Source organism: Pseudomonas sp. 300 (genome assembly GCF_055803035.1).
Map to the genome: position 1 here is coordinate 493,341 of NZ_JAVLRV010000003.1, position 56,721 is coordinate 550,061.

Below are 56,721 nucleotides of genomic sequence, written 5' to 3' on the forward strand. Positions count from 1 at the left end.
GGTTTTGTTGTTTGCGTGGGAAATGTTATTCCCAGTCACCGGACCCTTACCGGTAACTTGACATACTCTCGACATGCCTCAGCCCTCTAAAACCACATGCCCAACCCGGCATGGGTTGGCCGCTTAATCTCTCAGTCATTTGGCGCCAAGCGCCGCGTTTCTTTAGAGGTCTTACCGGCTACACCTACAGTGAAGGAACCGGGCCCCTAGAAAAGAGCGCTGCTTTATACCAGAAAGACTGGGGTGCAACAACATTCCGTGCGCACAGACTTGATAAAAACCCCATTTTTCAGGCTGCGAGCGCCTTGGATAAAGGCTATCGTCGATAAAGACCGCTCGTCGCAGAACATCGGCCAACCGGCCAATCCGGAGGTTTCCTCAAGCAGCACGCTTCGAAAACAATCGCACATACTCCCCTTAAAATGAAAAAGGGGATAGTCATTTGCAAAAGAGCCCACTAGGGTAAGCCTTTTCCAGACTGCACTTGCAGATGGGCCTTCGATCTGTAAAGGAATCCGACCATGCGCCTCGCTGCCCTACCGCTGTTGCTCGCCCCGCTTCTACTGAGCCCGCTGGCCCATGCTGCCGCCCTGAGCGTCTGCACCGAGGCCAGCCCGGAAGGGTTCGACGTGGTGCAATACAACTCGCTGACCACCACCAACGCCTCGGCCGACGTGTTGATGAACCGTCTGGTGGACTTCGACACCGCCAGCGGCAAAGTGGTCGCCGGCCTCGCGGACAGCTGGGAAGTCACGCCTGACGGGCTGACTTACGTGTTCAAGCTGCACCCGCAAGTGAAATTCCACCGCACCGAATATTTCAGCCCGACGCGCGACCTGACCGCCGAAGACGTGAAATTCAGCTTTGACCGCATGCTCGACCCGGCAAATCCTTGGCACAAAGTGGCACAAAGCGGCTTCCCGCACGCGCAATCGATGCAATTGCCGGCATTGATCAAGAAGATCGACGCGCTGGACCCGCTGACCGTGCGTTTCACCCTCGATCATCCGGACTCGACGTTCCTGCCGACCCTGAGCATGGGCTTCGCTTCGATCTACTCCGCCGAATACGCCGACAAACTGCTGAAGGCCGGCACGCCGGAGAAGCTCAACAGCCAGCCAATCGGCAGCGGGCCCTTCGTGTTCACACGTTTCCAGAAAGACGCTTCGATTCGCTACAAGGCCAACCCGGATTACTTCCGTGGCAAGCCTGCAGTGGACCCGCTGATCTTCGCCATCACCCCGGACGCCAACGTGCGGCTGCAGAAACTGCGCCGCAACGAGTGCCAGATTGCCCTGTCGCCGAAGCCGCTGGACGTACAAGCCGCGCTGAAAGAGCCGACGCTGAAGATCGAAAAGACCGACGCGTTCATGACCGCGTTCGTCGCCATCAACAGCCAGCATCCACCGCTGGACAAGCCTGAAGTACGGCAAGCGATCAACCTCGCATTCGACAAGGCCAGCTACGTCAAAGCCGTGTTCGAAGACACCGCCGAGCCTGCCAACGGCCCGTACCCGCCGAACACCTGGAGTTTCGCCAAAGGCTTGCCGGGCTACACGTACGACGTGGAAAAGGCCAAGGCACTGATGGCTAAAGCCGGGCTAAAGGACGGTTTCCAGACCACCATCTGGACCCGTCCGTCCGGCAGCCTGCTCAACCCGAATCCAAGTCTCGGCGCACAGATGCTGCAATCGGATCTCGCAGAGATCGGCATTCAGGCCGAAATTCGCGTGATCGAATGGGGCGAAGTGATCCGTCGCGCCAAGGCCGGTGAACACGATCTGCTGTTCATGGGTTGGGCCGGCGACAACGGTGACCCGGACAACTTCCTCACACCGCAGTTTTCCTGTGCGGCGGTCAAGTCCGGCACCAACTTCGCTCGCTACTGCAATCAGGATCTGGACAAGCTGATCAGTGCCGGCAAGACCACTTCCGAGCAAGGGGTTCGCACCAAGCTTTATGAACAGGCTCAGGCGCAGATCCAGCAGCAGGCGCTGTGGTTGCCGCTGGCGCATCCGACGGCTTTTGCGCTGATGCGCAAGGAAGTCGAGGGTTATTCGGTGAGCCCGTTTGGCCGTCAGGATTACTCCAAGGTCAACCTCAAGTAGTCGCTACAACACTAAACCTGTGGGAGCGGGCTTGCCCGCGATGAGGCAGGCAGATCCAACATAGGTGCCGACTGTGCCGACGCCATCGCGGGCAAGCCCGCTCCCACCGGGTTTTCGGTTAACTGAAAGCCCTTCCTACATCCACCCATATTCAGCCATCGACAGCGGATCTCCGTCGCCGATGATGAAATGGTCAAGCACCCGCACATCGATCAGGTCCAGCGCCTCTTGCAGGCGCTTGGTCAGTTTTCGGTCGGCCTGACTGGGATTTGTGTTGCCCGATGGGTGGTTGTGACACAGGATCAGAGCCGCAGCATTGTGGGCCAATGCACGCTTGACCACTTGTCTCGGATAGACGCTGGTGCTGTCGATGGATCCACGGAAAAGCACTTCGAACGTCAGCACTTGATGCCTGGAGTCCAGAAACAAGCAGCCAAAAACTTCGTGCGGCTCGTGACGCAGCATCGATTTCAGGTAATCACGAACCACCTGCGGGTTTTCCAGCGCCGACTTCTGCCGCACACGTTCGGCCAAGTGCCGTCGGCCCATTTCCTGTGCCGCTTGCAGCTGAGCGAATTTCGCCGGCCCAAGCCCCAATTGCTTGCTGAACGCTATCTGATCGGCTTCAAGCAGCGAGCGCAGACTTCCAAATTGAGTCAACAGATGTCGCGCCAGGTCTACCGCGCTTTTGCCGGCCACGCCGGTCCGTAAAAAAATTGCCAGCAGCTCAGCGTCCGAAAGGCTCGCCGAGCCCAACTCCAGCAACCTCTCCCGCGGCCGCTCCGCCGCCGGCCAATCGCGAATACTCATAGCACCTCCCTGTCTGTGGGCGCCGCTGTTCCATAGCGGTCGCTGTGATATCGTAGCCCATCTTTTTTGCGGGCGATTTCACTCCTGGGGAGGGGGTATCGCCACGCAGTCATCAACGAAATGAAAGGCAGACCTATGCAGCGGCTGTATCGGAAACGCATCGTTCTGGGCGTCGGCGGCGGCATTGCTGCCTACAAGAGCGCCGACCTGGTTCGCCGCCTGATCGACCAAGGCGCCGAAGTGCGCGTGGTCATGACCCGTGGCGGCGCCGAGTTCATTACTCCGCTGACCATGCAGGCCTTGTCCGGCCACCCGGTTCATCTGGACCTGCTGGACCCGGCGGCTGAAGCCGCGATGGGCCATATCGAGCTCGCCAAGTGGGCCGACATGGTGCTGATCGCCCCCGCCACTGCAGACCTGATCGCCCGTCTGGCCCAAGGCATTGCCGACGACCTGCTGACCACGCTGGTGCTGGCCACCGACGCCGTGGTTGCCGTTGCCCCGGCAATGAATCAGGCCATGTGGCGCGATCCGGCGACCCAGGCCAACCTGCAAACCCTCGAAAGCCGCGGCATCAAAGCCTTTGGCCCGGCGTCCGGTAGCCAGGCCTGCGGGGACGTCGGCCTCGGCCGCATGCTCGAAGCCGTCGAATTGGCCCAGTGCGCGGCGGACTGCTTCCAGCGTCAGGCGCTGACCGGCAAACACGTGCTGATCACCGCCGGCCCGACCCAGGAAAATATCGACCCGGTGCGCTACATCACCAACCACAGCTCCGGAAAAATGGGCTTTGCCCTGGCCGAAGCCGCGGTGGAGGCCGGCGCCCGCGTGACCCTGATCACCGGCCCGGTGCACCTGCCAACCCCGGATCGCGTCACGCGCATCGACGTCGTCAGCGCCCGCGATATGCTGGCCGCCTGCGAAGCCGCGATCCCTTGCGACCTGTTTATCGCCTCGGCAGCGGTCGCGGACTACCGCCCCGAGGTCGTCGCCCCACAGAAACTCAAGAAAGACCCTACGAACGGCGACGGCTTGTTGCTACAAATGGTGCGCAATCCAGACATCCTGGCCACCATCGCCACACGCCCCGATCGTCCGTTCAGTGTCGGTTTTGCCGCCGAAACCGAACACCTGCTCGACTACGCTGCGCGCAAGTTGAAAGACAAAAACCTCGATTTGATCGTCGCCAACGACGTCGCCAACCCGAGCATTGGCTTCAACAGCGAAGAAAACGCCTGCAGCGTGATCGACCGCGAGCTACACGCCACACTTTTCGCCCAGACCAGCAAGAGCAAGATTGCTCGCCAGCTGATCACTTTTATCGCCGAACGTCTGAACCAGGTTTAATCTACATGCACGCTTTGCAAGCCAAGATCCTCGACCCTCGCATCGGTACCGAATTCCCGCTGCCGCAGTACGCCACCCCAGGCTCCGCCGGCCTCGACCTGCGCGCCATGCTGGAAAAAGACACCGTGATCAAGCCGGGTGAAACCGTGCTGATTCCGACCGGTCTGTCCGTTTACATTGGCGATCCAGGTCTGGCCGCGCTGATTCTGCCGCGCTCCGGCCTGGGCCATAAGCACGGCATCGTGCTGGGCAACCTGGTTGGTTTGATCGACTCTGATTACCAGGGTCCACTGTTGGTTTCGTGCTGGAACCGTGGCCAGACCGATTTCAACATGGTGGTGGGTGAGCGTTTGGCCCAGCTGGTTCTGGTGCCGGTCGTTCAAGCGCACTTCGAAATGGTTGAAGAATTCGTTGAAACCGAACGCGGCGCCGGTGGTTTTGGCCATTCGGGCAGCCACTGATCGAAAAGCAGGCGACCTGGTGGCGAGGGAGCTTGTTTCCGGTTGAGTGCGCAGCACTCATAATGGAGCCGCTACGCCCGAGCGCGGACCGGCCCCCGGGAGCAAGCTCCCTCGGCACAAATTGCACGAATGTCATCTGCAAGGTTTAACACTGGAAATCAAGGCATTGGCCGCCCAGATGCTCAGTGAAACCGGTGTCATGGCCTTTTCGCACCACGAACTCTCTGCGGAAAACGCCGTCATACCCTTCAGTTTGAGCCGGCCGACGAGTTCTTCGCGGACAGGTCCAGCCACTTTCGAGATGGAGCATTCCCACAGATGAGCACCCCAGCCCAAGTCGCACCCAAGTTCCCCGACAGCATTTTCCGCGCCTACGACATTCGCGGCACCGTCCCGGAATTCCTGAACGCTGAAACCGCTTACTGGCTTGGTCGCGCTATCGGCGCCCAGAGCCTGGCCCAGAGCGAGCCGAACGTTTCCGTTGGCCGTGACGGCCGCCTGTCCGGCCCGGAACTGGTCGAGCAACTGATCAAAGGCCTGGCCGACGCCGGTTGCCATGTCAGTGACGTGGGCCTGGTGCCAACGCCGGCGCTTTACTACGCCGCCAACGTACTGGCCGGCAAATCGGGAGTGATGCTCACCGGTAGCCACAACCCGTCGAACTACAACGGTTTCAAGATCGTCATCGCTGGCGATACCTTGGCCAACGAACAAATCCAGGCCCTGCACGAGCGCCTCAAGACTAACAACCTGAGCAGCGGCAAGGGCAGCATCACCAAAGTCGAAATCCTCGACCGCTACCACACTGAAATCGTCGAGGACATCAAACTGGCTCGCCGCCTCAAAGTCGTGGTCGACTGCGGTAACGGCGCGGCTGGCGTGATCGCCCCACAACTGATCGAAGCACTGAACTGCGAAGTCATCCCGCTGTTCTGCGACGTCGACGGCAACTTTCCGAACCACCACCCGGACCCGGGCAAGCCTGAAAACCTTGTCGACCTGATCGCCAAGGTCAAGGAAACCAACGCCGACATCGGCCTGGCCTTCGACGGCGACGGCGACCGCGTAGGCGTTGTGACCAACACCGGCAGCATCGTTTACCCGGACCGCCTGTTGATGCTGTTCGCCCGTGACGTGGTGGCGCGCAACCCAGACGCGGAAATCATCTTCGACGTCAAATGCACCCGCCGCCTGACGCCGCTGATCAAGGAATACGGTGGTCGTCCGCTAATGTGGAAGACCGGTCACTCGTTGATCAAAAAGAAAATGAAACAAACCGGCGCGCTGTTGGCCGGCGAAATGAGCGGGCATATCTTCTTCAAGGAACGCTGGTTCGGTTTCGACGATGGCATTTACAGCGCCGCACGGCTGCTGGAAATCCTCAGCAAGGAAAAATCCACCGCGGAAGAGCTGTTTGCAACCTTCCCGAACGATATTTCTACGCCGGAAATCAATATCCATGTGACCGAAGAGAGCAAATTCAGCATCATTGATGCATTGCACGACGCGAAGTGGGGCGAAGGCGCCGACCTGACCACCATCGACGGCGTGCGAGTCGACTACGCCAAAGGCTGGGGCCTGGTGCGCGCGTCCAACACCACGCCGGTGCTGGTGCTGCGCTTCGAGGCCGATGACGAGGCTGAATTGCAGCGCATCAAGGACGTTTTCAAAGTCCAGTTGAAGCGTGTTGCACCTGATCTCCAATTACCGTTTTGATCTTCTGATTCACCCGGAGCCCTGAATGACCCTCGAACGCGAAGCCGCCGCCAACACCGCCAAGGTCCTGTCCGAAGCGCTGCCTTACATTCGCCGCTATGTCGGCAAGACGCTGGTGATCAAATACGGCGGCAACGCGATGGAAAGCGAGGAGCTGAAAACCGGCTTCGCCCGCGACATCGTGCTAATGAAAGCCGTCGGTATCAACCCGGTGGTGGTTCACGGCGGCGGCCCGCAAATCGGCGACCTGCTCAAGCGTCTGTCGATCGAGAGTCACTTCATTGATGGCATGCGCGTGACTGACGCGCAAACCATGGACGTGGTGGAAATGGTCCTCGGCGGCCAGGTCAACAAGGACATCGTCAACCTGATCAACCGTCATGGCGGCAGCGCCATCGGCCTGACCGGTAAAGACGCCGAGCTGATTCGTGCGAAGAAACTCACCGTGACCCGCCAGACGCCGGAGATGACCCAACCGGAAATCATCGACATCGGCCAGGTGGGCGAAGTGGTCGGGATCAACACCGATTTGCTGAACCTGCTGGTCAAGGGTGACTTCATTCCGGTGATCGCGCCGATTGGCGTGGGTGCCAACGGCGAGTCGTACAACATCAACGCTGACTTGGTGGCCGGTAAGGTCGCCGAAGCGCTGAAGGCTGAAAAGCTGATGCTGCTGACCAACATTGCTGGCCTGATGGACAAGTCGGGCACGGTCCTGACAGGTCTGACGACTCAGCAAGTGGACGATCTGATCGCCGACGGCACCATCTACGGCGGCATGTTGCCGAAGATCCGTTGTGCACTGGAAGCGGTTCAGGGCGGCGTGGGCAGCTCGTTGATCATCGATGGTCGGGTGCCGAATGCGATTCTGCTGGAGATCTTCACCGATACGGGTGTGGGTACGCTGATCAGCAATCGCAAGCGTCACTGATTTAAAAACGTTAAAAGATCGCAGCTTTTGGCAGCGCCTTCGGATGTAAGAATATTCCGTAGGCTCTGAAGAAATCTGCGATCTTTTTTATGGGCATAGGAAATGCCTGACCTGACTCAGCGAAACGTCTGACATCGCGCAAGAATCAATCTGCATAGGATCTTCCCTGTATCCAGAGGAGGACTCCCTAATGAAAAAAGATTACGTTCCTTACGGCAGCGATGTTTCCGCAGGCACTTACGAGTGTGTCGACTGCGGCCACCAATATTCGAATCAGGCCAAAACGTCGATGCCGCCGTGTCCTCAGTTTCGTAAAACCGTGCATTCGCTCTATGGCTGGAAAATTCTGACCGGCCAAGGCGACGCGGTGAAAGATCCCTACCCGGAGAAATCGGAAAAACCTGGAATCAAAAGCGCCGAGGTCATCAAACCCGCGAGCAAAAAATAACCTCGCGGGCGCCCCGATCCAGAAAAAAACCCCGATCAGCCTGACTGAGCGGGGTTTTTTTTCGCCTGCGATCCCTGAGGGCGCTGCGGTTATACGCCGAATTGGGCGCGGTAGGCTTCTACGGCTGGCAGGTGCTGCTTGAGCTGCGGATCGTCCGCCAGGAATTCGAGCACCTGATTCAGCGAAACAATGCTGATCACTGGAATACCGAAGTCACGCTCCACTTCCTGAATAGCTGACAGCTCGCCGTTGCCACGCTCCTGGCGATTCAGGGCGATCAGCACGCCCGCTGCCTTGGCGCCGTCCTGGGAAGCGATAATCTGCATCACTTCGCGAATCGCGGTGCCAGCGGTGATCACGTCATCGATGATCAGCACGTCGCCGGTCAATGGCGCGCCAACCAGGCTGCCGCCTTCACCGTGCGCCTTGGCCTCTTTTCGGTTGAAGCACCATGGCAAATCACGGTTGTGATGTTCAGCCAGGGCCACCGCAGTGGTCGCCGCCAACGGAATGCCTTTGTACGCCGGGCCAAACAATACATCGAACGAAATACCGCTTTCGACGATGGCTGCCGCGTAGAAACGACCCAGCTGCGCCAGGGCCGAACCGGAGTTGAAAAGCCCCGCATTGAAGAAGTAAGGACTGGTGCGCCCGGACTTCAGGGTGAACTCACCGAAGCGCAAAACGCCGCGATCGATGGCAAAACGAATGAAATCGCGCTGATACGCTTGCATGAAAAAAACCCCAAATACCACGGATTTAGCTAATTAGGTTGACGCCGTGTATCATACACGCACGCGATTTTTGGGGCCATTTATGCGGATCATCAGTGTGAACGTCAATGGTATTCAGGCTGCAGTGGAGCGAGGTTTGCTCAGTTGGCTGCAAGCACAGAATGCCGACGTCATCTGCCTGCAGGACACCCGCGCCTCCGCCTTTGAACTGGACGATCCAGCCTTCCAACTGGATGGCTACTTCCTTTATGCCTGCGAAGCAGAAGTTCCCGCCCAGGGTGGCGTGGCTTTGTATTCGCGGTTGCAACCGAAGGCAGTCATCAGCGGTCTCGGGTTCGAGACAGCCGACCGCTACGGGCGCTACCTGCAAGCCGATTTCGACAAGGTCAGCATCGCGACCTTACTGCTCCCTTCGGGGCAGAACGGCGATGAAGACTTGAACCAGAAGTTCAAGCTAATGGACGACTTCGCCCGTTATCTGGATAAACAGCGGCGCAAACGTCGCGAGTACATTTACTGTGGCTCGCTGTACGTGGCGCAACAGAAGCTGGATATCAAGAACTGGCGCGACAGCCAGCAATCCCCGGGCTTCCTGGCACCTGAGCGTGCCTGGATGGACGAGATTGTCGGCAACATGGGTTATGTCGATGCCCTGCGTGAAGTCAGCCGTGAAGGCGATCAGTACAGCTGGTGGCCGGATAACGAACAGGCTGAGATGCTCAACCTGGGCTGGCGCTTCGATTACCAGATACTGACCCCGGGCCTGCGCCGTTTTGTACGCAGTGCGCGCCTGCCACGTCAGCCACGGTTCTCGCAGCATGCTCCGCTGATCGTGGACTACGACTGGACACTGACCATTTAATTTGGTCTGGTCGGTAGAAAAAAATGCCCGTATCGCAAGATACGGGCATTTTTTATGGATATTCAGCAGTGATCAGAACTTCAAGCAGCGGCAAAAAACGGCAGCGTGAGGTACAACTTGATCACGACGACATTAATGATGTCGATGAAGAAAGCGCCCACCATCGGCACCACCAGAAATGCTATTTGCGAAGGCCCGTAACGCTGTGTCACAGCCTGCATGTTGGCAATGGCTGTTGGCGTTGCACCTAATCCAAAACCACAATGCCCCGCCGCCAGTACTGCCGCATCATAGTTACTGCCCATGACTCTGAACGTCACGAAAATCGCATACAGCGCCATGACCAACGCTTGAGCAGCCAGGATGATGAAGATCGGCAACGCCAGTGCAGCCAGATCCCACAGTTTGAGTGACATCAGAGCGATTGCCAGAAACAGCGACAGGCTGACATTACCCAGCACGGAGACCTCACGCTCAAACACCTGATACAGGCCCAATGCGGAAAGCCCATTGCGTAAAACCACGCCCATGAACAAGACGCAAACGAACGTCGGCAACTCAAACGCTGTTCCTTGAAGCTGGCCATTCAAGAGGGAGCCAGCCATCAGGCTGACGGCGATCAAGGCGAGTGTCTCGATAAACGAAAAAGGTGTGATCGAACGCTCTTTGTTTGGCTGCTCAAAACCCTTCGGCAACCGCGGCTTGTCTTGCTCGAGGCAGGGTGCCTGGACGCGCTTGATCAGCAAACGAGCGACCGGACCACCAATCAAACCACCCAGTACCAAGCCGAACGTCGCAGAGGCCATCGCAAGTTCAGAGGCGGAAGCCAGACCGTACTTCTCACTGAACGTGGCGCCCCATGCAGCGCCTGTCCCGTGACCACCTGCCAGTGTAATCGAGCCCGTCAACAAGCCCATCAACGGATCAAGCCCCAAGGCCGTCGCGAGTCCGATGCCCATGGCATTCTGGACCACCAGCAGGCCGATGACCGCCAGTAGAAACACCCCCACAACGCGACCGCCTTTCTTCAGGCTGGCGAAGTCCGCACTCAATCCAATTGTGGCAAAAAACGCCAGCATCAAGGGCGTCTGCAGTGAAGTATCAAAGCGCACTTCAATATCAAGGCCCCGTAACGCCAAGAGCAGCAAGGCGACCACAAGACCTCCGGCTACGGGCTCAGGGATATTGTAGGCACGTAAAAAACCAACACGTGTAACAAGCCCGCGCCCGAGCAACAGCACTAAAGAGGCGGCCACAAGTGTTCCGTAAAAGTCGAGCTGAATCATCGGCATTATTCTTTTATATATTCAGGGGCGAACTTTTTACCTGGACACGCCACTTGAACAGGTTGATCTCTCAACGCTGGCTAGTATTTGATTCAAGGACCGTCAATGGTCAGAATATATCGAAATATTTCTTGATAAATATTACTTGGCACAACTTTATCAACCACCAAGTCCCATTGCCAAGCTCATACACCGCGCTGAGACCGTGCAGTTGTGACTAGAAGTGTAGGAAAGAGATTTGTACAAGTGAGAATCTGGACAGTGGCTTAAGCTTTCGGCCATTTAGCTTTCAGATCGAGGGAAAGTTCTAACTTTAAAAAAGAAAAGTCCTACAAGAAAGGGTAATTAAATTACAATTTCGGCGCACTGCGCGTTGCACACAGCCCGATGACTATCGATATTTTTATGCACACTGAAATCTAAATATGGGAGCGGGCTTGCTCCCACAAGAGTTACGCGCTGCTCGCTACTTGATCAGCCGCCAAGTGAACGGATACCTGTAAGGGACTCCTTCATTGGCCTTAACACCAGCAATGATCGTTAACACCAAGGCGCCAATCGCCACTAGCCCAAACAGGAAGAACCCGATGATCACCACCATCAGCAGGAAGCAGATGGCGGAGGCAATGGCGACGGTGATCTGAAAGTTCAGCGCCTCCTTGCCCTGCGCATCGACAAACGGGTCCATCTCGCGCTTCATCTGCCAGAGAATCAGCGGGCCGATCAGCGTACCGAACGGAATCCAGATCCCCAGCAAGGCGGACAGGTGACAAAACATCGCCCACTGCCGAACTTCTTTGCTCGGGGTGGGAAGCAGCTCTTGCTCGTCACTCATAACGTCCTCCTTGCCTGGAATGGTTCCGGTCAGTCAGCCAGTGCAGCCTTTTGCAATTCGAAGATTTCGCTCATGCCTTTCTTCGCCAGTTCAAGCATAGCGGTCAACTCTTCAGGCTGGAACGGTGCGCCTTCGGCTGTGCCCTGCACTTCGATGAAGCCGCCAGTGCTGGTCATCACCACGTTCAGGTCAGTCTCGGCAGCCGAGTCTTCCAGGTAGTCGAGATCGAGCACAGGTTCACCCTGGTACATGCCGACCGAAACGGCCGCGATCATTTGCTTGAGCGGGTCGCCGCCTTTCAGGCCGCCGCGCTTCTTGATCACTTTCAAGGCATCGACCAGTGCAACCATGGCGCCGGTGATCGATGCGGTGCGGGTGCCGCCGTCAGCCTGGATCACGTCGCAGTCGACGTACAGGGTGACGTCGCCCAGCTTGGACATGTCCAGCGATGCGCGCAGGGAACGACCGATCAGACGCTGAATTTCCAGGGTCCGGCCGCCTTGCTTGCCGCGACTCGCTTCACGCTGGTTACGCTCGCCGGTGGCGCGCGGCAGCATGCCGTATTCGGCGGTCAACCAACCCTGGCCTTGGCCTTTGAGGAAACGCGGCACGCCGTTTTCGACGCTGACGGTGCAGATGACTTTGGTATCACCGAACTCGACCAGTACGGATCCCTCGGCGTGTTTGGTGTAGTTGCGGGTAATGCGGATCGAGCGGAGCTGATCGGCAGCGCGACCACTTGGACGTTTCATAGGGAATACCTGTACGGAGGACGGAAAACTGCCGAGCATTATAGAGCCGCGCGCCGAGCCTGGGCACTTCTAAAAAATTCGCCCGACGATTGAAGGCTCTGGCTTGAGCTTAGAACAGCGCTTAACCGACGGCCTGCTGCCCTTTGTCACACCGTGTGTTTGGGCGCATCCGCCCCACTGCGCTACAATCCTGCGCCTTTGCTGCCTGTCGGCTTTCATTCACAGATAGCGGGTCCGCGAAACCTTTGGTAACGCACGGACCTGCATTGCGAGGTACCTCCATGGTGCACAGCATGACCGCGTTCGCCCGCGTTGAAAAAGCCGGCGCCCAAGGCACCCTGAGCTGGGAATTGCGCTCGGTCAACAGCCGCTACCTGGAACCGCACTTGCGTCTGCCCGAGTCGTTTCGCGACCTCGAAGGCGCGGTCCGCGAAGCGCTGCGTCAGGGCATCTCCCGAGGCAAACTCGAATGCACCCTGCGCTTCACCGAAGAAAACGCTGACAAACCCCTGCAAGTGGATCGCGAGCGCGCCGCGCAATTGGTTGCAGCCGCCGAAACCATCGCCAGTCTGATCAAGAATCCAGCTGCGCTGAACCCACTGGAAGTGTTGGCCTGGCCCGGTGTTCTGGTCGGCGACGCCAGCGACCCGCAAGCCTTGAATGCCGAAGCGCTGGCACTGTTCAACGAAGGCCTGAAAGAACTCAAGGCCGGCCGCGAGCGCGAAGGCGCGGAGCTGGCACGGTTGATCAACGATCGCCTGACGTCCATTGAAGAAGACGTGGTGACCCTGCGAGAACTGGTCCCGCAGATGCTCGCCACCCAGCGCCAGAAAGTCCTCGACCGCTTCGCCGACATGAAAGCCGAGATGGACCCGCAGCGCCTGGAGCAGGAAATGGTCATGCTCGCCCAAAAGAGCGACGTCGCCGAAGAACTGGATCGCCTGAGCACTCACATCATCGAAGTTCGTCGGGTGCTCAAATCCGGCGGCGCTGCCGGCCGGCGCCTCGACTTCCTGATGCAGGAACTCAACCGCGAAGCCAACACACTGGGCTCCAAAGCCTTCGACCCGCGCAGCACCCAGGCGGCGGTCAACCTCAAAGTGTTGATCGAGCAGATGCGCGAACAAGTGCAGAATATTGAGTAAGGCAAACCCGACATGACCCACAGCACCGGCACCCTGTACATCATTTCCGCCCCTTCAGGCGCGGGCAAGAGCAGCCTGGTCAAGGCCCTGACCGACACTGATTCGGAGATCCGTGTCTCGGTCTCCCACACCACCCGTGCCATGCGCCCCGGTGAAGTGAACGGCGTGAACTATCACTTCGTCTCGCGTGAAGCGTTTGTGAAGATGGGCGAACATGGTGATTTCCTGGAGCGTGCCGAAGTGTTCGGCAATCTCTACGGCACGTCGCAAAGCCATCTGCAACAGACCCTGGATGCAGGCCACGACCTGATCCTGGAAATTGACTGGCAGGGCGCCGAGCAAGTGCGCAAGTTGATGCCGCAAGCCCGCTCGATCTTCATTCTGCCGCCGTCCCTGCAGGCCTTGCACCAGCGCCTGACCAATCGCGGCCAGGACAGCGACGAAATCATTGACGGGCGCATGCGTGAAGCCGTCAGCGAGATGAGCCACTACGTCGACTACGACTACCTGATCATCAACGACGATTTCGCCCATGCACTGCGCGATTTGCAGGCGATTTTCCGCGCCAATCAGCTGCACCAGAAGCGCCAGCAACAGCGTCACGGCAAACTTTTGGCTGAATTGCTCGGCTAAACAGCTCTTCCCAAAACCGCTGCAAGGGCTTTACATTGGCACTTGCAGCGCTTTGAAGGGCTTGGTCAAAAAATCAGCGCTTCCCTAATCGCTGGTGATTTTTTAAACTGTTGAGTCCGCTCGCCCAACCGGGCAGCGCGCATATTGCATTCGCTCCGAGGAATACCATGGCCCGCGTAACCGTTGAAGACTGCCTAGAACACGTGGAAAACCGCTTTGAGCTGGTCATGCTCTCTACCAAGCGTGCCCGTCAACTGGCCACCGGCGGCAAAGAGCCCCTGGTTCAGTGGGAAAACGACAAGCCTACCGTTGTAGCGCTGCGTGAAATCGCTGAAGGCCTGATGAGCTACGAGTTCATCGCCAATGCTGAAATCGTCGAAGACGAACCGCTGTTCGCAGCGTTCGAGGACGAGTCCAACGAGGCCGTCTAAGCCTATGCCTGGTCGACGTAGCACGGCGCGGGGTCACAGCGAACGGCAGGAGTCATCATGCCGAGCATAGACGCCCTCGCCGATCGCTTATCGGCCTACCTCGGCAAGGACCAGGTCAACCTGGTCCGCCGAGCGTACTTCTACGCCGAACAAGCCCACGACGGCCAACGCCGCCGCAGCGGTGAGGCGTACGTCACGCATCCTCTTGCCGTGGCGAACATTCTTGCCGACATGCACATGGACCATCAGAGTTTGATGGCTGCGATGCTGCATGACGTGATCGAAGACACCGGTATTGCCAAGGAAGCGCTGCAAGCGCAGTTCGGCGAAACCGTGGCCGAACTGGTCGACGGGGTCAGCAAACTGACCCAGATGAACTTCGAGACCAAAGCCGAAGCACAAGCCGAAAACTTCCAGAAAATGGCCATGGCCATGGCACGCGACATTCGCGTGATCCTGGTCAAACTCGCCGACCGCTTGCACAACATGCGCACGCTGGAAGTCCTGTCTGGTGAAAAACGCCGACGGATCGCCAAGGAAACCCTGGAAATCTATGCGCCCATCGCCAACCGGCTGGGCATGCACGCCATCCGCATAGAATTCGAAGACCTCGGCTTCAAGGCCATGCACCCGATGCGTTCCGCGCGGATCAACCAGGCGGTCAAGCGCGCCCGGGGCAACCGCAAGGAAATCGTCAACAAGATCGAAGAATCCCTCAGCCACTGCCTGGCCATCGATGGCATTCAGGGCGAGGTCAGCGGTCGTCAGAAACACCTCTACGGCATCTACAAGAAAATGCGCGGCAAGCGTCGGGCCTTCAACGAGATCATGGACGTCTACGCGTTCCGGATCATCGTCGACAAGGTCGATACGTGCTACCGCGTGCTGGGTGCTGTGCATAATTTGTACAAACCGTTGCCGGGGCGCTTCAAGGATTACATCGCGATTCCCAAGGCCAACGGCTATCAGTCGCTGCACACCACGCTGTTCGGCATGCACGGTGTTCCGATCGAGATCCAGATCCGCACCCGCGAAATGGAAGAGATGGCCAACAACGGCATCGCCGCCCATTGGCTGTACAAATCCAGCGGCGACGAGCAGCCCAAAGGCACTCACGCCCGCGCCCGCCAGTGGGTCAAAGGCGTGCTGGAAATGCAGCAACGCGCCGGCAACTCACTGGAATTCATCGAGAGCGTGAAGATCGACCTGTTCCCGGACGAGGTCTACGTGTTCACGCCCAAAGGCCGGATCATGGAGCTGCCCAAAGGCTCCACGGCGGTCGACTTTGCTTACGCGGTGCATACCGACGTCGGCAACAGCTGCATCGCCTGCCGGATCAATCGTCGTCTCGCACCGCTGTCCGAGCCGCTGCAAAGCGGCTCCACGGTCGAGATCGTCAGCGCTCCCGGCGCACGGCCGAATCCGGCGTGGCTCAACTTTGTGGTCACCGGCAAGGCGCGCACGCATATCCGCCATGCGCTGAAACTGCAACGCCGCTCCGAATCCATCAGCCTGGGTGAACGCCTGCTGAACAAAGTGCTGAATGGCTTCGACAGCTCGCTGGAAAAAGTCGCGGCCGAGCGCGTCAAGGCGATGCTCACCGAGTACCGCCTCGAACTGATCGAAGACCTGCTTGAAGACATCGGCCTGGGCAATCGCATGGCTTACGTGGTCGCCCGACGCCTGCTCGGCGAGGGCGAACAATTGCCAAGCCCTGAAGGCCCGCTGGCGATTCGCGGCACCGAAGGCCTGGTGCTCAGCTACGCCAAATGCTGCACGCCGATCCCGGGCGACCCGATTGTCGGTCACCTGTCGGCGGGCAAAGGCATGGTCGTGCACCTGGACAACTGCCGCAACATCAGCGAAATCCGCCATAACCCGGAAAAATGCATCCAGCTCTCGTGGGCCAAGGATGTCACCGGCGAATTCAACGTCGAGCTGCGCGTCGAGTTGGAACACCAGCGCGGCCTGATCGCCCTGCTGGCCAGCAGCGTCAATGCGGCCGACGGCAATATCGAGAAAATCAGCATGGACGAACGCGATGGTCGCATCAGCGTGGTCCAACTGGTGGTCAGCGTGCACGACCGCGTGCACCTGGCCCGCGTGATCAAGAAATTGCGCGCGCTGACCGGGGTGATTCGTATCACCCGCATGCGCGCCTAAGCCAACCTATTACAAGGAGTCATTCATGACCAAGACTGTTATCACCAGCGACAAGGCCCCGGCCGCCATCGGTACCTACTCCCAGGCGATCAAGGCTGGCAACACTGTTTACATGTCGGGTCAGATTCCTCTGGACCCAAAAACCATGGAACTGGTTGAAGGCTTCGAAGCCCAGACCGTCCAGGTGTTCGAGAACCTCAAAGCCGTAGCCGAAGCCGCTGGCGGTTCGTTCAAGGACATCGTCAAACTGAACATCTTTCTCACCGACCTGAGCCACTTCGCCAAGGTCAACGAGATCATGGGCAAGTACTTTGATCAGCCATACCCTGCTCGCGCCGCCATCGGCGTGGCTGCCCTGCCAAAGGGTTCGCAGGTTGAAATGGATGCCATTCTGGTCATCGAGTAATACGTCCGGCGCAGCCCCAAGGGCTGCGTCGATTCTGTCTTGAAAGGATTCCACCATGCGCCATGCGCTAGCTCTTTCGCTGGTCGCCCTGTTCTTGGGCGGATGTGCCAGCAACCCTGCCGACCGTGACATCAGCGGCACCTGGATCAATCAGGTGGCGATCGATGCTGCGTCCAAAGGTGGCCCTCTGCGCGAAGCGCTCCAGGCATACGGCCCGAACCTGGAATGGGACGTCAACACCAAGGCCAGTCAGGCCCGATACACCAACGGTTTTGAGAACGTCGAAGGCAAGCTGCTCGGCGAAGCGTCCGGCGCCTGGAAAGTCGACTTTTACGGCAGTTCCGCCAGTGAACTGAAGCGTGACGGCAAGCAACTGAGTCAGGCCGCCAGCGACAATGAACCCGCACAAGTCTTCGACCGCGCGTTGATTCCCGTGCCGGATGGCGCACCGATTGGCGCGAGCTTCGAACGCGCGCTGTATTCGGCCTACATGGGCGGTAGCTGGAAAGTCATCAGCGGTCCCGGTGAAGGCAGCACCGTGCAGTTCCAGGCCGATGGCCAAGTGACCGGCCTGCCGGGGGCGGATCGCTATGCACTGTGTCTGGCAGGCGATTGCGCGTCGATGAGTGACGGCAACGACAACATGTGGCTGCAACTGAACGGACAAGGCAACACCTGGATCTTTGCGCGCAAGGGCAAGGAGTTGGAGATCCTCCAGGCGGTAAACACTGCACAGGCAGACGAAATGCCGCAGTTCACGCAGGGTCAGCGCAAGTGGTTGCTGGAAAAACAGTGACCCGGATCTGAAGCCAACAGATAACCCTGTGGGAGCGGGCTTGCCCGCGATGGCGGTTTAACAGTCAACCTGGATGTTGAATGTTATGGCCCCATCGCGGGCAAGCCAGCTCCCACAGTGGTTTGTGGTGACTGGAAGTCAGCAGCCGCCTTCGAGGATGGCGGCGTAACCTTCGCGATAGCTTGGGTACTTCGGCTCCCAGCCCAAGGCCTTCGCCCGCGCATTGCTGCACTGCTTGCTACCCGTGCGCCGCACGCTCGCATCGTCGGCCCATTCAGTCACGCCCAGATATTCACGCAGCCAATCCACCACTTCGGCCAGCGGTGCAGGCGCATCGTCGACACCGATATAGACGTCATCCAGCGCGACACCACGCCGATCCGCCTCAAGCAGAAACGCCATCAGCCCCGCTGCGTCATCCGCGTGAATCCGATTGCCGTACAACGGTGGATCGATCGCCACGCGATATCCGCGACGAACCTGCGTCAGCAGCCATTCGCGGCCCGGGCCATAGATGCCGGTCAACCGCACGATGCTGGCCGGGATGCCACTGTTGAGCGCTACTTGTTCCGCCTCCAGCATCAGCCGACCTGAATAGCCGGCAGCGATGGTCGGCGACGTTTCGTCGACCCACTCGCCGCCCTGCTGGCCGTAAACACTGCTGCTGGAAACGAACAGCAGGCGATTCGGCACCTGCCCGTAGTCGTCCAGCCACTCAAGCACATGCTGCAAGCCCTCGACATAAGCGGCGCGGTAGCCGGCTTCATCGTGATCGGTGGCTGCCGCGCAATACACCAGATAATCCACCGCACCGACTGGCCAGGTCTGCGGACAGTCCTTGTTGAACAAGTCGCCGGCAACACCAATGACACCGTCCGGCAAGCGTGAAACATCCCGGCGCAGGCCGTGAACCTCCCACCCGCAAGCCAGCAATTGTGTAGCCAGACGACTGCCGACATCACCGCAGCCGGCGATCAAAACAGAAGGCGCGGACATCAAAAAACTCCTATCGGAAAGCCACAGACTAGCGCCGGCAATGGACGAGCGGCTAGCAATGAAGGAAAAAAAGATACTCTATTACTTTTGTTAACAAGAATTACTTGCAATAATGCCCGCCACTTTTGTTCTCGGCCTTCGAGGCCTGGAAGAACATTTACCGTCTTTTTCTCTCAGGTCCGGCCAGCATGACACGCAATCAATTCCCCGCTTCGCCAACCAAACGACCTCGCGCCTGGAGCGCGGTGGCCGCCCTGCTGATCAGCCTGATGCTGGCGCCAACCGCCGCATTCGCTGACGCACAAGCGCCGGCCACCCCGGCTGCCGCCACTGCACCTGCTGCAGCCGACCACGCCGTCGATCACGCAGCACCGGCTGCCACCGACCCGGCCCAGGCCGTAGACACCGCCAGCGAAGGCGCGCCTGAAGTCCTCGAAGCCGACAACACCCTGGGCATGGCCCACGACCTGTCGCCGTGGGGCATGTACCAGAACGCCGACATCATCGTGAAAATCGTGATGATCGGCCTGGCTATCGCTTCGATCATCACCTGGACCATCTGGATCGCCAAGGGTTTCGAGCTGATGGGCGCCAAGCGCCGGCTGCGCACTGAAATCGTCCACCTGAAGAAGGCGGCCACCCTCAAGGAAGCCAGTGCGACGGCCGCCAAGCCCGGCACGCTCGCCAACCTGTTGGTGCACGATGCGCTGGAAGAGATGCACCTGTCGACCAACAGCCGCGAAAAAGAAGGCATCAAAGAGCGTGTGGCTTTCCGTCTCGAGCGCCTGGTCGCAGCCTGCGGTCGCAACATGAGCAGCGGCACCGGCGTGCTCGCCACCATCGGCTCCACAGCGCCGTTCGTGGGCCTGTTCGGCACCGTGTGGGGCATCATGAACAGCTTCATCGGCATCGCCAAGACCCAAACCACCAACCTCGCCGTCGTGGCACCCGGCATTGCCGAAGCCCTGCTCGCGACTGCGTTGGGCCTGGTGGCCGCGATTCCAGCCGTTGTGATCTACAACGTGTTCGCCCGCTCCATCGCCGGTTACAAGGCGCAAGTGTCCGACGCCTCGGCAGAAGTCCTGTTGCTGGTCAGCCGCGACCTCGACCACCAGCCTGAGCGCAGCTCGCAACCGCACATGGTGAAAGTGGGGTAATCGGCCATGGGCCTGCATTTGAAAGAAGGCGCAGACGACGATCTGGCCGAGAACCACGAAATCAACGTCACGCCGTTCATCGACGTGATGCTGGTGCTGTTGATCATCTTCATGGTGGCCGCTCCGTTGGCCACCGTGGACATCAAGGTCGACCTGCCTGCCTCCAGCGCCAAACCGGCGCCACGGCCAGAGAAACCGGTGTTCCTCAGCGTCAAGGCTGACCAGCGCCTGTTCCTCGGCGAAGACGAAGTGAAAGCCGAAGCCCTCGGTGCCACGCTCGACGCCAAGACCCAGGGCAAGAAAGACACGACGATCTTCTTCCAGGCCGATAAAGGCGTGGACTACGGCGACCTGATGAGCGTGATGGACAACCTGCGCTCCGCCGGTTACCTGAAGGTAGGTCTGGTCGGGCTCGAGACGGCAGTCAAGAAATGATCACGACGCGCCATAAGCTGACGCGTTACAGCGGGAGCCTGGCCGTGGTGCTGGGCGTCCATGCGCTGGCCATTGCGCTGGCGATGAACTGGACCGCACGACCACCCATCGAGCTGCCGCCGCAGGCGATGATGGTCGAGCTGGCACCGGTTCCGGCCCCGCCACCACCGGCACCGCCGAAGGTGATAACGCCGCCACAACCACCCGCTCCGGTGGAAGAACTGCCGATCCCGAAACTGGCTGAAGTGCCGAAGGCGGAAATTACCGTACCGAAGCCGGTCAAACCCAAGCCGAAGCCTCAACCGCCCAAGCCTGTGGAGAAGAAGCCAGAGCCACCGAAGGAAAAACCTTCCGAGGAAAAACCGGCCGACACTCAACCGACCCAGGCACCGACGGAGAAATCCGCGCAACCGGCACCGGGCCCATCACCGGCGCAGCAAGCAGCCAAGGCCAGTTGGCAAGGCACACTGCTCGCGCACCTGGCCAAGTACAAAAAGTACCCGGCCAGTGCTCAGGCGCGGGGCAAGGAAGGTTTGAACCGACTGCGCTTCGTGGTGGATGGTGAAGGTAATGTGTTGTCGTTCGAACTGGTGGGCCGCTCGGGCAACGCCGATCTGGACCGGGCCACCCTGGAAATGATCCGACGCGCCCAGCCGCTGCCCAAGCCACCGGCCGACATGCTGACCAACGGCGCCATCGAAATTGTTGCCCCGTTTGTTTACTCGCTGGAACGCCGTCGCTAAGCAGCCATACAAAACAAACTTGAAAGGCACCGAAAGGTGCCTTTCGCGTATCTGCCAGCGGCAAACCTGCATTGCCCGGTGTCACTCGACACACTCTCTCTGATAACGTGCGTCTATCGATTGCAGCCGGTATGCTTGGCCCGCAACTTCATGGACGCTCGCTATGACTCTTACAGAATTACGCTACATCGTTACCCTCGCCCAAGAGCAGCACTTCGGCCACGCGGCCGAGCGTTGCCACGTCAGCCAGCCGACCTTGTCGGTGGGCGTGAAAAAGCTTGAAGACGAACTCGGTGTGCTGATTTTCGAGCGCAGCAAGAGCGCCGTGCGCCTGACCCCGGTCGGCGAAGGCATCGTGGCCCAGGCACAAAAAGTCCTGGAGCAGGCCCAAGGCATCCGCGAGCTGGCCCAGGCCGGCAAGAACCAGCTGACCGCCCCGCTGAAAGTCGGCGCGATCTACACCGTCGGCCCGTACCTGTTTCCGCACCTGATTCCACAACTGCACCGGGTCGCCCCGCAGATGCCGTTGTACATCGAAGAAAACTTCACCCACGTGCTGCGCGACAAACTGCGCAACGGCGAACTCGACGCGATCATCATCGCCCTGCCGTTCAACGAAGCCGACGTGCTGACCCTGCAGCTCTACGACGAGCCGTTCTACGTCCTGATGCCGGCCCAGCACCCGTGGACGCAAAAAGAATCCATCGACGCCGCCCTGCTCAACGACAAGAGTCTGCTGTTGCTCGGCGAGGGCCACTGCTTCCGCGATCAAGTGCTGGAAGCCTGCCCGACGCTGACCAAAGGCAACGACGGCGCCAAGCACACCACGGTGGAATCCAGTTCGCTGGAAACCATTCGCCACATGGTCGCCTCGGGCCTCGGGATTTCGATCCTGCCGCTGTCGGCCGTGGACAGCCATCACTACGCCCCTGGCGTGATCGAAGTGCGCCCACTGACCCCGCCGGTGCCGTTCCGTACCGTGGCCATCGCCTGGCGTGCAAGCTTCCCGCGTCCGAAGGCCATTGAAATTCTCGCTGACTCCATTCGCCTGTGCTCGGTGGCCAAGCCGCCCGCGCCGGTGGTTGCGGCTTAAGTCGTTGCCATGACCGAGTTGTCGCACGTGTCGGTCACGGCACTCAAAGGTGTCGGCGAGGCCATGGCCGAGAAATTGGCCAAGGTCGGCCTGGAGAATCTCCAGGACGTGTTGTTCCACCTGCCGCTGCGTTATCAGGACCGCACCCGCGTGGTCCCGATCGGCCACTTGCGACCGGGGCAGGACGCCGTGATCGAAGGCACCGTCAGCGGCGCCGACGTGGTCATGGGCCGTCGACGTAGCCTGGTCGTGCGCTTGCAGGACGGCACCGGCGGGCTCAGCCTGCGCTTCTACCATTTCAGCAACGCCCAAAAAGAAGGCCTCAAACGCGGCACGCGGATTCGCTGCTACGGCGAAGCGCGGCCCGGCGCGTCGGGACTGGAGATCTACCACCCGGAATACCGCGCCATCACCGGCGACGAACCGCCGCCGGTGGATGAAACCCTGACCCCGGTCTACCCGCTCACCGAAGGACTGACCCAACAGCGCCTGCGCCAGTTGTGCATGCAAACCCTGACGATGCTCGGCCCGACCAGCCTGCCCGACTGGCTGCCGACCGAGCTGGCGCGGGACTATCAACTGGCGCCACTGGCCGATGCGATCCGCTACCTGCATCACCCACCCGCCGATGCCGATGTCGATGAACTCGCCCTCGGTCATCACTGGGCGCAGCACCGTCTGGCCTTTGAAGAACTGCTGACGCATCAACTGTCGCAGCAGCGTCTGCGCGAAAGCATGCGCTCCCTGCGTGCGCCAGCGATGCCCAAAGCCACGAAGTTACCGGCGAAATACCTGGCCAACCTCGGCTTCGCGCCGACCGGCGCCCAACAACGCGTCGGCAACGAAATCGCCTACGACCTCAGTCAGCACGAACCGATGCTGCGTTTGATTCAGGGCGACGTCGGCGCGGGTAAAACCGTGGTCGCCGCCCTCGCCGCGCTTCAGGCTTTGGAAGCGGGTTATCAAGTCGCGTTGATGGCGCCGACCGAGATCCTCGCCGAGCAGCACTTCATCACCTTCAAGCGCTGGCTCGAACCGCTGGGCATCGAAGTCGCGTGGCTGGCCGGCAAACTCAAAGGCAAGAACCGCGTGGCCGCGCTGGAACAAATCGCCAGCGGCACACCGATGGTGGTCGGGACCCACGCGCTGTTCCAGGACGAAGTGAAGTTCAAGAACCTGGCTTTGGTGATCATCGACGAACAGCATCGTTTCGGCGTGCAGCAGCGGCTGGCGTTACGCCAGAAAGGCGTCGGCGGGCGCATGTGTCCGCATCAGCTGATCATGACCGCCACGCCGATTCCACGGACGCTGGCGATGAGTGCCTACGCCGACCTCGACACCTCGATCCTCGACGAACTGCCGCCGGGCCGAACCCCGGTCAACACCGTGTTGGTCACCGATACCCGGCGCGTCGAAGTCATCGAGCGAGTGCGCGGCGCTTGTGCCGAAGGGCGCCAGGCCTATTGGGTGTGCACGCTGATCGAAGAGTCGGAAGAGCTGACCTGCCAAGCAGCACAAACCACTTACGAAGACCTCACCGCCGCCCTTGGCGAGTTGAAAGTCGGGTTGATTCACGGCCGCATGAAGCCCGTGGAAAAAGCCGCCGTGATGGCCGAATTCAAGGCCGGCAACCTGCAACTGCTGGTCGCCACCACCGTGATCGAAGTCGGCGTCGACGTGCCGAACGCCAGCCTGATGATCATCGAAAACCCCGAACGCCTCGGCCTCGCGCAACTGCACCAATTGCGCGGCCGTGTCGGCCGGGGCAGCGCCGCCAGCCATTGCGTGCTGCTATACCATCCGCCGTTGTCGCAAATCGGTCGTCAGCGCCTGGGCATCATGCGCGAAACCAACGACGGCTTTGTCATCGCCGAGAAAGACCTCGAACTGCGCGGCCCCGGCGAAATGCTCGGCACGCGGCAGACCGGTCTGCTTCAATTCAAGGTCGCCGACCTGATGCGCGACGCCGACTTGCTGCCCGCCGTGCGCGACGCCGCCCAGGCATTGCTGGAGCGTTGGCCGGATCACGTCAGCCCGCTGCTGGACCGCTGGCTACGCCACGGGCAGCAATACGGCCAAGTGTGAGCACCGTCGCAGTTTCTGGACCCTGCCTTTAAACAAGCTGGTTATACTCCTGCAATTGTTTGAATACGGATACAGACCATGACTGAAGCTGCCCTCGTCCCCGAACCCCCGCACGCTCCGTCTGTTATTCGGCTGCTGCTCGCCAAACTGGGCATCGCCTACGAAGAAGTCCTCGACCACCACGGCCTGAATGCCTCGCGCAAGGTACAAGCGGTGCTGCTCGACGATGCCGTGGGCGCGCTGATGGTGTTGTTCCCGCAAAGCCAATTGCTCGACCTCAACCGCCTCGCAGAACTGACCGGCCGCCGCCTGGCCGCCGTGTCGACCGAGCGCCTGGAAAAGATGCTCGGCAAACACAACCTGAGCCTGCTGCCCGGCCTGCCGGCGCTGACCAGCTCACCGTGCCTGTACGAAGAAAGCCTGCTGCGCGAACCAAAGTTGCTGATCAACTCGGGCGAGCCGGGCGTGCTGCTGGAAATCACCAGCGAAGCCTTCAAGACCATGCTGACCAAGGCCAGCGCCGCCAACTTCGGCGAGAACGTGAGCAGCATCCGCCCGAACCTCGACCGCCCCGACGATGACCGCGAGGAAATCACCCAGGCCGTCCAGGCGTTTACCGCGCGACGCATCCAGCAACGCCTGGAAGCCACCATCGAAATTCCGCCGCTGGCCGAGACCGCGCAAAAAATCATCAAACTGCGCGTCGACCCCAACGCCACCATCGACGACATCACCGGCGTGGTCGAAACCGACCCGGCCCTGGCCGCGCAAGTCGTGAGCTGGGCGGCGTCGCCGTACTACGCCTCGCCGGGCAAGATTCGCTCGGTTGAAGACGCCATCGTGCGGGTGCTGGGTTTCGACCTGGTGATCAACCTCGCGCTGGGCCTGGCCCTGGGCAAAACCCTCAGCCTGCCCAAAGACCATCCGCAACACACCACGCCGTACTGGCAGCAATCGATCTACACCGCCGCCGTCATCGAAGGCCTGACCCGCGCCATGCCTCGCGCCCAGCGCCCGGAAGCCGGCCTGACCTACCTCGCCGGCCTGCTGCACAACTTTGGCTACTTGTTGCTGGCCCACGTGTTCCCGCCGCACTTCTCGCTGATCTGCCGCCACCTGGAGGTCAACCCGCACCTGTGCCACAGCTTTGTCGAGCAACACCTGCTGGGCATCAGCCGCGAACAGATCGGCTCGTGGCTGATGCGCTACTGGGACATGCCCGACGAACTGGCCACCGCGCTGCGCTTCCAGCACGACCCGAGTTATGACGGTGCCTACGCCGAGTACCCGAACCTCGTGTGCCTGTCCGTGCGATTGCTGCGCAGCCGCGGCATCGGCTCCGGCCCGGATGAAGACATCCCGGATGCTTTGCTGGAGCGTGTCGGCCTGACCCGCGACAAAGCCAACGATGTGGTCAGCAAAGTGCTTGAAGCCGAAGTGCTGCTGCGCGAACTGGCCTCGCAATTTACTCAAGCCTAAAAAGCTTCGCGGGCAAGCCACGCTCCCACAGGATTTAGGTGATCCTGTGGGAGCGTGGCTTGCCCGCGATGAACCCACCTCGGTCTACCTGAAACTCCCCTCGCCACAGGGTTAATCATCGGCCTCAAGCCTTGGCTTTAGCCTTCGCCTTCCTAGGCTTCAAATACTTGGTCAACCCCTGAAACCAGATCACCAGCGCCGGGTTGCCCTTGATCTGAATCGACTTGTCCTGAATCCCCGTCATAAACGCCAACTGCTTGTTCTTCGCCTGCATCGTCGCAAAACCATACGCCGCATCTTTAAACGCAATCGCAAACGCCGGCTCGGCATATACGCCCGACTGGCTGGTAATGCGCTGGTCCTTCACAAAGAAATGCCGCGCCACTTTCCCGTCCAGGGTCTGTAATTGGAACACCAATTCCTTGTCACCCAACTGCTGCTGAAACGCAGGATTGGTCCGGCTGGCCTTACCCATCAACAAACCCAGCATCCACAGAAGAAAACGAAATTTCATGCGCACAGCCTCAAGAGAAAAATGAACGGCCGGCGCAGTGTAGCGGCTTCAAGCGAGAACGCCACCATTGCGCAGTGTTAGAAGAAGATGCCGTACTTTTTGACGCTGATGACTACCAAGTCATTGACGAAACACTGCTGTTTAAAAGGCCGGATTATTTGAGGTTTCTACGCTCGACCGTATCGGACATTTCCTTCGACTCACGGCGTTGTTCATGAACTAGGCAGCTACTGGCTTCGCCGATAGTCTTTGTTCGTTACCGCAAAAACGGTGACACGGACGTGCAAGTCCGGTACATATCGCCGCACACTCGCCAACCAAACGTCGAGCGTTTTTTTTTGCTCGCTGTAAATGCTTTATGGCGGCTGTGCGTGGGAGGTCCCTTTGGGGTCTGCCGGGTTCCGATATGCCCGGTCTTGCACACCTGCGCACGGCTGCCACCCTTATTCGAATGCAAGCGATGAGGAGTCAGCCACACCCAAAAACACATATCGGAAATGCCAATGATCAAGCCAACACCCAACCCCCCAGAACACGAAGCCACCTCCCCGTACGAATCCTTCGACTCCAAAAAACTCCAAGAAGCCGCCGAACGCGCCCTCGACCATCACCTCGGCACCTCTCCGGATAAACAATCGAAACGTCGCAACGGTGCGCTCTTCATCGTCGCTCCCGACCTCCACACCGAAACCCTCTTAGCTAATGCTTCGGAAGACCTGCTGTCCATCAGCGCCATCGCCGCCGACCTGGCCGACGGAGTGGAAGGCTCACGACGTTCCGTCGCCCTGGCACTCAGCAGAATGGCGGACGGTGTGCATTTATTAGTGGAACGAGCGCTGGATCATATTGATTCGCCGGATCCGGCGGGGCATCAAGCAAAGACGTAACCGAAAACCAGGAGCGCGCCTGCGTTGGCGTGCTCCCTAAAATTTATCATCATTGCTCGGCATGCTTGTATTCCCGCCGCCGGTGGCGTTTTTCTTGGTCAAATTAACCATCGTCCGAAAGGACAACTGAAAAAAAAAGCACTACAAAGTTCGCTAACGAAGCGACCTATGCAGTGCTTACTAGTGTCAGACTCCGAGCAAACTTTCGCAGAGTTCCAACCCTTTATCCGTCACCACAGCCCCATAAAACTTACACGCCTGCTCTTTATCGAATAGCAAATAGCTGTGTGAAGCCAACCACCGAACGATGTCTGCAAAAAAATGCTCATCTTCAGATGGGTGTAATGAGGCGCGCTTTTCAACCGCAATTCTGTATATCGACTTGTACTTCGTATTGGCTTTATAGCCAATAATGGTCGCTTCCAGCTCACGAGGCGTTGGATAACTTTCCAGCAATCCTTTAAAAATGGAAGTAACGGCCGCGTCAAACTTACTGAATTGTCGGATTTCCATATCAATATTCCTTTTGATCCATCGTCCAGATACTGGGTGTGCTCTACAAAACGACCATCGCTCCGTTGCTAAAGCAGCAGGCTGCTAGGTATCCATTGGCGGGCAATCTACTTGGGTGGGCGTCTGAGGCATCTCAACGTTATCCAGCATTCGATTCACTGCCAACTCCCCCAACATGATGATTTGTTGTAGCGCGATCATTGTGTTGCGCTGCGCTCCCTCCAACAACGCAGCGAAATCACTCGCCATCACACTTGCTGATGCCAGAGATTCACACGCTTGAACCAATAGCGTTTCAGCGTTGACGTCCGGCGCCACCATAAAAACCGAATTGGGTTTGCGCAGTGCTTGGAGCTCAGGTTCCGAGGGGTTCAAGTAATGGTCGAGTGCACGATTGGCTGCACTGTGAAATTCCTTTGAATTTAAAGAAATGTACGGGGATGTGCTTACGGTGTCTGACGGTTCGGGAATAGAGGTTATTGCGTCGCTCATGCTTCGTCTCCGCTCAGTGAAGGAGCAGTTACGCTATACCTCGGATTTCCGGCCGCCAACCCTAAAAACACGTAAGACACTTCCTTGATTTTATTACCGTACTCATCGTTTCCTCGCCTCGTTCGCGGGAAAAAACCACTTCTTTGCCTGTGCTCGTTAAACATAACGCAAGCCGACTTCGTGAAGGCTACAACGCCTATCGCTCTGGCCTACAAAGCCAATGGAATTAGCTGGCCGAATTGCCTTAAGACCTGCTGGTTTGTTTTCCGTCGCCAACCATTGGGCTTCGCCCTCCCGGCACATTAAACGAATGTGCCTTGTAAAAAGCGACGGGCAGAAACAGGCTGATTTTATTGGCGGCTATATGCAGGGCATCTTTGAATTATGCGACTTTGCAAGCTTTCCCAGTTTGTTAGCCGGTGACAGCTGCCACTTCTTCGATCAGTCGCCTACGTGTTTTCAGCATGACTTCCCGCAGCCGAACCAAAACCACCGCAACGCAACGCAACGCAACGCAACGGCCAACTCTTCAGCGTCTCACAATGCTTTGTATGCGGAACGCTCTTACAAACGTCCGGGAAGCTCCTTTCATCAATCTGTTTCAAGCCTGGTAGCGCGAGTTAAATTTTTTCTTTCGCATAAACGCCATGACCTATTGCTGGGAAGTCGCTTCGCGACCGAGCTGTTCCCCGAGCTTCGAGGCTATCGTTATAAGCATCTGGAGGCACAGGCATAGAACGATATCAAGAGTTCCTCTTTTCCGATGACATCAGCAATATTCGGTAACGCGGGAAGGTTCGCACACAGTTTCTAGCCCCTTCCTACATCATTTCTTTCCCGTGCACTGATAGCGTTTCGGATTCTTGCGACTCGATCAGTTGAAACATGACAAGAGCCTCGTAATTTTTTATCTCTCTGCTCAAGGATGAGCTAAAAAGCAAAAGGATAAGCGCATGCTCAATCTGGTCAGTGAGTACCCGGATTTCGATCTGGAGAGCTTGCTCAACCAACCCGCATTTCTCCAGTTCGGGCACAACGGCGAAGGCATTCACGGCCACTGGAATGCCGCCAAAACCTGGAATAACAGCGCTCTGGATATTGTGTTTATCAATCGCCCCGCCGAAAACTATGAACGCGGGGTGCATCCCAATGAGTAAGCGCCCATGGATGTTCACATTAGGCTTTGCGCTGCTAGCTGCGTTGTTGGGGGGATGTGTCTCTCACGAGAGTAGATCATTACCTTACGACGCTTGGAGCCTCGATTTTTTTTCCCCTGACTATATGGAGGTCTGGATCGAAACGGCCGATGTAATTGATATCAAAAACCGAGTGTTCCGGGGTGCGGGTAGCGGAATTCCCGCGACTGGTTATCCCCGAGGACTAAGTAAAGGCATACCGGCGCACTTCAGGGGAGACGCAAAAGGTTGGTTTACAGATTCAATAGGAAAAGGTCGATATGTAACGGGGGCTGACCTGCCTCGCCTTGTCTATGTACGCTGGCAATCCACAGCAGAACCGCAGACCTACGAGGCTTACATCGAGATCCCCCAATCAGCGCGCAACACCATGCTTAAAGGTGAAGAAGCTTTTTGCGGGGCTTCTGGCAAATGGAAAACCGATTACCGAAAGTTTTTGACTGTCGGCTTGGCGCCAGGAGGGATCGCCAAGGTGTGGGTTGGAGGGCCCTGTCTTAAATCGACCGAGGTCACCCGAGTCCAAGGCACGATCAGTCCAAAAGGCCCATACAGTGGGCAGTCTGACGGCGCCTATTACCCCCTTCAGGAGGAGTCCAAAGCCTACATCGACAAATTCGGTATTCCCTATGGAAGTTGGTAAAGAGTACAAACACTTCCGGTGGTTAAACGCCGCCCGACTGCGGATGTCGTTGATATCAATGAGCAGGTGTTCCGGAGGGCGGGCAGCGGCATACCGGCTATGGGGTATCCACGCGCGCTGAGTAAAGGCGTACCGTCTGAGTTCAGAGGCAAACCAGCGGGATGGCGAGAAAATCCAGGAGGAAAGGGGCGGTATGTAAAGGGCGCTGATCTACCTCGATTGGTCTACGTACGTTGGCAGTCTATGGCCGAATCGCAAACCTACGAAGCCTGCTGATGGAGCGGGCGCTTGATCATCTGCAAGCGCAAGAGATGGCGGCGCATAGCGCCAAGGTGTTGCCAGTACTGAGCATCCCCACGCAAAGCGCGTGGGAATGCTTAAAGACCTACAGAAAACTCAATCAAGCATTCGGGCAAGGCACCGGTGCCCAGTCGCCCAGGTCCGGGTTTTTGCACATGCTGTTGACCTGAGTGGTGCCAGCGCTGGCGACCTGTTTGCTTTCAGCCTGTTTGGCTTGTGCGGTCTGCAGGGTTTTCTCGGTGGTGACCGCTTCTTTCGGCACGGTTGGCAGCACGGGTTTTTTCGCCGGTTTCACTGCTTTTTTGCTCTTGGTCGGGGTCACGGCTGGCGTGGTTTCGGCGCTCGCCACGGTGACCACGTCGGTGCGCTGCACGCCGACTTGCTGCAGGTCTTTTTCATAGGCCTGGGTGTAGTTGCTCAGGTCTTCGCTGGCTTTACCGTTAACCGCGACGATCAGGTCGTTGGACTCTTTGAGGCCCGCGACGATTTCTACCAGGCGCTTGCGGCCCTCGGTGTCGTTGACGGTCTTGGCCTTGCGGTCGGCGACCAGTTTGGTAAACGCGTTCTGGTAGCACTGCTGCGAAGTCTTGGCGTACGCAGTGCTGCGATCGATGTCGGCGGCGCTTTTGTTGACGTCGGTGGCGTAGGACGCGATGCGCTGGTTGTCATCGGCGATCTGCTTCTGGCGCTCGGTGTAGTAACCGGCCGCGCCGCCTGCCAGGGCACCGCCCGCTGCACCGATGGCGGCATTGCGGCCACGGTTCTCGGAATCGGTCAGGGCGCCCAGCAGTGCACCGCCGACAGCGCCGACGGCCGCGCCGGTGACGACCGACTTGGTCATGTTCGAATCAGTGGCACGCAGATGCTGCACCGGCTCGTAGCAGTTCGGGTAGTACTCGACCTTGGTGCTCGAGGCGACCTTGGAGGTCGGCGACGTGGCGCAACCGGTCAGTACGGTGCTGAAGCCGACGGCGATCAGCAGCAAATGACGCTTGGAAAGCGAAGCAACAGGTTTACGGGAGGAAAGCATAGGTGTGTTCTCTTTTAAGTTTGACTAGCTCAGCACGGCCCACCGCCGCCTGAGTCCCTTCCAAGCTCGCTGTACAACGAACGATCAAGACCGCTGAGCGTTCGATGCGAGCAATTCCTTCAATATCGCCGCCGGGTCGGCTCGTCGTTGCTGACGATAATCACCGACATGGCGAACGAATAACGTCGCGCGCGTGACCAGGCTCTTGCCCAGTACCGGCTTGCGATCCAACTCTTCCTTGATGCGTTGAAACTGCGCCTGGATCACGGCATCGGTATAGCGCGTGCCAGTTGCCAGGTTGTCGATGTAAATCGCCACTGCGCCGTCCAGCGCGCTGCGGCCGTTGGCGATGGCTGTGGCGAACAGCTTGGCGCTGGCCTCGTCCTTGGCGTCCACGGCCTGCTGGCGACTCTTCTGCAAATTGGTCAGGCGAATGTTGTAGTTGTTGACGGTTTCGGCCACCAGGGCCGCCGACTGGATCAGGTTGCCGGCCGCTTCCTCGCGCTGCTGGGCGATGAGCGAGACGTTGCGCTTGAGCTCTTCGTTGACCAGCCCCAACTCGGCTTGCAGGCGCGGGTCGATGCTGGCGGCGATGATGCTGTCCAGGCGTTTGGTCGGGTCCTGGGCGTCGTCGATGGCATCGGTCAGCGAAGCCAGCCGACCTTCTTTCTGCCATTGGGCAAACAGCTCCTTGTAGCGCGAACGTGGCGCCGACAACGCGCCAATCGCGACCCGGAACCCGGTGGTTTCGTTGTTTTGCTCGGTGCCGTCGGCGGCGAACAGCGGGTACTCACGGCGCATCCCGGTGAACAAGGTGCCCTCGCCTTCCAGGTAATTGCCGCCCTTGACCACGAAGCCACCGTAGGTGCCCTGACGGCGTCCGGCATGCACTAGCTGGAAGGACTCCTGGACCATCTCGGCGGCGTTGCCGATCACGTCGAACAGGCCGATGGGGTTTGGCAGTTTGGTGCCGATCGGCATCAGACGCGCTGCCTGGCCGGTGCCGCCGGCGACCTGATTGAAGACGGCCCAGTCCGCCAGTGGCCCGTCACTGTCGCTGCCTTCCAGACGACGGGGAAACAGGCGCCCTTCCAGGTCTTGACGGCTAATGGCTTGCCCGCCACGGGCCGCAAATTCCCATTCAACCTCGGTCGGCAACCGGACGAAACCCAGCCCGCCCTCTTCAGCCGAGGTGCCACGACCGCTCACCGGTAGAAGGTCCTTGTGGTATTTCATCAGCCAGGCGCTGTACACCGCCGAAAAGCGTTCGGCCTCGAATCGCGACAATTTCACTTTGGGCAAACGCCCGGCCATGCCTTGCGGCGCCTCGGCTTGCAACGCCTCGCAGGCCGGCGCCGGCTCGCCGCTGGCCAACGATTGCGCCTGGGCCATGACCTGGGCGTATTGGCGGGCAGTGACTTCGTATTTGCCGATGAAATAGAGCATCGGTTTGAGCGGCGTCTTGGCGTCAGTCTTGGGCATCAACGGCGTGATGGTCTTGCCCCAACCCTTGGGCAGATCCTTGAGGGTGAACTGGCCGTTGATAAAGTCCCGGCGGTAACCGGAGATGAACGACTGTTGATAACCGGCCTCGCCCTCACTGAATGGATAGCCGAGGCTGATCTCGCGGTCGTCCAGAGTGCCCTGGGCCAGAATGTAGACGTAGCGGAATACCATCTGCCCTTCGCACGGCAGCGGCAGGCTGACGTCATCGGGCAACGGCTTGGGGTTGTCCAGTTTGTCTGTGCTTTCATCAGCCCAGACCATGCTGGCCAGGCTCAGCGCCACGGCGGCGCCCAGTAACTTATACATCTCTGACTCCTTCAAACGCCTGGATACGCGCCACTCGCCAGCCACCACAGGCCGCTGCCACGGCGCTGACGCCGAGCACGGCCACCAGGGCCAACGCGTAGTGACGCGCCAGCAGATGGCTGGCGTACTCGCCTGGCATCTGCACAAATAAATGGTTCAGGCCCGATTGCGCCAGGCCATACAGCCCGGCACTCAACAGGGCGGCAAGGCCGGCGCTGTACAGCGCCTGCAACACCACAAACCAAAGCAACGCTGCCGTGGAAAACCCCAGCAGGCGCAACACTGACAACTCTCGGCGCTTGCGCTCCACTGCCGCCAACGCGCCGGCAAAAATCGCCGCGAACGCTCCCGCCAAGGCCAACCCGGCGATGATCCAGAACACGATCGACAGGTTGCGGCTCAGCGATTGCACCTGGGCGATGGTCTGAGCCTGGGTCGAGACCAGCAGGTTCTGCGCAGCGAAGTACTGACGCAGCGGCTCGACATCCTTGAGGCTGCGGGCATACAGGCGAAACGCCGGATACACCCGCTGCGCCAACACGCCTGCCGCATCTCCCGGCCAACCGAACGCTGGCACGGCGCGCCCGTCCCGGTAATCTTCAGCCGCTTCCAGTAACGTCAACGGCGCGAACAATCCGTCCCGGGCGAAGGCTTCCAGCGGCAGAACGTGCAGCACCTGGACGCGAGTGCGCTGCGCCTCACCACGACCGGCCACCTGCCGGCCGAAACTGGCCTGCAGCCAATCACCGGCCTTGGCCCCGAGCTTTTCCGCGGCGGTCTGGCTGAGCAGCACCTGATCCAACCCTTGGGGCACCGGCAGACTGCCGAGCAAGGGGTCGTTGGCAACGGTGGGGATCATTTCGACGGTTACCGTCGCAGCGTCAGCGGTCAGATCCGCCGTCGCGGCAATTTGCCGGGTGCGCGGCAAGGCGAAAGCCACGTCGCTGCGCTGGCTCAATTGTTCGATAAACGCGGCGCTGAACCGGCCGCCGCCCAAGGGGATGACTTCCCGGGTGGCCGGGTCGTTTTCCAAGCGCTCGGTCAAACTGCTGACCAGGCCGAATTTCAAGCCGAACAGCACCAACAGCGGTGCGACCACCGCCACCAACGCCAGAACCGAACAGGCCGACAGCCACGCATCGTTGCGGTAATCCTGCCAGGCAAGGGAAGCCACCAGCGCGCGCATCAGCAGGCCTCCCCGAGGGTGGCGGTGACACCGCCATCGACGTCGCGACGACAACTGATGCGCCGCACCTGCAAACCGCTGGCGCGGGCCAGCGACTCGTCGTGGGTGGCGACAACGCAGCACACGCCGTGTTCGCGGGCCTGGGTCACCAGTAACTGCATCACGCGTTCCGCGTTCAGCGGATCGAGGGCGGCGGTCGGTTCATCGGCCAGCAGCAGACGCGGTCCATGGGCCAGGGCGCGGGCGCAACTCACCCGTTGCCGTTGACCGACGGACAAGTCGCCCGGTTTTTTGCCCAGTTGCTCGGCGATATCCAATGCCCCGGCCAGGCGATCCACGCTGCCGTCGTCTTTCAAGCCGAGCAGTTTTCGCGACAGATCGATGTTGCCGCGCACGTCCAGAAAACCCAGCAGGCCACCGGTTTGCAGCACGTAGCCCAAGTGCCGGCGGCGCAGGTCCGCCAAGGCACTTTGAGCATCTGCACGCCACAGCCCGGTGATGTCCGTCCTGGTTTGGTCGGGCGCAAAATCGAACTGTCCGGCCTGATCCGGAGCCAGCACCAGCGCCAGCAAATCGAGCAACGTGCTTTTGCCGCACCCACTGGGACCGACCACCGCCAGTTGTTCACCGGCACGCAGTTGCAGCCGTGGAATCACCAGGCTGTAGCGCTGGCTGCCGGCGCCCCGGCTTTTGTGCACCGCGCTCATGTTCAGCATCACGGCAGCGTCGACAACGGAACGCGGTACAAGGCATCACCCGGTTCGGCATCGCCGAAACGCACCCAGTTGGCCAGGTCGTTGTGGAAGGTTTCGTAGAGGCGGATTTTCGAATCCAGCTCGTCGATAAAGTCTTCCTGCTCGGCCACACTCAGGGAAAGCCACAAGTCCTGAGTCATGCTCAACGACTTGCTGCGGTAGGGCAGCCCTTCCAGGTACTCACCCAGAACCCCGCCATCGGCCAGGTTGCCGCCCTTGCGCAACGCCGAAGGATCGCGGCTCATGTAGGCACTGGCGCTGGCGATTTCCTGGAAGAAATTCTTCGGCGAGGTCTGGGTCTTGCGGGCGGCATCGACGATCAGTTTCAGCGATTGCTGCAAGTCGTTGAGCTGCAATTTGGTCAGCATCACGCACACCTGAAACGCCGGCAGTGCCGAGTTGGTCAGGTCGCGGTCGGCGGTCCAGGCGCTGACCAGTTGCGGCGCCTGACTGGCGGCTTTACGCCCCAGGAAGTCCATGTGCATCGCGTAGCCGACGGCCGCCGATTTGTCGCTCAGACTCGGCGCGGCGCTCAGCAGCGGCACGGCTTGCGGCTTGTTGCTACGCACCTGATGCACCAGGTCGGCAAACACCGAACCGATCTCGTCCACCCGCTCACCGAACTTGCGCACATCGGCGCCCGGCACCGGAATGTACAGGTCGCCGATCTGCGGATTGGCATCGGCGGTCAGGGTGCGATATTGGCTTTGCGCACCACCGTGGGTTTTCTTGCCAGCATCGCTGAGCAGGTGCAAGGCGTAGATCTTGATCTGCTTGCCCAGCGCTGCCTGACGCACTTCGGCCTCGTTCATTTGCGTGGCGGCATACGGGTCGTTCTTGCGCAAGGCACCGGCATCGGTGACCAACAGGATCAAGCGCCCGCCATAACCGTGCCAGTCCATGCCCTCGACTGCTTCCATCACACCGGCAAACGCATCTTCGTTGAACGAATGGCTGGAAACCGTGGACGCCTTGACCTGCCGCGCCAGGTCCATGAAGCGCTGCGGGTCGCGGCCCTGCTCCAGGGTGATCAAGGTTTTGGCGACGTATTCCAGGCCCGGGGTTTTCTGGATACTGCTGCGAAACCCCACCAGTCCGAAGCTGACGCTGTCCTGCTCGCCGCGCCCGGCAATGCGGGTTTGCAGTTCGTGCACGACGTCGCGCACCTGATCGATGTAGGGCTGCATGGACACGGTGGTATCGACCACCAGCACCACGGCGGTGCGGAACGCGTCGGCGTTAGCGGTAGTGATTGGCGTGTTGCTGGCAGCGACCTTCGGAGCATTACCGGGGTCGATGGACGCCACGTTCAGCAACTGCACCGGCTGACCGTTTTCATCGAAGCTCTCGCGCGAATCGAAGATCGGCAACAGGTAAAACTGGTTCTGCGGCACCGCGCTGGCCGCCGGTTCCAGGGCCAGCACGCGTTGATTGTCTTCAGGGTTCTGCTGGGTCTTGAGCAGCAGGTTTTTGGCCGCCGACGGATCGGCCAGCAGCTTCTCCACGTCGCCGGGCTGACGCAGGAACATCACCGGCGCACGACCGGAGCGTTCGGTGAACTTGAGCACCAGGCTCTGCTTCCAGTCGCTGACCTGCGCGGCCGGCAACCAGCCGTCACTGCGCCCGTCGGTGGCGGCGCCGACCCGCAGCCACGGGCTGCCATCAACCTCTTTGCGTTGATAGACGTAAAGCACGGAAAACGCCGGCAAGGCCTTGTCAGGCGCGCCCCCCGCTTCGCTGGCGAGCTTCGCCCCCGGCTTGCTGAGCACCCGCTGGAACAAGGTTTTTTTGCCGGCCATCAGCAGCGGACGCTGACCGCCATCGACCTCCGTCGCCGCCACGGCTGGCTTCATCGATGGTGGCATGGCGGGCGCCGTATTGAGCGGGGGTGTAGAGGTCGTCGGTGCTGAAACCACCGGCGTCTTCACGTCGGCATCGACTTCAGCATCACTGCCCAACCACCAATAACCCATGCCGCCCAAGGCCAGCGCCACGGCCACCGCGACGGCAGCGAGTGCGAACACGGGGCCCTTTCGCTGCTCCGAGATCGAGGACTGCGGCGTCGGCTTGACGGTCGGCGGAACTGGCGCAGTTCGGGATTGAGGCTGCGCGGGGCCGCTGGGTATGTCGATGGACACCGGCGTCAATCCCGCCAGGTCATCGCCGGTCGATTTCAGCGACACCGGAATCGCCAACGGCTGAATCAAGGTCGCTTCAACTTCAACCGATGCCTTGGGCAGATTATCCAGCGCCTGTAACAGCGCTGCCGCGTCCGCAAAACGCTCCGCCGGATCCTTGGCCAACAGCTTGCGCAGCACGTCCTGATAACGACCGTGGTGCACCGGCAGCTCCGGCAACGGTTCGGTCAAATGCGCCAGGGCCGTGGAGAGCGCGTCGTTGCCGGTGTACGGCAGCTTGCCGACGAGGATTTCGTAAAGCACCACGCCCAGCGCATACAGGTCGGCCCGGCCGTCAATGTCCTGGCCGCGTGCCTGTTCCGGGCTCATGTAGCTGGGAGTACCGACGGCGAAACCGGCCTGGGTGAATTGGGTGCGGTCGTCCAGGGACTTGGCGATGCCGAAATCCGAGAGCACCGCCGTGCCATCGGCACGGAACAGAATGTTCGCCGGTTTGACGTCGCGATGCACCAGCCCCAGCCCATGGGCATAGCCCAGGGCCGAGGCGATCTGGCGGATGTAGATCAGGCCCTGCTCCGGCGTCAGGCCGGCGGCGATACGCTCCTTGAGCGTGCCGTTGGGCAGGTATTCCATGGCCATGTAATACAGCTCACCGACATTGCCGATGTCATGGATGGTGACCGTATGCGGGTGAGACAGGCGCGCCAGGGTTTTGCCTTCACGCAGGAAGCGCTCGCAGAAGCTCGGGTCGGCCGCCAGCGCGGCGGCCATGATCTTCAATGCCACCTTGCGTTCCAGCGAGCGCTGGGTCGCGAGGTAAACGCTGGCCATGGCGCCTTCGCCGATCTCATCGCCGATGTCGTAGCCGGGGATCAGAATGTTCACGGTGGGGTTCATGAAGGCACCTTCACGACGATGACGGTGATGTTGTCCGGAGCGCCGCGCATCAGGCCCAGGGACACCAGGCTGCTGGCGATCTCCCCAGGCTCGTCGTGGCTCAGCACCTCGCTGATTTCATGGTCCTCGACGGTCTTGTTCAACCCATCGCTGCACAGCAGGTAACTGTCGCCGGGCATCAACAGCAGCTCGACCATCGCCAGGTCCAGTTGCGCATCGACCCCGATGGCGCGGGTGACAATATTGGCCCGCGGATGCACTCGGGCTTCGGCTTCGCTGAGCAGGCCGCTGTCCTGCAAATCCTGAACGTAACTGTGGTCCCGCGAGATACCTTCAAGCAGGCCGTTGCGCAGGCGATACAAGCGGCTGTCACCCGCCCACAGGCACACCCCGCGCAAGTCACGCGTCGCCAACACCACCACCGTGCTACCCATCATGGTCACGCCGCGGTTGGCGGTTTCTTCACGCACGGCGGCGTTGACTCGCAGCAGATCGTTTTTCAGCGCCGCGACGTATTCATCCAGCGAACGGCCTAAGGCAATTCGGCGCAGGCTATCGACAATCAGACTGCTGACGTAGTCGCCCGCCGCGTGCCCGCCCATGCCATCGGCGACCACCCACAGGCCGTTTTCCGGCAGGTCCAGACAAGCGTCTTCATTAACCTGGCGAACCATGCCGACATGGCTCTTGCTTGCAGAATTGAAGGTTTTTCCAGCGGTTAGGCGCATCTACACAACACCTTCTTGGCCGAGCAAAAATTGCGCAAAATCGGCGGCGACAGGCAGGCCCTGACACCGCAATAAAGCGGGGGCGATACGCTCCGAACCTTGGCCCCACCACAGGCTTGTGCCTTCGCAGGCCTGTTCGGCAAGCGCGATCATTCGCGCCTTCGGGTCAGTGGCATCAAAGCGATGCAGGCCGGCAAAACGGCTGCTTGGCATGCGTGACAGGCACCCCGGGCTACCCAGCGTCTCCAACCCTGCACCGAAGGCTTCGAAGCTCGCCTCCACGCTCAACGTGCTCAACAGCAATTGCTCAACCTGTTCAAACCAGACATCCGGACCGCCCACCACCGACGCCGGATCAGCGTCGTGATCCAGCAGCACCGCGACGGTCAGCGGAAAATACCGGCCAACCCGATCGATGCTCGGCATCACCACCCCAACGGCGGCCTGCGGCCCACATACACCGGGCCCGACCATAAAGCGCCACAGCGGACTGACCAGATAGGCATCCAGCCAACGGTCCCCGAGGCTGGTCTGGCTGGCGAGCAGGCCCGCCGCCAGCCACGAATCCCAGGGGCCGATAAAACTCGGCGGCAAGCCTCGGCTGACAAAATCCCCGCGGCTGGCCAACTTTCCATAGAAGCCCGGCGTGTTCATCACCGCTCCGGCAAGCTGAAACCGCTGAGCACGCGGCTCTTGAACGGGTTGAAGGCGCTGTTGGCCCGCAGTTCATAAGAGGCGCTGGCACCGTCGACCCGCAGTCGCAGGTTGAAGCGATCCGGCGAATTGCCGGCCGTCAGATCCGATTGCTCCAGCAGACGGAACCAGGCCCAGGGCCCGTCCAGGGTGATCCCGGAACGACCGTTGGCCGAAGGCGGCATGATCGAGATCCGCACCACGCCGATGCTGCCGGGGTTGGGCCATTGCATGGAGGTCGGGCGGCTCGGGCCGTGGTCGTAGCTCAATTGCTGGCCATCGAGGTCAAGCAAAAACTGGCTGATGGTGGCGTCCATCGCCACTGGCTTGAGTTCGAAGCGCACCATCGGTTGGGTACCGCCGGAACGGAAAAACGCATCCCGGATGGTCGCTGCCCGCTGGAAGGTTTGCAGCACGCCCGGGGCGATACCGAGCTTCTGCGCGGCGCCCGGTTGCCAGCGCCAGGCCTGGGTCGAGGTATCCACGTACGGCTGCAGGTATTTGCGGAAGTAGTTGTCCATCACCCCGCCCACGCCGAAGAACTGGCCGAAGTCGTCCAGGGTCGCGTCCCGCGCACTGCCCGGCGACATCGGATAACGCCCGGCCAGGGACTGGCGGTAGATGTTCACCACTTCGCTGGTCCAGGCCGCGTTCAGTTGATTGCGTACCCCGCCCATCATGCTGTTGGTGGTGGAGTTGACCACCGACTTGACCAGGCCCTGTACCAGCGGCGGCTGACGTTCGGCGTTGAGGCTGACCCGTGTCGCGGCCGCTGCGGCCTGGTTCTTGGCTTCGCCGAGCAAGGCGTCGCCGCTGGCGCCGACCATGGCGCTGACCTGCACGTACAGGGCGTTCATGTCGGCCAGCAGGCCGTCGATGGCCGCTGGCTCGCCGTCGTTCTTGCTGACGATGCTGTTGAGCTCGGCAAAATGCGCGGTGATCGGATCGTCACTCGCCTCAGGTGTGTTTTGCGTCGCCTGCTCCTGGCCGAGCAAGGTGCCCAGGCGCTCCTTGAGCTTGTCGACCCCGCCTTCCACCGGCGCGCCCTTGGCGGCCAGCAGGCGATCTTCCTGTTGCAGGTCAGTGTCTTTCGCCACCGCCACCAGCAGTTTTTTCAACGGCGAGGTCGGACCGGAAATCACCCGCAACACATCCGCGGCCTGAGCCACGCTGGTGATCGGCACAAAGTCGATATCAGCCAGCAAGGCGTCCCACTGACGCTGGTAATCCTGGAAATACAGGCGGCGCACGTCGGCGGCCAGGCTGGCGACGTTCTGTTGTTCTGCCGGGTCGTGACCAAGCACCCACTGCTCCTCGGCCAGGGTGCCGGTCTGGTTCAGGCTGGTGAGTAAAAACCCTTGCCGATAACCCTTGGCCGTGAAGAAGCCGCTCAAGGGTTCGCCCAACGGCTTGCCACTCTTGCGCCTGAACACCAGCGCGGCATCGCGCCCGGCCGCTTCGTTGATACGAAAGTCCGGAATGCCGTCCGGCAGTTTCTGCCGCTTGACCCGGTCATAGACACGCTGGGCCACCGGCAGTTGTTGCAACTGTCGGCGCAGGTCGTCGATCAGGCGCGGGTCCAGACGTGCGGTGGGCGGATGGCGCTCGAACAGCGCCTGCAAGTGCTCCGCCAGGGCCAGACGCTGCTCGGCCGGCAAGTCGCGCGGCAGGCTGCGGTCCCAGTCCAGGGCGATCCACGCCTTGATGAAGTCGGCATCGTAATGCTCGCTGTCGGCGAGCATCAGGTAGGCCTTCAAGCCTTCATAAAGGAAGTCCGAATTGCCGCCGCCGTGCAGTTGTTCTTCGATGCGCGTGAGCAAGCGTGGCGCGAAGACCGCGATCAACAGCTTGCGATAGACGCTGGCGGACTCGGCTTCAAGCATGTCGCCCTGAAACAGGCCCAGGCCTTCGGCCCAGTTCGGCGCGTCACCGGCCAGGTGCTTCACCGCGTTGAGCAACGGCAATACGGCGAGCACGTCCCGCTGGGCCGGGCTGAGGTTTTGCACGGTCTGGCCCAGGGGCGCGACTTTCTGATCGACTTGCGCGATATACGCTTGGTTGGCGCGGTAGCTGACCCACCACAAGGTCCCGACCACCAGCACCAGAACCACGGTCGAGGCCAACACGCCCCGGGCAATCCACTTGCGCCGACGTTCGACTTTCGGGTTGACTCCCACCAGCCCACGCTCGGCAAAGGCCACGGCACTGAAGAGTTTTTCGATGAAGTAACTGCGCCCGGTGCCGTTCTGGCGCGCCAGATGTTGGCGGTCCAGGCTCATGCTCTCGGCCATGGAGCCGATCAGACGGTCAATCGGGCTGCCTTCCTGGGTGCCGCTGGTGAAATACACCCCGCGCAACAGCACCCGCTCTTCAAAGGCGTTGGGTTTGAATACGCCCTCAAGGAAGCTTTGCAGGCAATCCTTCAACGCGCTGAACTGCTGCGGAAAGCCGTAGATCAGATCGCGCCGCGCCGGGTCGCGTTCCTGTTGCAAACGCTCCACCAAACGATCGTTGAGGCGCTGCTCGAGGCCGGCGAATTCGCTTTTCAGATGGGCCAGCGGGCTGTCATTGCCTTTACCGTCGTCCAGGGCAAAGGTCATGCCCCAGACCTGAGTCCGCTCTTCCTTGCTCAGGGTATCGAAATACTCCATGAACCCCGGCACCAGATCGAGCTTGGTCAGCATCAGGTAAATCGGAAAACGCACGCCCAGTTGCGTGTACAGCTCCTGGATACGCTGGCGGATCGCGGCGGCATGGGCGGCGCGCTCGGCATCGCTGCCCAGCAGCAGGTCGGAGAGGCTGATGGCGATGAACGCACCGTCAATCGGGCGCCGGGCCCGCTGTTTTTTCAACAGGCCGAGAAAACCCAGCCACGCGGCTTTATCCACCGTCGCGTCGCTGTCCTGGGTGGTGTAGCGCCCGGCGGTGTCGAGCAGCACGGCCTGATCGGTAAACCACCAATCGCAATTGCGCGTGCCACCGACGCCGCGTACCGCCCCGGCGCCCAACTGCGCCGCCAACGGAAAATGCAGCCCGGAATTGACCAGCGCCGTGGTCTTGCCCGAACCCGGCGGGCCGATGATGACGTACCACGGGAGTTCGTAGAGATTGCGGCGCTCGTCACCACCCAGCTTGGCTTTCTTCAACAGCACCAGGGCTTCGTCCATGCGCTGGCGCAGGGTTTCAAGCTCTTCGGCCGTGGCAATGCTGGTCGGGTCCGGCGGGGTTTGCGCCGCCAGGCTGCGCATCACTTCGGCGGCCTGACGGCGGGCCTGGATGATGTGAAACACCCGGTAGGCAATCCACACCGCGAACACCAGAACGATCAGCGCCCAGCGCCGACCTTCGGGCACCAGGAATTCGAACAGCGGCCCGACAAACCAGATGATCAGGCTCAGGGCGATCAGCCCCAGCAGCGGGATGACCCAGCGGATGATAAAACTGAAAAACGCCTTCACTCGACCCCCTCCGCCAATACTGTGATTTCGACCCGACGATTGCGTGCGCGGCCCTCTGTTGTAGCGTTCGAGGCCAGCGGCTCGGTGTCGCTACGGCCTTCGGCGCTGAAACGCTCAGGCTGGCCGGTCTTGGCCGAGAGGATTTGCTGCACCGAAGCGGCCCGGGCCTCGGACAAGGCCCAGTTCGAAGGAAACCGCAGGGTGGCAATCGGGCGATTGTCGCTGTGGCCGGTCACCCGGACCTGACCCTTGACCTTGCGAATGGCATCGGCGATGCGCAGCATCAGCGGCTGGAAATTGTCGACGACGCTGGCGCTGCCCGAGGCGAACAGTTCATCGCCACGGATGGTCACCACTGAACGGTCAACGGCATCTTCCACGGCCACCCGACCGGCCTTGATTTCATCGGCCAGGAAGCCTGCCAGACGCGGGCGCTCGATCAGTTTCGGTTGCACCACCGGACGGTCGATGGCCTGCACCGGGATTTCGCCCAGGGCATGGATGTTCTTGAACACCGGTTCAGCATCGGAAGCCAGTTTCAAGCGCAGGCCGAACAGCAGCGCCAGCAGCAACGCCACGCCGATGACCACGGCGATCCATGGCGGCATGAATTGCGCCAGCCGATCGCGGGCCACGGTGACGCCGCGCCAATGGGGCGAGAGTTCACGCTCGTAATCGCCACGGGCGCTGCGGATGACCGCACTGGTGCGCTCACGCAAGGCTTCCAGTTGGCTGCGACCGTCGTTCATGACCCGATAGCGCCCTTCGAAACCCAGGCACATGCACAGGTACAACAGCTCCAGCAGGTACAAACGTTCGCGGGGGCTTTGCAGACAATGTTCCAATAGCTGGAACACCTTCTCGCCGCCCCAGGCTTCGTTGTGCACGGTGATCAGCAGGCTCTGTTTACCCCAGTCGCTGGTGCCGCCCCACGGCGTACTTAACACCGCTTCATCCAGGGCGGTGCACAAGGCGTAACGGGCCAGCAACACATCGTTGCGCACCACGCCGGCGGCCTCGGCGCGCTCCTCGAACTGGCGCAGGTAGGCCAACAATTGCGCCCGCAGGCTCGCCGGCGCCGGATGGGCGATGGTGTTGCGCAAGCGGGTCAGCAGAGCCAGCAGCGGGCCAGCGGCGCTCTCCAGGGGGTTGAGACCTTCGGCTTTGTCGCTCAAGAGCGGCGCAGCCGGCATCGAAAGCGGCGCGGGCTGGGCGCGGCCAGCCGCCGGGCGGACCGGGTCGGCGCCACGACCACCGGGGGTCGGCATGAACTGGGTACGATCATCATTGTTCATCGCGGTTTATCCTCGGATCGCCCAGAAAGCCAGGTTCAACCCCGGGAACTGCCCCGCGATGTGGAACGCAAAACCGCCGGAGTTGGCCAGTTGCTGCCAATGCTCGCTGCCCCGGTCCAATTCGTAATAGGTGGAGCCGGCGTGGTAAGGAAGTTGCCGTGGTGCCACCGGCAGCGGCAGTAGGCCGATGCCCGGCAATTGCAGGTTGACTAGGTTGCGGATGTGCTCCACCGAGCCGACCTTGCTCTGTTGGCCGAAGTGGCCGCGCAGGGTTTCGGCGGGCACGTCGGCGCGCACCACCAGGATGAAGCTGGCGCTGTCGAGCAGGGTCTTGTCGGCCAACATCGCGACATGGACGCCGTAGGCTTTTTCGACAATCGGAATCGGCGTGGCCTTGCTGTCGATCAACATCGAGAGCGCTTCACGCAAGGCTTGCACCACCGGCGCAAAACTCAGCGCCAGGTTATCGTGCTGGTACTGCGGGTATTCCTGCGGTCGCCTCCCGGAAGCGGTAAAGGTCGAGAACTCACCGGCCAGGCTCACCAGTTCGCTGTAGAACCGCTCGGGGTGCAACGGACTCAACTGGCTCAAGTGCTGGATCAACGGCTGAGCGCGGTTGACCAGTTGCAGCAGCATGAAGTCGGCAATTTCCGAGGCACCGCCGGCACCGGACGCCACCACCCGCCCGGCGAGGGCTTCGCCTCGTTGGTGCAACAGGCCCAGCAGTTCGCTGCGAAACGCGGCCAGCGGTTTGGAGGCGGAAACATCCAGCAACGGCGGAACGTAAGTGTCGTCGAGCACCAGGGCGCGGTCGGCGCGTTTCTCCTTGATTCGCACCAGGCCGATGGCGGCGTAGTCGCTGATGCCATCTTCGGCTATCAACAATCGCAGCGCCCTCGAACCCACGGCCACCGGCGCACGGTTTTCGAACGGTGCGTTGTCGTCCCGTACTTCGCGCACCTGGCTCACGTAGCGCGCAGCGCCCAGGGTTTCGCCGTCATCAACGGTGTCCCGGGCACCGGCGCGCTTGAGCGGCAAGGCCAGGTACACCAAACCATCGCGCAGGTTGTCGTCGACATTCAGCGGGCTCGGCGCCAGGTCATCCTGGGGAATGTTAAATGGCGTGCCGTCCGGCAACAGGCCCCGCGCCGAGATGATGGCCAGTTTGCCCTGGGCCAACAGCCCCTGATCGATCAGCAATTCGGAAAAACCCCAGGCGCCGGCCGACAACGGGCGGCTTCGGGCATCGATGAGGTTTTCAAGGTAACGGTCATGCTGTTGGAAATGCTGCGTTCCAATGAACATGCCTTCTGACCAGACCACGCGATTGTTCCAGGACATGGGAGCTCCGATTGCTTATTGGGCAGGGCTGGATGGGGGAACCACGATGGCGCTGCGCACGGCGCGCGCATCGAGGCTGATCTGGTATTCGGTGTACTGGCGCGGCGGGACATTCATCACCGTGCGCCACTGCGCCTGATCCAGTTCGCGATACCCCACCAGCACACCGATGTGGCGGGTGGCCGGGTCGAGGTCGCGTTGCAGGCTCAATTGCTGGCCGGGCTGGACCAGCACTTCGTCCTGGTCGATCAGATCTGCGCCGAGCGTTGCCTGGGCCCGTTCGGCCAGGGCGAAATAATCGGAACGGCCGAAGGTGGCAGCATTTTTCAGTTCGAAAATGCGCACCCGGACCGGGGCCGGTTGGCCGGTGGTGCCGGGGTTGAGGCCGGCGATGGCGTGGAAGTGCAACTCGACGGCGGCGGTGTCGGCCTCGGCCTCAGCGGCCTCGGGTTTGACCGTATCCTTTGCGCACGCGGCCAGCAGAAGCGCGGTGGCAACTGCGAATAAAAACCTGGGAATCATCCTGCGTCCTCAATGACGTTTCAGCTATCCGTTGTTCCGTTTTTTGCTATGAATGGCGTTGTAAGGCGGCGCTCAGCCGCGACGCTGCCTCGTACTGTGTTCTTCGTAGGCGCGGCTGAACTCCCGACCGAACAGGTCCTGGAAATCCTCTTGGGCCTCACGGGAAATATTGCTGTAGAGCTCGGTGAACTGTTGCCAGTACTGGGCCTGTCGCGAGCCATTGAAAATGCTCGACAGGCCACCGGGCTTGCCCATGCGCTCTTCCAGTTGCGCCGGCTCGAAGCGCGCCAGCAGGTGCTTGATCGCCGCTTCCACACCGGCCATCACTGCCAATTGGTGGGCACGCAAGTCATCGAAGCTGTCGCGCACCGCCAGGTCCGGCGCCATGAACGCCTGATTGCTGTGGCGCAACAGCAACAGCAATGCTTCATCGACATTGGGAGCGAATTTCAGCGGGTTGTTTTCCACCGGTTGAATCATCGTCTGCTGAATGCGGAACTCGCCCTTGAGACTGCTGCGGGCGCGCAAGACATCGATCAGGCCTTCGACCATCAGCCGATAACTGCGGCCGATGCTTTCCATCTGCGCTTCGGCCTGGGCCTTGTCCAGGCGCAACTGATCCAGCCCGGCTCCACGCAGGAAGGCTTGCAACAGGTCGGGTTGAGAATTATTGGCCGGGCTGACCGGATTGACCGGGCTCTCGACGATGGCCGCGGGCGGTTCGCGCAAGGGTGCTGGCTCGATCGGTGCGCTGACTTGAGGCAGGAGGGGCGGCGTGACCTCTGCAACAGGCAAGGGAGCAACCGTCACCGGCGCAGGCTTGTCGCTGAACAGGTCCCAATCTTCCGGAATCACCGGCGTTGACGTCAGCGGCGCAGTCTCGATCACAGGCGTTGGGTGGGTAATCGGAGTCGGTGGGCGGAAGTCGTGCTGCTCGGCCGGGACATGGTCGGGCTGGGTGGCCGGCGGGACGGTGGTCGGTGCCAGAAAGTCGAACAGGTCCGGCATCGTGTCCATGGCCGATACGCCCTGAAAATGTGCAGGTGGTGTCATGGGCAACGACGTCGGAGTAGTCGCGAAGGCGCCCTGACGCCCCATCAGGGCCTCGAAGCTGTTGGACGAATCGGCGAAAGGGTTGCTGTCAGTCACCGGCAGACTGAAATCGATGCGCGCCTGGATTTCGTAATCACCGATGCGAATAACTTCGCCATCTTGCAATGGCTCGCTGTTTCCCTTGCGCAAACGAATACCGGCCTTAACCAATTCCACACCATTAGTGCTGTTATCGGTTAAGTAATAGCGGCCATCTTTGTATTGAATAACGCAATGTTTGCCGGAAACCAAACGCTCAGGGTCGGGCAATATCCAGTCATTATCAGAATTACGGCCAATCGCCATCACTCCCTGATTCATAGATTTTTCAGAGCACTGACCAGGGGTAATTTTGTGATAACTAGTGATAGTCAAACACAGCGACATCTTGCCTCCTTGCTAAACACTTTGCGCGCGGGCGAGTGAGGGCTCTACGCCCGTGCTACTCGCCGACAACCCTTGCAAACAACCTGGAAAACGGCCTTTTTACCAGCATGATTGCTGATCTTAACCGGCTTACGTGACAAAAAACCTGCATCAGTGCCTACCTCGACCTATCGGTCGCGCGGGTTGTTAAGCACCTCACATCTGTCACACAGAGGAAATAGCTTACCTTGACAAGCCATAAGTACTACACCAAAAATGCACAACTTCTTGAATATACATGATGGCACTTTAAGATCACCAAGCATCTAAAGGGCCATTACACGCAAGGAACATGTGAAGTTCCACCTGGAACTAACATGTGAACTGCCCGACTCTCGAGCGGGCGATATGGAGATCAAATTCAGTGGAAGTGCCTTTGTTGCTCGCCGCCGTTTCCGCGACTTCGCCTTGTGGCGAAGATCTGGAATATGACGCGGATTTTTTGCACCTGGAACGCGATTCCCTAGGCAAGCCCGAGCGCAGCATGGGCGATTCGATATTGCCTGCCGAACCTCCTGAATGGCGCAGCATCCAGCAGCGAAGCCTGGAGATGTTGCAACGCAGCAAAGACCTGCGTATCACCCATTTCCTTTTGCAAAGCTCCCTTGCCCTCGAAGGCGTCACCGGTCTGGCCCGCGTCCTGACACTGATCAGCGAGTTGCTCAAGCAATACTGGGCCGACCTGCATCCGCGCCTCGATGCCGAAGACGACAACGACCCCACCGTGCGCATCAATGCCCTCGCCGGCCTGACGTCCGATGCCACCATTCGCCTGCTGCGCGAAAGCATCCTGGCCCGCTCGCGTACCTTTGGCCCTGTCAGCCTGCGCGCCGCCGCCAACGCCAGCGGCCTGCAAAGCTTCCCTGACGAAAACCTCGGCGCCGAGCAGCTCGCCGGGGCGTTCCTCGACAGCGATCCCGAACAGTTGGAAATCACCCGCGCTGCTTTGCACGAGGCTCGCAGCGTCGCCGAGGCCATCGAGCAACAGGTCAGCGAACAAATCGGTTCCGCCCAGGGCGTTGACCTTGGTCCATTGAAGCAACCGCTCAAGATGGCCTTGCAGATCCTCGGCCAGTTCGCCCCCCAGAGCGGCGACAGCCCCCTGCCCGATACCCTCGACGACGACAGCGCCGCGCCGGTTGAATACGCCACCGCACCGAGCGCACCGCGCAGTACCGGCACTGGCGAGATCAACAACCGCGACGACGTGCTGCGCAGCCTGGACCGGATTCTTGCGTACTACACCCGTCATGAGCCTTCCAGCCCGCTGCCGGTGCTGTTGAACCGGGCGAAGAATCTGGTGCACGCCGACTTTGCGGCCATCGTGCGCAATCTGATTCCCGACGGCATGAGTCAATTTGAAAATCTGCGCGGACCAGACAGCGAATAAAAGCGAACGGATCACGCAGTCACGTCACCGGTCCCATCGGTGACGCCAACACCGTCGCTTAAGCGACCAGGAGCAGCAACGTGGCGAAGCAAAGTTCTCAGAAATTCATCGCGCGCAACCGCGCGCCTCGAGTGCAGATCGAGTACGACGTCGAGCTCTACGGCGCCGAGAAAAAGGTCCAGTTGCCTTTCGTCATGGGCGTCATGGCAGACCTCGCCGGCAAGCCCGCCGAGCCGCTGGCGCCTGTGGCCGATCGCAAGTTCCTCGAAGTGGATGTCGACAACTTCGACTCGCGTCTCAAGGCCATGCAGCCACGCGTCGCGTTCCACGTGCCCAACGAGCTGACCGGCGAAGGCAACCTGAGCCTGGACATCACCTTTGAAAGCATGGACGACTTCAGCCCTGCCGCCGTGGCGCGCAAGGTCGACTCGCTGAACAAGCTGCTCGAAGCACGCACCCAGCTCGCCAACCTGCTGACTTACATGGACGGCAAGATTGGCGCCGAAGAAATCATCATGAAGGCCATCAAGGATCCGGCGCTGCTCCAGGCGCTTGCCAGTGCGCCGAAGCCAGCCGAGCCTCAGGCTTAATCAGGACGAATGATCATGACCGATTCAGTACGTGCAGACGCTCAGACACTGAGCACCACCGAAGAAGCCAGCGAGTTCGCCTCCCTGCTGCTGCAAGAATTCAAACCCAAGACCGACCGTGCCCGCGAAGCCGTCGAGACCGCCGTGCGCACCCTGGCCGAACAGGCCCTGGCGCAGACCGACCTGGTGTCCAACGACGCGATCAAGTCGATCGAGTCGATCATTGCCGCCATCGACGCCAAGCTCACCGCTCAGGTCAATCAGGTCATTCACCACCCCGACTTCCAGCAACTGGAAAGCGCCTGGCGTGGCCTGCATTACCTGGTCAACAACACCGAGAGCGACGAGCAGCTCAAGATCCGCGTGCTCAACATCTCCAAGAATGATCTGCACAAGACCCTGAAGAAATTCAAGGGCACCGCGTGGGACCAGAGCCCGATCTTCAAGAAGATGTACGAGGAAGAATACGGCCAGTTCGGCGGCGAACCTTACGGTTGCCTGGTGGGCGATTACTACTTCGACCAGTCGCCTCCAGACGTGGAACTGTTGGGCGAACTGTCGAAAGTCTGCGCCGCCATGCACGCCCCATTCATCGCCGCCGCCTCGCCGACCGTGATGGGCATGGGCTCATGGCAGGAACTGTCGAACCCGCGCGACCTGACCAAAATCTTCACCACCCCGGAATACGCCGGCTGGCGCTCGCTGCGCGAATCGGAAGACTCGCGCTACATCGGCCTGACCATGCCGCGCTTCCTCGCGCGTCTGCCGTATGGCGCCAAGACCGATCCGGTGGAGGCCTTCGCCTTCGAAGAAAGCACCGACGGTGCCGACAGCTCCAAGTACACCTGGGCCAACGCCGCTTACGCGATGGCGGTGAACATCAACCGCTCGTTCAAACACTTCGGCTGGTGCTCGCGCATTCGTGGCGTGGAGTCTGGCGGTGAAGTGGAAAACCTGCCGGCGCACACCTTCCCGACTGACGATGGTGGCGTGGACATGAAATGCCCGACCGAAATCGCCATTTCGGACCGCCGTGAAGCGGAGCTGGCGAAGAACGGTTTCATGCCGCTGCTGCACAAGAAAAACACCGACTTCGCCGCGTTCATCGGCGCCCAGTCGTTGCAGAAACCGGCCGAGTACGACGACCCGGACGCCACCGCCAACGCCAACCTGGCCGCGCGCCTGCCGTACCTGTTCGCCACCTGCCGTTTCGCTCATTACTTGAAGTGCATCGTGCGCGACAAGATCGGCTCCTTCAAAGAGAAGGACGAAATGCAGCGCTGGTTGCAGGACTGGATCCTCAACTACGTCGACGGTGATCCGGCGCACTCCACCGAAACCACCAAGGCTCAGCATCCATTGGCTGCGGCCGAAGTGATCGTCGAGGATGTGGAAGGCAACCCGGGGTACTACAACTCCAGGTTCTACCTGCGCCCGCACTATCAGCTCGAAGGCCTGACCGTGTCGCTGCGCCTGGTATCCAAGCTGCCTTCGGCCAAAGGCGCATAAAAGACTGCAGCGGCACGCTTGTGTGGGAGCCGGGCTTGCCCGCGATGGCATCAACGCGGTTCTGCTGAAAAACCGCAGTGCCTGCATCGCGGGCAAGCCCGGCTCCCACAGGTTCTGTGCCTTGACTGGCATTGGACCAGGCTCGAGAAAGCGTGATTCTGCAGTAGCTTTGAACAGATTTCGCAAGGTCGGCGTCAACCAAACAATGTGGTAGAGACCACACAGGGAGAAAACATGGCTGTTGATATTTTCATCAAGATCGGCGACATCAAGGGCGAGTCCATGGACAAGGCCCACAAGGACGAAATCGACGTCTTGAACTGGAGCTGGGGCATGGCTCAGTCCGGCAACATGCACGTGGGCAGCGGCGGCGGTGCCGGCAAGGTGAATATCCAGGACCTGTCGCTGACCAAATACGTCGACAAGGCCACACCGAACCTGATGATGCACTGCGCCAGCGGCAAGCACATCGACAAGGTCAAGCTGACCGTGCGCAAGGCCGGCGGCGAAAGCCAGGTCGAGTACATGATCATCAACCTGGAAGAAGTACTGATCACTTCCCTGAGCACCGGCGGCTCGGGTAGCGATGATCGCCTGACCGAAAACGTCACCCTGAACTTTGCCCAGGTGATGGTCGACTACCAGCCGCAGAAAGCCGACGGCACCAAGGACGGCGGCCCGATCAAGTTCGGCTGGAATATCCGTTCCAACACCAAGCGTTGATGCGAAGCCCCCTGGCGCCGCGCGCCGGGGGTTTTGGTGCTTGCTCGAATTTCGACCATCCCCTTTTCGGTATCTGAGTCATGGCCAAGCCTTCGTTTATTAATTTGTGGAAAGCGTATTCCGATCTGCTGGTTACTCATCCTGACGCAAAGCCTTGCGACGGTCCGTGGGCAAACCAGTGCGCTATCCGTATGAGCATGACGCTCAATGCGGAGCGGACCATCAAGATCAACAAATCTACCTATACCGAACCCAAATGTGCGCATGAACATGCCAGGGGAGCCGAGTCGCTGGCGAACTGGTTATGGAAGCATCATCTGGGGCGGCCACTGATTCTCGGTGGAAGTGCCGAAGAACGCCGCAAGTTGAAAGACAAGACCGGGCTCATCTTCTTCAAGGACTGTTTCCGGCAGCCTGGGGAAGCTGCAGAAAATCGCACGGGCGACCATATCGACCTTTGGAATCGCGGTTTTACCATCGGCCGTTACAGCGACCTTACCTACCAATCCAGAGCCATCTGGTTCTGGGAGCTCACATGATCAAATCCAGCCGAAACCTGGCGGCATTGTGCTGCGTGTTGCCGAGCCTGTGGGCGTGTGCCAGCCAGGAAACTACTCCAGCTTCCGTGGATCAAGTCGTCATCTTGGGCGGACAACGATTGATGCTGGAGAACGATCAGCAGCAATGCGTGTTGCGTAAACCGGATCAGAGCGTGCTGCCCCTCGAAATGCCATGGCCTTGCCAATTTGCTGTCGACCGACAGGGCAAACCTCACGTCGAATCCTTCAACAACGTACCGATCGTGATCGTGCTGCATGTGAACGTTGACCCAGCGAACAGTCGTGAATGCCGGTCCGAGTACCGCGCCATTCGTCAAATCAACGGCCAGCTCGAACCTTCGATCGTCGCACCCAGTGCCAGTTGCTTGCGCGGTGCAGGCGATCAGAAAGACTACACAGCGCTTTTCACTTGGTAAGCGACTTCACATGCATTCGCCCACGACTTTGCGTATCACTCATGACAGGTTGGCTTTGAGGGTTGAAATGACTAAGCGAACCCTGTTGATTCTGCTCTCTAGCGGCCTCCTGTTGAGCGCCAATGCCTGGGCCGAACAAAAGCAACTCGCGGCACCCAGCAATCAAGTCATTTTTGCCGGACAAACACTGACCCTGGAAAACCACGATCAGCAATGCGCCTTGCGCAAACAGGACCAAAGCCTCTTGAATCTAGACATGCCGTGGCCTTGTTTTCTGAGTGTCGACCGAAAAGGTCAGCCACGGGTCGAAATCTTCAACAACGCCCAAATCATTATCGTGGAGCACTCCACACCCAAACCCGCTCCGAGCCATGATTGTGACGCTCGGTATCAGGCAATCCGCCAAATCAAAGACCAACCCATGGAAGTGTCGAAAGTCGCTCATAGTGCTGGCTGCATGACCGGCGTCATGGACCAGAAAAATTTCGTGGCGCATTTCTCGTGGTAACCGAAATCGCCACCCGCGATCGCCTGCAACCGTCCCTGCTGGACCGGTTGACCGACGACGACCCGAGCAACCTCAAGGAAAGCGCCGACAAGCGCGTGCTCTCTCTGACCCAACTGAAAGCCTCGGTGCTGCGGGACCTGGCGTGGTTGCTCAACACCACTTCATTGCTCAGCGCCGATGCGACGTTGCACACCCCGGCCGGCACTTCGGTCATCAATTTCGGGCTGCCAGCCCTGGCCGGCAACAGTGCGTCGAATGTCGATATCGCGGCGCTTGAAGCGTTGATCCACCAGGCCATCGCCACATTCGAACCGCGGATTCTGCGTAACACCTTGCGCGTGCGGGCCCGGGCATCCGCCGAGATGAACCACAACGCCCTGAGTTTCGAGATCGAAGGCGATCTCTGGGCCCAGCCAGTGCCACTGCGCCTGATGTTGCAAACCGACCTGGACCTGGAATCCGGTCATGTGCGGGTGGTCAACGCCGAACAGCGGAGACGCTCATGAACCCCCGCCTGCTGGAACTGTACAACCAGGAATTGCACCACGTTCGCGAAAGCGCCGCGGAGTTCGCCCAGGAATACCCGAAAATCGCCAGTCGGCTGACGTTGTCCGGTATGGACTGCGCCGACCCTTACGTGGAGCGCTTGCTGGAAGGGTTCGCCTATCTGACGGCGCGGGTCCAGCTCAAGCTCGACGCCGAATACCCGACCTTCACTCACAACCTGCTGGAAATCGCTTACCCCCATTACCTGGCGCCGACACCGTCGATGACCGTTGTGCAGTTGCAGGCCGACCCCGATGAGGGTTCGCTGAGCAGCGGCTTCCCGCTGCCCCGGGACATAGTCCTGCGCGCCGCCCTGGGCCGCGAAAGCCAAACCTGCTGCGAGTACCGCACCGCCCATGCAGTGACGTTGTGGCCGTTGCAGGTCAGCCAGGCCGAGTACTTCGGCAACCCGTCCGCCGTGCTCGGGCGTCTGGCCGCCAGCGAACCCAAGGCCAAGGCCGGTCTGCGTCTGACCCTGCGCACCGGTGCCGAACTGCCATTCAACAGCCTGGCCCTGGAGAACCTGCCGCTGTACCTCAGCGGCGCAGACGAGCAGCCCTTCCGCCTCTACGAACAACTGCTGGGCAACGCCTGCGCCGTGTTCGCCCGGCAGCCCGGCAGCGATTGGGTGGAACGCCTGCCGCAGGACGCACTGCGCTCCCAGGGATTGGACGATACCGACGCCGCGCTGCCAGTGGTCTCGCGGGCCTTCCAGGGCTATCGCCTGTTGCAGGAATACTTCGCCCTGCCCCAGCGTTTTCTGTTTGTCGACTTCACCCAATTGAGCCGTGCGGTCAAACGCTGCGACGGCCAGGAACTGGAATTGATCGTGCTGTTCGACCGTCACGATCCGAGCCTGGAAGGCAGTGTCGGTGCCGCACAGTTCCTGCCGTTCTGTACTCCGGCAATCAACTTGTTTCCCAAGCGCCTGGATCGCATCCACTTGTCGGAACGGGTCAATGAACACCATGTGATCGCCGACCGTACCCGGCCGATGGATTTTGAGATTCATTCCCTGACCACTCTCACCGGTCATGGCACCGGGTCGGAGCAGCCTTTTTTGCCGTTCTATGCGGTACGCGATCCGTCTCGCTACGGTCGCGATCAGGCCTGGTACACGGTGCGGCGCGAACCCCGCGTACTGTCCAGCGGCCAGCGACGCAACGGCCCGCGCTCGACTTACATCGGCAGCGAAACCTTCGTCAGCCTGGTGGACGGCCAACAGGCGCCTTATCGCCACGACCTGCGCCAACTGGGCGTAACAGCGTTGTGCACCAACCGCGACCTGCCGCTGTTCATGAGCGTGGGCAACAGCAAGACCGACTTCACCCTGGCCGACAGCGCACCTGTAGCGGCGGTGCGCTGCGTGGCAGGCCCGAGCCGCCCACGCGCCAGCCATGCCCACGACGCCAAGGCCTGGCGGTTGATCAGCCAGCTTTCGCTGAACTACTTGTCCCTCAGCGAACAAGGCCAGGGCGCCGCCGCCCTGCGCGAACTGCTGCGCCTGTATGGCGACAGCAACGATGCGGCGTTGCAATTGCAGATCGAAGGCCTGCGCGAAGTCAGCAGCAAGGCCTGCACACGACGCCTGCCAATGCCGGGCCCGATCGTGTTTGGTCGTGGCCTGGAGATCACCCTGGAATTCGATGAAAACGCGTTTCGCGGTACTGGGGTTTTCTTGCTCGGTGCAGTGTTCGAGCGCTTCCTGGCACGCTACGTGTCGATCAACAGTTTTACCGAGACGGTGATCCGTACCACCGAACGCGGCGAGATCATGCGATGGAAAGCCAAACCCGGACGCCGTCCGACCCTGTGAGTACCCTGGACGCGATGCACCAGGAGCCCTGGGAATACGACTTCTTCCAGGCATTGCGGCGTATCGAATGCGAATCGCCTGAACTGCCGCGCCTTGGCCATTCGTTGCGCCTGGCCGATGATCCGCTGCGCCTTGGGCAACAGGCCGATTGCACCTTCGCCCCGGCGACCCTGGCGTCGGTTCAGCCGGGTGTCGACGGTTCGCCGGCGCGTCTGGAGCAGTTCTTTTTCGGCCTCGGCGGCCCCAACGGCCCGTTGCCGCTGCACATCACCGAATATGTGCGCGAACGCCAGCGCAACAACGCCGACAGCACCAGCAAACGCTTCCTGGATGTGTTCCATCACCGCCTGCTGAGCCTGTTTTATCGGGCCTGGGCCGAAGCACGGCCGACGGTCAGCCATGACCGCCCGGACGATGACTACTGGTCGGCACGCCTGGCAGCACTGAGCGGCCGGGGCATGCCGAGCCTGCTCAAACAAGGGCTGATCCCCGACACGGCGAAGTTGCACTACAGCGGCCATCTGTCGGCACAAACCCGCTACCCGGACGGTTTGAAGGCCATTCTCAGCGAGTACTTCGGCCTGCCAGTGGAGATCGAAGAGTACGTCGGCCAATGGCTGGAGCTGCCGGAACGCAGCCGCGTGGGTGTCAGCGCCCATCAATTGGGCATGGATTTTTGCCTGGGTCGTTATGTCTGGGATCGCCAGCACAAATTCCGCATTCGCCTCGGGCCACTCAAGCTGGATAACTACATGGGCATGTTGCCCGGCAGCCAACCCTTCAACGAGCTGGTGGCCTGGGTCGCCGAATACCTGGGCCATGAACTGGACTGGGACTTGAACCTGATCCTGGAACAGCCAGAAGTACCGGCGCTGCAACTCAATGGTCGCTTCCGCCTG

The 56,721-nt window shown here is 60.3% G+C and carries 54 protein-coding genes and 1 pseudogene (2 of these 55 running past the window's edge); 33 read left to right on the forward strand and 22 right to left on the reverse strand.

The window, feature by feature from the left end; all coding sequences use genetic code 11:
• Window positions 1–75 carry the 5' portion of a 50S ribosomal protein L28 gene (gene rpmB / locus Q7W83_RS27670; protein WP_007894701.1) on the reverse strand. The gene continues 159 nt to the left of window position 1, outside the view, so only the first 75 of its 234 coding nucleotides appear in the window; it begins with the start codon at window positions 73–75; the stop codon falls past the left edge of the window.
• A gap of 446 nt (window positions 76–521) precedes the next feature.
• On the opposite strand from rpmB, the gene Q7W83_RS27675 reads away from it, so the two are divergent.
• Window positions 522–2,108 (forward strand): ABC transporter substrate-binding protein, encoded by a 1,587-nt coding sequence (locus Q7W83_RS27675; RefSeq protein ID WP_150631347.1) that lies wholly within the window; start codon window positions 522–524, stop codon window positions 2,106–2,108.
• A 135-nt stretch (window positions 2,109–2,243) separates the two neighbouring features.
• On the opposite strand, the gene radC is transcribed toward Q7W83_RS27675, so the two are convergent.
• Complete coding sequence (gene radC, locus Q7W83_RS27680) at window positions 2,244–2,918, reverse strand: RadC family protein (protein ID WP_150631346.1); 675 nt, start codon at window positions 2,916–2,918, stop codon at window positions 2,244–2,246.
• Between the two features lie 135 nt (window positions 2,919–3,053).
• On the opposite strand from radC, the gene coaBC reads away from it, so the two are divergent.
• From coaBC to Q7W83_RS27705, 5 genes and pseudogenes are all read left to right on the forward strand, one after another.
• Window positions 3,054–4,262: a bifunctional phosphopantothenoylcysteine decarboxylase/phosphopantothenate--cysteine ligase CoaBC gene (gene coaBC, locus Q7W83_RS27685; protein ID WP_150631431.1), complete on the forward strand. Its 1,209-nt coding sequence runs from the start codon at window positions 3,054–3,056 to the stop codon at window positions 4,260–4,262.
• A 5-nt stretch (window positions 4,263–4,267) separates the two neighbouring features.
• Window positions 4,268–4,723, forward strand: coding sequence for a dUTP diphosphatase (gene dut / locus Q7W83_RS27690; RefSeq protein WP_150638145.1), 456 nt, complete (start codon window positions 4,268–4,270; stop codon window positions 4,721–4,723).
• Between the two features lie 312 nt (window positions 4,724–5,035).
• Window positions 5,036–6,439: pseudogene (locus Q7W83_RS27695) on the forward strand (phosphomannomutase/phosphoglucomutase); the annotation flags it as partial.
• Between the two features lie 25 nt (window positions 6,440–6,464).
• Window positions 6,465–7,370 carry an acetylglutamate kinase gene (argB, locus tag Q7W83_RS27700; protein ID WP_008007602.1) on the forward strand — a complete coding sequence of 302 codons (906 nt, stop codon included), beginning with the start codon at window positions 6,465–6,467 and terminating at the stop codon, window positions 7,368–7,370.
• Window positions 7,371–7,560: 190 nt separating this feature from the next.
• Window positions 7,561–7,818 carry a hypothetical protein gene (locus Q7W83_RS27705; protein WP_150631344.1) on the forward strand — a complete coding sequence of 86 codons (258 nt, stop codon included), beginning with the start codon at window positions 7,561–7,563 and terminating at the stop codon, window positions 7,816–7,818.
• 89 nt (window positions 7,819–7,907) lie between these two features.
• Here the strand turns inward: Q7W83_RS27705 and pyrE are convergent, their stop codons facing one another.
• Window positions 7,908–8,552, reverse strand: a complete 645-nt coding sequence (gene pyrE / locus Q7W83_RS27710; protein ID WP_150638147.1) for an orotate phosphoribosyltransferase — start codon at window positions 8,550–8,552, stop codon at window positions 7,908–7,910.
• A gap of 82 nt (window positions 8,553–8,634) precedes the next feature.
• Between pyrE and Q7W83_RS27715 the strand changes: the two genes are divergently transcribed.
• Window positions 8,635–9,414 (forward strand): exodeoxyribonuclease III, encoded by a 780-nt coding sequence (locus Q7W83_RS27715; RefSeq protein ID WP_008030595.1) that lies wholly within the window; start codon window positions 8,635–8,637, stop codon window positions 9,412–9,414.
• 80 nt (window positions 9,415–9,494) lie between these two features.
• Here Q7W83_RS27715 and gltS read toward each other — a convergent pair whose 3' ends face one another.
• The 3 genes from gltS to rph form a co-directional block, all read right to left on the reverse strand.
• Window positions 9,495–10,700 (reverse strand): sodium/glutamate symporter, encoded by a 1,206-nt coding sequence (gene gltS / locus Q7W83_RS27720; RefSeq protein WP_150638148.1) that lies wholly within the window; start codon window positions 10,698–10,700, stop codon window positions 9,495–9,497.
• A gap of 466 nt (window positions 10,701–11,166) precedes the next feature.
• Window positions 11,167–11,535 (reverse strand): DUF4870 domain-containing protein, encoded by a 369-nt coding sequence (locus tag Q7W83_RS27725; RefSeq protein WP_017341486.1) that lies wholly within the window; start codon window positions 11,533–11,535, stop codon window positions 11,167–11,169.
• Window positions 11,536–11,564: 29 nt separating this feature from the next.
• The gene (gene rph / locus Q7W83_RS27730; protein WP_084317764.1) at window positions 11,565–12,287 is read right to left on the reverse strand and encodes a ribonuclease PH; all 723 of its coding nucleotides are present in this window, start codon (window positions 12,285–12,287) and stop codon (window positions 11,565–11,567) included.
• 281 nt (window positions 12,288–12,568) lie between these two features.
• Between rph and Q7W83_RS27735 the strand changes: the two genes are divergently transcribed.
• From Q7W83_RS27735 to Q7W83_RS27760, 6 genes are all read left to right on the forward strand, one after another.
• Entirely contained in the window at window positions 12,569–13,432 is an 864-nt protein-coding gene (locus Q7W83_RS27735) for a YicC/YloC family endoribonuclease (RefSeq protein ID WP_150631341.1), read from the forward strand.
• A gap of 12 nt (window positions 13,433–13,444) precedes the next feature.
• Window positions 13,445–14,065 (forward strand): guanylate kinase, encoded by a 621-nt coding sequence (gmk, locus tag Q7W83_RS27740; protein WP_150631340.1) that lies wholly within the window; start codon window positions 13,445–13,447, stop codon window positions 14,063–14,065.
• A 167-nt stretch (window positions 14,066–14,232) separates the two neighbouring features.
• Window positions 14,233–14,496: a DNA-directed RNA polymerase subunit omega gene (gene rpoZ / locus Q7W83_RS27745; RefSeq protein WP_003177259.1), complete on the forward strand. Its 264-nt coding sequence runs from the start codon at window positions 14,233–14,235 to the stop codon at window positions 14,494–14,496.
• Window positions 14,497–14,553: 57 nt separating this feature from the next.
• Entirely contained in the window at window positions 14,554–16,659 is a 2,106-nt protein-coding gene (gene spoT, locus Q7W83_RS27750; protein WP_150631339.1) for a bifunctional GTP diphosphokinase/guanosine-3',5'-bis pyrophosphate 3'-pyrophosphohydrolase, read from the forward strand.
• 25 nt (window positions 16,660–16,684) lie between these two features.
• Window positions 16,685–17,065: a RidA family protein gene (locus tag Q7W83_RS27755; protein ID WP_003229509.1), complete on the forward strand. Its 381-nt coding sequence runs from the start codon at window positions 16,685–16,687 to the stop codon at window positions 17,063–17,065.
• A 55-nt stretch (window positions 17,066–17,120) separates the two neighbouring features.
• The gene (locus Q7W83_RS27760) at window positions 17,121–17,861 is read left to right on the forward strand and encodes a putative periplasmic lipoprotein (protein ID WP_150631338.1); all 741 of its coding nucleotides are present in this window, start codon (window positions 17,121–17,123) and stop codon (window positions 17,859–17,861) included.
• Window positions 17,862–17,999: 138 nt separating this feature from the next.
• On the opposite strand, the gene Q7W83_RS27765 is transcribed toward Q7W83_RS27760, so the two are convergent.
• Window positions 18,000–18,857 (reverse strand): SDR family oxidoreductase, encoded by an 858-nt coding sequence (locus tag Q7W83_RS27765; RefSeq protein ID WP_150631337.1) that lies wholly within the window; start codon window positions 18,855–18,857, stop codon window positions 18,000–18,002.
• A 188-nt stretch (window positions 18,858–19,045) separates the two neighbouring features.
• Between Q7W83_RS27765 and exbB the strand changes: the two genes are divergently transcribed.
• The 6 genes from exbB (at window position 19,046) to Q7W83_RS27795 (ending at window position 25,849) form a co-directional block, all read left to right on the forward strand.
• Entirely contained in the window at window positions 19,046–20,014 is a 969-nt protein-coding gene (gene exbB, locus Q7W83_RS27770) for a tonB-system energizer ExbB (RefSeq protein ID WP_150631336.1), read from the forward strand.
• A gap of 6 nt (window positions 20,015–20,020) precedes the next feature.
• Window positions 20,021–20,449: a TonB system transport protein ExbD gene (gene exbD, locus Q7W83_RS27775; protein ID WP_150631335.1), complete on the forward strand. Its 429-nt coding sequence runs from the start codon at window positions 20,021–20,023 to the stop codon at window positions 20,447–20,449.
• Complete coding sequence (locus tag Q7W83_RS27780) at window positions 20,446–21,192, forward strand: energy transducer TonB family protein (RefSeq protein ID WP_150631334.1); 747 nt, start codon at window positions 20,446–20,448, stop codon at window positions 21,190–21,192. Before exbD ends, Q7W83_RS27780 begins: the two co-directional genes overlap by 4 nt.
• A 163-nt stretch (window positions 21,193–21,355) precedes the next feature.
• Window positions 21,356–22,285 carry a hydrogen peroxide-inducible genes activator gene (locus tag Q7W83_RS27785; RefSeq protein WP_017341496.1) on the forward strand — a complete coding sequence of 310 codons (930 nt, stop codon included), beginning with the start codon at window positions 21,356–21,358 and terminating at the stop codon, window positions 22,283–22,285.
• A 9-nt stretch (window positions 22,286–22,294) separates the two neighbouring features.
• Entirely contained in the window at window positions 22,295–24,370 is a 2,076-nt protein-coding gene (gene recG / locus Q7W83_RS27790) for an ATP-dependent DNA helicase RecG (protein ID WP_473658165.1), read from the forward strand.
• A gap of 78 nt (window positions 24,371–24,448) precedes the next feature.
• On the forward strand, window positions 24,449–25,849 hold the full coding sequence (locus Q7W83_RS27795) for an aminoacyl-tRNA deacylase and HDOD domain-containing protein (RefSeq protein ID WP_150631332.1): 1,401 nt from the start codon (window positions 24,449–24,451) through the stop codon (window positions 25,847–25,849).
• A 124-nt stretch (window positions 25,850–25,973) separates the two neighbouring features.
• Here the strand turns inward: Q7W83_RS27795 and Q7W83_RS27800 are convergent, their stop codons facing one another.
• Window positions 25,974–26,363 carry a helicase gene (locus Q7W83_RS27800; RefSeq protein WP_150631331.1) on the reverse strand — a complete coding sequence of 130 codons (390 nt, stop codon included), beginning with the start codon at window positions 26,361–26,363 and terminating at the stop codon, window positions 25,974–25,976.
• Between the two features lie 503 nt (window positions 26,364–26,866).
• Between Q7W83_RS27800 and Q7W83_RS27805 the strand changes: the two genes are divergently transcribed.
• Window positions 26,867–27,250 (forward strand): DUF6124 family protein, encoded by a 384-nt coding sequence (locus tag Q7W83_RS27805; RefSeq protein ID WP_150638154.1) that lies wholly within the window; start codon window positions 26,867–26,869, stop codon window positions 27,248–27,250.
• Window positions 27,251–27,436: 186 nt separating this feature from the next.
• On the opposite strand, the gene Q7W83_RS27810 is transcribed toward Q7W83_RS27805, so the two are convergent.
• Together Q7W83_RS27810 and Q7W83_RS27815 are read right to left on the reverse strand one after the other, a co-directional pair.
• Complete coding sequence (locus Q7W83_RS27810; RefSeq protein ID WP_473658169.1) at window positions 27,437–27,763, reverse strand: hypothetical protein; 327 nt, start codon at window positions 27,761–27,763, stop codon at window positions 27,437–27,439.
• Between the two features lie 84 nt (window positions 27,764–27,847).
• Complete coding sequence (locus Q7W83_RS27815) at window positions 27,848–28,255, reverse strand: DUF6124 family protein (protein WP_150638156.1); 408 nt, start codon at window positions 28,253–28,255, stop codon at window positions 27,848–27,850.
• A 220-nt stretch (window positions 28,256–28,475) separates the two neighbouring features.
• Between Q7W83_RS27815 and Q7W83_RS27820 the strand changes: the two genes are divergently transcribed.
• The 3 genes from Q7W83_RS27820 to Q7W83_RS27830 all read left to right on the forward strand — a co-directional run bounded on the left by Q7W83_RS27820 (window position 28,476) and on the right by Q7W83_RS27830 (window position 30,091).
• Entirely contained in the window at window positions 28,476–28,991 is a 516-nt protein-coding gene (locus Q7W83_RS27820) for a hypothetical protein (protein ID WP_473658173.1), read from the forward strand.
• 217 nt (window positions 28,992–29,208) lie between these two features.
• Window positions 29,209–29,412 (forward strand): hypothetical protein, encoded by a 204-nt coding sequence (locus tag Q7W83_RS27825; RefSeq protein ID WP_150638158.1) that lies wholly within the window; start codon window positions 29,209–29,211, stop codon window positions 29,410–29,412.
• On the forward strand, window positions 29,405–30,091 hold the full coding sequence (locus Q7W83_RS27830) for a DUF2931 family protein (protein WP_473658175.1): 687 nt from the start codon (window positions 29,405–29,407) through the stop codon (window positions 30,089–30,091). Before Q7W83_RS27825 ends, Q7W83_RS27830 begins: the two co-directional genes overlap by 8 nt.
• 400 nt (window positions 30,092–30,491) lie before the next feature.
• Here Q7W83_RS27830 and tagQ read toward each other — a convergent pair whose 3' ends face one another.
• The 12 genes from tagQ to tagH form a co-directional block, all read right to left on the reverse strand.
• The gene (gene tagQ / locus Q7W83_RS27835; protein ID WP_150638161.1) at window positions 30,492–31,421 is read right to left on the reverse strand and encodes a type VI secretion system-associated lipoprotein TagQ; all 930 of its coding nucleotides are present in this window, start codon (window positions 31,419–31,421) and stop codon (window positions 30,492–30,494) included.
• 84 nt (window positions 31,422–31,505) lie between these two features.
• Complete coding sequence (locus tag Q7W83_RS27840; protein ID WP_473658177.1) at window positions 31,506–33,233, reverse strand: formylglycine-generating enzyme family protein; 1,728 nt, start codon at window positions 33,231–33,233, stop codon at window positions 31,506–31,508.
• A complete protein-coding gene (locus Q7W83_RS27845) occupies window positions 33,226–34,419 on the reverse strand; it encodes an ABC transporter permease (RefSeq protein WP_473658179.1) in 1,194 nt (397 codons plus the stop codon). The genes Q7W83_RS27840 and Q7W83_RS27845 overlap by 8 nt, the downstream gene beginning before the upstream one ends.
• On the reverse strand, window positions 34,419–35,135 hold the full coding sequence (locus tag Q7W83_RS27850; protein ID WP_150634687.1) for an ABC transporter ATP-binding protein: 717 nt from the start codon (window positions 35,133–35,135) through the stop codon (window positions 34,419–34,421). Before Q7W83_RS27850 ends, Q7W83_RS27845 begins: the two co-directional genes overlap by 1 nt.
• Window positions 35,135–38,209: a serine/threonine-protein kinase gene (locus Q7W83_RS27855; RefSeq protein ID WP_473658182.1), complete on the reverse strand. Its 3,075-nt coding sequence runs from the start codon at window positions 38,207–38,209 to the stop codon at window positions 35,135–35,137. Before Q7W83_RS27855 ends, Q7W83_RS27850 begins: the two co-directional genes overlap by 1 nt.
• Window positions 38,206–38,937, reverse strand: coding sequence for a PP2C family protein-serine/threonine phosphatase (locus tag Q7W83_RS27860; protein ID WP_191623775.1), 732 nt, complete (start codon window positions 38,935–38,937; stop codon window positions 38,206–38,208). The genes Q7W83_RS27855 and Q7W83_RS27860 overlap by 4 nt, the downstream gene beginning before the upstream one ends.
• Window positions 38,938–39,591: a type VI secretion system-associated protein TagF gene (tagF, locus tag Q7W83_RS27865; protein WP_150638173.1), complete on the reverse strand. Its 654-nt coding sequence runs from the start codon at window positions 39,589–39,591 to the stop codon at window positions 38,938–38,940. It lies immediately after the preceding gene.
• The gene (tssM, locus tag Q7W83_RS27870) at window positions 39,591–43,088 is read right to left on the reverse strand and encodes a type VI secretion system membrane subunit TssM (protein ID WP_473658184.1); all 3,498 of its coding nucleotides are present in this window, start codon (window positions 43,086–43,088) and stop codon (window positions 39,591–39,593) included. Before tssM ends, tagF begins: the two co-directional genes overlap by 1 nt.
• On the reverse strand, window positions 43,085–44,383 hold the full coding sequence (locus tag Q7W83_RS27875; protein WP_150638174.1) for a DotU family type VI secretion system protein: 1,299 nt from the start codon (window positions 44,381–44,383) through the stop codon (window positions 43,085–43,087). The genes tssM and Q7W83_RS27875 overlap by 4 nt, the downstream gene beginning before the upstream one ends.
• A 6-nt stretch (window positions 44,384–44,389) precedes the next feature.
• Window positions 44,390–45,724, reverse strand: a complete 1,335-nt coding sequence (tssK, locus tag Q7W83_RS27880) for a type VI secretion system baseplate subunit TssK (protein ID WP_150634597.1) — start codon at window positions 45,722–45,724, stop codon at window positions 44,390–44,392.
• A 15-nt stretch (window positions 45,725–45,739) separates the two neighbouring features.
• The gene (tssJ, locus tag Q7W83_RS27885; protein WP_473658186.1) at window positions 45,740–46,246 is read right to left on the reverse strand and encodes a type VI secretion system lipoprotein TssJ; all 507 of its coding nucleotides are present in this window, start codon (window positions 46,244–46,246) and stop codon (window positions 45,740–45,742) included.
• Between the two features lie 72 nt (window positions 46,247–46,318).
• Complete coding sequence (gene tagH, locus Q7W83_RS27890; RefSeq protein ID WP_473658188.1) at window positions 46,319–47,725, reverse strand: type VI secretion system-associated FHA domain protein TagH; 1,407 nt, start codon at window positions 47,723–47,725, stop codon at window positions 46,319–46,321.
• 403 nt (window positions 47,726–48,128) lie between these two features.
• Between tagH and tssA the strand changes: the two genes are divergently transcribed.
• From tssA to tssG, 10 genes are all read left to right on the forward strand, one after another.
• Complete coding sequence (gene tssA, locus Q7W83_RS27895; protein WP_150634600.1) at window positions 48,129–49,154, forward strand: type VI secretion system protein TssA; 1,026 nt, start codon at window positions 48,129–48,131, stop codon at window positions 49,152–49,154.
• Between the two features lie 80 nt (window positions 49,155–49,234).
• Window positions 49,235–49,744, forward strand: coding sequence for a type VI secretion system contractile sheath small subunit (gene tssB, locus Q7W83_RS27900; protein ID WP_150634601.1), 510 nt, complete (start codon window positions 49,235–49,237; stop codon window positions 49,742–49,744).
• A gap of 15 nt (window positions 49,745–49,759) precedes the next feature.
• Window positions 49,760–51,253, forward strand: coding sequence for a type VI secretion system contractile sheath large subunit (gene tssC / locus Q7W83_RS27905; protein ID WP_074872049.1), 1,494 nt, complete (start codon window positions 49,760–49,762; stop codon window positions 51,251–51,253).
• Between the two features lie 234 nt (window positions 51,254–51,487).
• Entirely contained in the window at window positions 51,488–51,976 is a 489-nt protein-coding gene (locus Q7W83_RS27910) for an Hcp family type VI secretion system effector (protein WP_150634603.1), read from the forward strand.
• An 80-nt stretch (window positions 51,977–52,056) separates the two neighbouring features.
• Window positions 52,057–52,515 (forward strand): type VI secretion system amidase effector protein Tae4, encoded by a 459-nt coding sequence (locus Q7W83_RS27915; protein ID WP_150638181.1) that lies wholly within the window; start codon window positions 52,057–52,059, stop codon window positions 52,513–52,515.
• On the forward strand, window positions 52,512–52,952 hold the full coding sequence (locus tag Q7W83_RS27920) for a hypothetical protein (RefSeq protein WP_150634605.1): 441 nt from the start codon (window positions 52,512–52,514) through the stop codon (window positions 52,950–52,952). Before Q7W83_RS27915 ends, Q7W83_RS27920 begins: the two co-directional genes overlap by 4 nt.
• Window positions 52,953–52,962: 10 nt before the next feature.
• Window positions 52,963–53,460 (forward strand): hypothetical protein, encoded by a 498-nt coding sequence (locus Q7W83_RS27925; RefSeq protein ID WP_473658194.1) that lies wholly within the window; start codon window positions 52,963–52,965, stop codon window positions 53,458–53,460.
• Window positions 53,454–53,966: a type VI secretion system baseplate subunit TssE gene (tssE, locus tag Q7W83_RS27930; protein WP_150634606.1), complete on the forward strand. Its 513-nt coding sequence runs from the start codon at window positions 53,454–53,456 to the stop codon at window positions 53,964–53,966. The genes Q7W83_RS27925 and tssE overlap by 7 nt, the downstream gene beginning before the upstream one ends.
• Complete coding sequence (gene tssF / locus Q7W83_RS27935; protein WP_473658200.1) at window positions 53,963–55,822, forward strand: type VI secretion system baseplate subunit TssF; 1,860 nt, start codon at window positions 53,963–53,965, stop codon at window positions 55,820–55,822. Before tssE ends, tssF begins: the two co-directional genes overlap by 4 nt.
• Window positions 55,786–56,721 carry the 5' portion of a type VI secretion system baseplate subunit TssG gene (gene tssG, locus Q7W83_RS27940; protein ID WP_458376901.1) on the forward strand. The gene runs 117 nt beyond the window's last position, so 936 of the gene's 1,053 nt are visible here — the first part of the coding sequence; the start codon lies at window positions 55,786–55,788; its stop codon lies beyond the right edge, outside the window. Before tssF ends, tssG begins: the two co-directional genes overlap by 37 nt.

Coding starts and splice junctions, on each gene's coding strand:
- Q7W83_RS27675 (WP_150631347.1), top strand. CDS start 522: ATGCGCCTCGCTGCCCTACCGCTGTTGCTCGCCCCGCTTCTACTGAGC.
- radC (WP_150631346.1), bottom strand. CDS start 2,918: ATGAGTATTCGCGATTGGCCGGCGGCGGAGCGGCCGCGGGAGAGGTTG.
- coaBC (WP_150631431.1), top strand. CDS start 3,054: ATGCAGCGGCTGTATCGGAAACGCATCGTTCTGGGCGTCGGCGGCGGC.
- dut (WP_150638145.1), top strand. CDS start 4,268: ATGCACGCTTTGCAAGCCAAGATCCTCGACCCTCGCATCGGTACCGAA.
- argB (WP_008007602.1), top strand. CDS start 6,465: ATGACCCTCGAACGCGAAGCCGCCGCCAACACCGCCAAGGTCCTGTCC.
- Q7W83_RS27705 (WP_150631344.1), top strand. CDS start 7,561: ATGAAAAAAGATTACGTTCCTTACGGCAGCGATGTTTCCGCAGGCACT.
- pyrE (WP_150638147.1), bottom strand. CDS start 8,552: ATGCAAGCGTATCAGCGCGATTTCATTCGTTTTGCCATCGATCGCGGC.
- Q7W83_RS27715 (WP_008030595.1), top strand. CDS start 8,635: ATGCGGATCATCAGTGTGAACGTCAATGGTATTCAGGCTGCAGTGGAG.
- gltS (WP_150638148.1), bottom strand. CDS start 10,700: ATGATTCAGCTCGACTTTTACGGAACACTTGTGGCCGCCTCTTTAGTG.
- Q7W83_RS27725 (WP_017341486.1), bottom strand. CDS start 11,535: ATGAGTGACGAGCAAGAGCTGCTTCCCACCCCGAGCAAAGAAGTTCGG.
- rph (WP_084317764.1), bottom strand. CDS start 12,287: ATGAAACGTCCAAGTGGTCGCGCTGCCGATCAGCTCCGCTCGATCCGC.
- Q7W83_RS27735 (WP_150631341.1), top strand. CDS start 12,569: ATGGTGCACAGCATGACCGCGTTCGCCCGCGTTGAAAAAGCCGGCGCC.
- gmk (WP_150631340.1), top strand. CDS start 13,445: ATGACCCACAGCACCGGCACCCTGTACATCATTTCCGCCCCTTCAGGC.
- rpoZ (WP_003177259.1), top strand. CDS start 14,233: ATGGCCCGCGTAACCGTTGAAGACTGCCTAGAACACGTGGAAAACCGC.
- spoT (WP_150631339.1), top strand. CDS start 14,554: ATGCCGAGCATAGACGCCCTCGCCGATCGCTTATCGGCCTACCTCGGC.
- Q7W83_RS27755 (WP_003229509.1), top strand. CDS start 16,685: ATGACCAAGACTGTTATCACCAGCGACAAGGCCCCGGCCGCCATCGGT.
- Q7W83_RS27760 (WP_150631338.1), top strand. CDS start 17,121: ATGCGCCATGCGCTAGCTCTTTCGCTGGTCGCCCTGTTCTTGGGCGGA.
- Q7W83_RS27765 (WP_150631337.1), bottom strand. CDS start 18,857: ATGTCCGCGCCTTCTGTTTTGATCGCCGGCTGCGGTGATGTCGGCAGT.
- exbB (WP_150631336.1), top strand. CDS start 19,046: ATGACACGCAATCAATTCCCCGCTTCGCCAACCAAACGACCTCGCGCC.
- exbD (WP_150631335.1), top strand. CDS start 20,021: ATGGGCCTGCATTTGAAAGAAGGCGCAGACGACGATCTGGCCGAGAAC.
- Q7W83_RS27780 (WP_150631334.1), top strand. CDS start 20,446: ATGATCACGACGCGCCATAAGCTGACGCGTTACAGCGGGAGCCTGGCC.
- Q7W83_RS27785 (WP_017341496.1), top strand. CDS start 21,356: ATGACTCTTACAGAATTACGCTACATCGTTACCCTCGCCCAAGAGCAG.
- recG (WP_473658165.1), top strand. CDS start 22,295: ATGACCGAGTTGTCGCACGTGTCGGTCACGGCACTCAAAGGTGTCGGC.
- Q7W83_RS27795 (WP_150631332.1), top strand. CDS start 24,449: ATGACTGAAGCTGCCCTCGTCCCCGAACCCCCGCACGCTCCGTCTGTT.
- Q7W83_RS27800 (WP_150631331.1), bottom strand. CDS start 26,363: ATGAAATTTCGTTTTCTTCTGTGGATGCTGGGTTTGTTGATGGGTAAG.
- Q7W83_RS27805 (WP_150638154.1), top strand. CDS start 26,867: ATGATCAAGCCAACACCCAACCCCCCAGAACACGAAGCCACCTCCCCG.
- Q7W83_RS27810 (WP_473658169.1), bottom strand. CDS start 27,763: ATGGAAATCCGACAATTCAGTAAGTTTGACGCGGCCGTTACTTCCATT.
- Q7W83_RS27815 (WP_150638156.1), bottom strand. CDS start 28,255: ATGAGCGACGCAATAACCTCTATTCCCGAACCGTCAGACACCGTAAGC.
- Q7W83_RS27820 (WP_473658173.1), top strand. CDS start 28,476: ATGGAATTAGCTGGCCGAATTGCCTTAAGACCTGCTGGTTTGTTTTCC.
- Q7W83_RS27825 (WP_150638158.1), top strand. CDS start 29,209: ATGCTCAATCTGGTCAGTGAGTACCCGGATTTCGATCTGGAGAGCTTG.
- Q7W83_RS27830 (WP_473658175.1), top strand. CDS start 29,405: ATGAGTAAGCGCCCATGGATGTTCACATTAGGCTTTGCGCTGCTAGCT.
- tagQ (WP_150638161.1), bottom strand. CDS start 31,421: ATGCTTTCCTCCCGTAAACCTGTTGCTTCGCTTTCCAAGCGTCATTTG.
- Q7W83_RS27840 (WP_473658177.1), bottom strand. CDS start 33,233: ATGTATAAGTTACTGGGCGCCGCCGTGGCGCTGAGCCTGGCCAGCATG.
- Q7W83_RS27845 (WP_473658179.1), bottom strand. CDS start 34,419: ATGCGCGCGCTGGTGGCTTCCCTTGCCTGGCAGGATTACCGCAACGAT.
- Q7W83_RS27850 (WP_150634687.1), bottom strand. CDS start 35,135: ATGCTGAACATGAGCGCGGTGCACAAAAGCCGGGGCGCCGGCAGCCAG.
- Q7W83_RS27855 (WP_473658182.1), bottom strand. CDS start 38,209: ATGAACCCCACCGTGAACATTCTGATCCCCGGCTACGACATCGGCGAT.
- Q7W83_RS27860 (WP_191623775.1), bottom strand. CDS start 38,937: ATGCGCCTAACCGCTGGAAAAACCTTCAATTCTGCAAGCAAGAGCCAT.
- tagF (WP_150638173.1), bottom strand. CDS start 39,591: ATGAACACGCCGGGCTTCTATGGAAAGTTGGCCAGCCGCGGGGATTTT.
- Q7W83_RS27875 (WP_150638174.1), bottom strand. CDS start 44,383: ATGAACAATGATGATCGTACCCAGTTCATGCCGACCCCCGGTGGTCGT.
- tssK (WP_150634597.1), bottom strand. CDS start 45,724: ATGTCCTGGAACAATCGCGTGGTCTGGTCAGAAGGCATGTTCATTGGA.
- tssJ (WP_473658186.1), bottom strand. CDS start 46,246: ATGATTCCCAGGTTTTTATTCGCAGTTGCCACCGCGCTTCTGCTGGCC.
- tagH (WP_473658188.1), bottom strand. CDS start 47,725: ATGTCGCTGTGTTTGACTATCACTAGTTATCACAAAATTACCCCTGGT.
- tssC (WP_074872049.1), top strand. CDS start 49,760: ATGACCGATTCAGTACGTGCAGACGCTCAGACACTGAGCACCACCGAA.
- Q7W83_RS27910 (WP_150634603.1), top strand. CDS start 51,488: ATGGCTGTTGATATTTTCATCAAGATCGGCGACATCAAGGGCGAGTCC.
- Q7W83_RS27915 (WP_150638181.1), top strand. CDS start 52,057: ATGGCCAAGCCTTCGTTTATTAATTTGTGGAAAGCGTATTCCGATCTG.
- Q7W83_RS27920 (WP_150634605.1), top strand. CDS start 52,512: ATGATCAAATCCAGCCGAAACCTGGCGGCATTGTGCTGCGTGTTGCCG.
- Q7W83_RS27925 (WP_473658194.1), top strand. CDS start 52,963: ATGCATTCGCCCACGACTTTGCGTATCACTCATGACAGGTTGGCTTTG.
- tssF (WP_473658200.1), top strand. CDS start 53,963: ATGAACCCCCGCCTGCTGGAACTGTACAACCAGGAATTGCACCACGTT.